Origin of the sequence: Staphylococcus gallinarum (assembly GCF_029774255.1) — a bacterium.
GTDB lineage: Bacteria > Bacillota > Bacilli > Staphylococcales > Staphylococcaceae > Staphylococcus > Staphylococcus gallinarum.
Genome location: NZ_CP069082.1, coordinates 2,017,664 through 2,075,334 on the forward strand (window position 1 = coordinate 2,017,664; position 57,671 = coordinate 2,075,334).

The 57,671-nt window shown below is 33.2% G+C and carries 48 protein-coding genes and 1 pseudogene (2 of these 49 running past the window's edge); 18 read left to right on the forward strand and 31 right to left on the reverse strand.

Features of this window, described 5'->3' with window-relative positions; genetic code table 11:
- The 3 genes in view from JN168_RS09535 to opp3b are tightly spaced (at most 17 nt apart) and all read right to left on the reverse strand, a layout consistent with a single transcriptional unit that may run on beyond the window.
- Positions 1-1,036: the 5' portion of an ABC transporter ATP-binding protein gene (locus JN168_RS09535; RefSeq protein WP_107527692.1), read on the reverse strand. The gene continues 50 nt to the left of window position 1, outside the view; only the first 1,036 of its 1,086 coding nucleotides appear in the window; the start codon lies at positions 1,034-1,036; the stop codon falls past the left edge of the window.
- 17 nt (positions 1,037-1,053) lie between these two features.
- On the reverse strand, positions 1,054-2,121 hold the full coding sequence (gene opp3C / locus JN168_RS09540; RefSeq protein ID WP_042739807.1) for an oligopeptide ABC transporter permease: 1,068 nt from the start codon (positions 2,119-2,121) through the stop codon (positions 1,054-1,056).
- The gene (gene opp3b, locus JN168_RS09545) at positions 2,121-3,047 is read right to left on the reverse strand and encodes an oligopeptide ABC transporter permease (protein WP_232171209.1); all 927 of its coding nucleotides are present in this window, start codon (positions 3,045-3,047) and stop codon (positions 2,121-2,123) included. Before opp3b ends, opp3C begins: the two co-directional genes overlap by 1 nt.
- Before the next feature lie 245 nt (positions 3,048-3,292).
- Here opp3b and JN168_RS09550 point away from each other — a divergent pair, with 245 nt between their 5' ends.
- Positions 3,293-3,667: a DUF3899 domain-containing protein gene (locus JN168_RS09550; protein WP_107527689.1), complete on the forward strand. Its 375-nt coding sequence runs from the start codon at positions 3,293-3,295 to the stop codon at positions 3,665-3,667.
- A 46-nt stretch (positions 3,668-3,713) separates the two neighbouring features.
- Here the strand turns inward: JN168_RS09550 and fabF are convergent, their stop codons facing one another.
- Complete coding sequence (gene fabF / locus JN168_RS09555) at positions 3,714-4,958, reverse strand: beta-ketoacyl-ACP synthase II (protein ID WP_107512525.1); 1,245 nt, start codon at positions 4,956-4,958, stop codon at positions 3,714-3,716.
- Positions 4,959-4,969: 11 nt separating this feature from the next.
- Positions 4,970-5,911, reverse strand: a complete 942-nt coding sequence (locus JN168_RS09560; RefSeq protein WP_229367089.1) for a beta-ketoacyl-ACP synthase III — start codon at positions 5,909-5,911, stop codon at positions 4,970-4,972.
- A gap of 229 nt (positions 5,912-6,140) precedes the next feature.
- Between JN168_RS09560 and JN168_RS09565 the strand changes: the two genes are divergently transcribed.
- The gene (locus tag JN168_RS09565; RefSeq protein ID WP_042739802.1) at positions 6,141-6,332 is read left to right on the forward strand and encodes a YjzD family protein; all 192 of its coding nucleotides are present in this window, start codon (positions 6,141-6,143) and stop codon (positions 6,330-6,332) included.
- Positions 6,333-6,898: 566 nt separating this feature from the next.
- Here JN168_RS09565 and clpB read toward each other — a convergent pair.
- The 3 genes from clpB to JN168_RS09580 all read right to left on the reverse strand — a co-directional run bounded on the left by clpB (position 6,899) and on the right by JN168_RS09580 (position 12,456).
- On the reverse strand, positions 6,899-9,511 hold the full coding sequence (clpB, locus tag JN168_RS09570) for an ATP-dependent chaperone ClpB (RefSeq protein WP_232155950.1): 2,613 nt from the start codon (positions 9,509-9,511) through the stop codon (positions 6,899-6,901).
- A 480-nt stretch (positions 9,512-9,991) separates the two neighbouring features.
- Complete coding sequence (locus JN168_RS09575) at positions 9,992-11,797, reverse strand: acyltransferase family protein (protein WP_042739800.1); 1,806 nt, start codon at positions 11,795-11,797, stop codon at positions 9,992-9,994.
- A gap of 350 nt (positions 11,798-12,147) precedes the next feature.
- Positions 12,148-12,456: a metal-sulfur cluster assembly factor gene (locus tag JN168_RS09580; RefSeq protein ID WP_042739799.1), complete on the reverse strand. Its 309-nt coding sequence runs from the start codon at positions 12,454-12,456 to the stop codon at positions 12,148-12,150.
- Between the two features lie 112 nt (positions 12,457-12,568).
- On the opposite strand from JN168_RS09580, the gene JN168_RS09585 reads away from it, so the two are divergent.
- Complete coding sequence (locus tag JN168_RS09585; RefSeq protein ID WP_279525836.1) at positions 12,569-13,411, forward strand: Cof-type HAD-IIB family hydrolase; 843 nt, start codon at positions 12,569-12,571, stop codon at positions 13,409-13,411.
- Between the two features lie 33 nt (positions 13,412-13,444).
- Entirely contained in the window at positions 13,445-14,767 is a 1,323-nt protein-coding gene (locus JN168_RS09590) for a CoA-disulfide reductase (RefSeq protein ID WP_279525837.1), read from the forward strand.
- 265 nt (positions 14,768-15,032) lie between these two features.
- On the opposite strand, the gene JN168_RS09595 is transcribed toward JN168_RS09590, so the two are convergent.
- The 9 genes from JN168_RS09595 to JN168_RS09635 form a co-directional block, all read right to left on the reverse strand.
- On the reverse strand, positions 15,033-15,422 hold the full coding sequence (locus tag JN168_RS09595) for a YisL family protein (RefSeq protein WP_042739796.1): 390 nt from the start codon (positions 15,420-15,422) through the stop codon (positions 15,033-15,035).
- 647 nt (positions 15,423-16,069) lie between these two features.
- On the reverse strand, positions 16,070-16,972 hold the full coding sequence (locus JN168_RS09600; protein WP_042739795.1) for a fumarylacetoacetate hydrolase family protein: 903 nt from the start codon (positions 16,970-16,972) through the stop codon (positions 16,070-16,072).
- A 117-nt stretch (positions 16,973-17,089) separates the two neighbouring features.
- The gene (locus JN168_RS09605; RefSeq protein ID WP_279525838.1) at positions 17,090-18,232 is read right to left on the reverse strand and encodes a DUF418 domain-containing protein; all 1,143 of its coding nucleotides are present in this window, start codon (positions 18,230-18,232) and stop codon (positions 17,090-17,092) included.
- A 28-nt stretch (positions 18,233-18,260) separates the two neighbouring features.
- On the reverse strand, positions 18,261-21,914 hold the full coding sequence (gene addA, locus JN168_RS09610) for a helicase-exonuclease AddAB subunit AddA (protein ID WP_279525839.1): 3,654 nt from the start codon (positions 21,912-21,914) through the stop codon (positions 18,261-18,263).
- Positions 21,911-25,375 carry a helicase-exonuclease AddAB subunit AddB gene (gene addB, locus JN168_RS09615; RefSeq protein ID WP_279525840.1) on the reverse strand — a complete coding sequence of 1,155 codons (3,465 nt, stop codon included), beginning with the start codon at positions 25,373-25,375 and terminating at the stop codon, positions 21,911-21,913. Before addB ends, addA begins: the two co-directional genes overlap by 4 nt.
- Before the next feature lie 386 nt (positions 25,376-25,761).
- On the reverse strand, positions 25,762-26,337 hold the full coding sequence (gene lepB, locus JN168_RS09620) for a signal peptidase I (RefSeq protein WP_042739791.1): 576 nt from the start codon (positions 26,335-26,337) through the stop codon (positions 25,762-25,764).
- A gap of 18 nt (positions 26,338-26,355) precedes the next feature.
- Positions 26,356-26,877, reverse strand: a complete 522-nt coding sequence (lepB, locus tag JN168_RS09625) for a signal peptidase I (protein ID WP_232139368.1) — start codon at positions 26,875-26,877, stop codon at positions 26,356-26,358.
- A gap of 4 nt (positions 26,878-26,881) precedes the next feature.
- Positions 26,882-27,457 (reverse strand): TVP38/TMEM64 family protein, encoded by a 576-nt coding sequence (locus tag JN168_RS09630; RefSeq protein WP_042739789.1) that lies wholly within the window; start codon positions 27,455-27,457, stop codon positions 26,882-26,884.
- 292 nt (positions 27,458-27,749) lie between these two features.
- A complete protein-coding gene (locus tag JN168_RS09635; protein WP_279525841.1) occupies positions 27,750-29,081 on the reverse strand; it encodes a glucose-6-phosphate isomerase in 1,332 nt (443 codons plus the stop codon).
- A 348-nt stretch (positions 29,082-29,429) separates the two neighbouring features.
- Here JN168_RS09635 and JN168_RS09640 point away from each other — a divergent pair, with 348 nt between their 5' ends.
- The 3 genes and pseudogenes from JN168_RS09640 to JN168_RS09650 form a co-directional block, all read left to right on the forward strand.
- Positions 29,430-30,635 carry an argininosuccinate synthase gene (locus JN168_RS09640; protein WP_042739787.1) on the forward strand — a complete coding sequence of 402 codons (1,206 nt, stop codon included), beginning with the start codon at positions 29,430-29,432 and terminating at the stop codon, positions 30,633-30,635.
- Positions 30,625-32,004 (forward strand): argininosuccinate lyase, encoded by a 1,380-nt coding sequence (gene argH, locus JN168_RS09645; protein ID WP_042739786.1) that lies wholly within the window; start codon positions 30,625-30,627, stop codon positions 32,002-32,004. Before JN168_RS09640 ends, argH begins: the two co-directional genes overlap by 11 nt.
- 883 nt (positions 32,005-32,887) lie before the next feature.
- Positions 32,888-33,853: pseudogene (locus JN168_RS09650) on the forward strand (glycerophosphodiester phosphodiesterase); the annotation flags it as partial.
- Positions 33,854-34,102: 249 nt separating this feature from the next.
- Here the strand turns inward: JN168_RS09650 and JN168_RS09655 are convergent.
- The 6 genes from JN168_RS09655 to JN168_RS09680 form a co-directional block, all read right to left on the reverse strand.
- Complete coding sequence (locus JN168_RS09655; protein WP_042739785.1) at positions 34,103-35,347, reverse strand: Glu/Leu/Phe/Val family dehydrogenase; 1,245 nt, start codon at positions 35,345-35,347, stop codon at positions 34,103-34,105.
- Positions 35,348-35,455: 108 nt separating this feature from the next.
- Positions 35,456-36,646 carry an ornithine--oxo-acid transaminase gene (locus tag JN168_RS09660; protein WP_107512283.1) on the reverse strand — a complete coding sequence of 397 codons (1,191 nt, stop codon included), beginning with the start codon at positions 36,644-36,646 and terminating at the stop codon, positions 35,456-35,458.
- 339 nt (positions 36,647-36,985) lie between these two features.
- Positions 36,986-37,114 carry a hypothetical protein gene (locus JN168_RS09665; RefSeq protein WP_257211149.1) on the reverse strand — a complete coding sequence of 43 codons (129 nt, stop codon included), beginning with the start codon at positions 37,112-37,114 and terminating at the stop codon, positions 36,986-36,988.
- Between the two features lie 246 nt (positions 37,115-37,360).
- The gene (locus JN168_RS09670; RefSeq protein WP_042739783.1) at positions 37,361-38,494 is read right to left on the reverse strand and encodes an NADH-dependent flavin oxidoreductase; all 1,134 of its coding nucleotides are present in this window, start codon (positions 38,492-38,494) and stop codon (positions 37,361-37,363) included.
- 273 nt (positions 38,495-38,767) lie between these two features.
- Positions 38,768-39,148, reverse strand: a complete 381-nt coding sequence (gene ygs, locus JN168_RS09675) for a S1 domain-containing post-transcriptional regulator Ygs (RefSeq protein ID WP_042739782.1) — start codon at positions 39,146-39,148, stop codon at positions 38,768-38,770.
- 289 nt (positions 39,149-39,437) lie between these two features.
- Positions 39,438-40,031, reverse strand: coding sequence for a peptidylprolyl isomerase (locus JN168_RS09680; RefSeq protein ID WP_042739781.1), 594 nt, complete (start codon positions 40,029-40,031; stop codon positions 39,438-39,440).
- A 67-nt stretch (positions 40,032-40,098) separates the two neighbouring features.
- On the opposite strand from JN168_RS09680, the gene kapB reads away from it, so the two are divergent.
- The 9 genes from kapB (at position 40,099) to JN168_RS09725 (ending at position 48,215) form a co-directional block, all read left to right on the forward strand.
- On the forward strand, positions 40,099-40,479 hold the full coding sequence (gene kapB, locus JN168_RS09685) for a sporulation phosphorelay system protein KapB (protein ID WP_279525842.1): 381 nt from the start codon (positions 40,099-40,101) through the stop codon (positions 40,477-40,479).
- 128 nt (positions 40,480-40,607) lie between these two features.
- On the forward strand, positions 40,608-43,025 hold the full coding sequence (locus JN168_RS09690; RefSeq protein ID WP_279525843.1) for a Na+/H+ antiporter subunit A: 2,418 nt from the start codon (positions 40,608-40,610) through the stop codon (positions 43,023-43,025).
- The gene (gene mnhB1, locus JN168_RS09695; protein ID WP_279525844.1) at positions 43,006-43,434 is read left to right on the forward strand and encodes a Na+/H+ antiporter Mnh1 subunit B; all 429 of its coding nucleotides are present in this window, start codon (positions 43,006-43,008) and stop codon (positions 43,432-43,434) included. Before JN168_RS09690 ends, mnhB1 begins: the two co-directional genes overlap by 20 nt.
- Positions 43,434-43,781: a Na+/H+ antiporter Mnh1 subunit C gene (gene mnhC1, locus JN168_RS09700; protein ID WP_042739777.1), complete on the forward strand. Its 348-nt coding sequence runs from the start codon at positions 43,434-43,436 to the stop codon at positions 43,779-43,781. Before mnhB1 ends, mnhC1 begins: the two co-directional genes overlap by 1 nt.
- Positions 43,768-45,264 (forward strand): Na+/H+ antiporter subunit D, encoded by a 1,497-nt coding sequence (locus tag JN168_RS09705; RefSeq protein WP_042739776.1) that lies wholly within the window; start codon positions 43,768-43,770, stop codon positions 45,262-45,264. Before mnhC1 ends, JN168_RS09705 begins: the two co-directional genes overlap by 14 nt.
- Position 45,265: 1 nt before the next feature.
- Positions 45,266-45,742: a Na+/H+ antiporter Mnh1 subunit E gene (gene mnhE1 / locus JN168_RS09710; RefSeq protein WP_042739775.1), complete on the forward strand. Its 477-nt coding sequence runs from the start codon at positions 45,266-45,268 to the stop codon at positions 45,740-45,742.
- 2 nt (positions 45,743-45,744) lie between these two features.
- Complete coding sequence (gene mnhF1, locus JN168_RS09715) at positions 45,745-46,038, forward strand: Na+/H+ antiporter Mnh1 subunit F (protein WP_107527661.1); 294 nt, start codon at positions 45,745-45,747, stop codon at positions 46,036-46,038.
- A complete protein-coding gene (locus JN168_RS09720) occupies positions 46,016-46,372 on the forward strand; it encodes a Na+/H+ antiporter subunit G1 (protein ID WP_042739773.1) in 357 nt (118 codons plus the stop codon). The genes mnhF1 and JN168_RS09720 overlap by 23 nt, the downstream gene beginning before the upstream one ends.
- A 691-nt stretch (positions 46,373-47,063) precedes the next feature.
- Positions 47,064-48,215: an NAD(P)-binding domain-containing protein gene (locus JN168_RS09725; RefSeq protein ID WP_279525845.1), complete on the forward strand. Its 1,152-nt coding sequence runs from the start codon at positions 47,064-47,066 to the stop codon at positions 48,213-48,215.
- A gap of 85 nt (positions 48,216-48,300) precedes the next feature.
- Here the strand turns inward: JN168_RS09725 and JN168_RS09730 are convergent, their stop codons facing one another.
- The 6 genes from JN168_RS09730 to JN168_RS09755 all read right to left on the reverse strand — a co-directional run bounded on the left by JN168_RS09730 (position 48,301) and on the right by JN168_RS09755 (position 53,884).
- The gene (locus tag JN168_RS09730) at positions 48,301-48,675 is read right to left on the reverse strand and encodes a PaaI family thioesterase (RefSeq protein ID WP_042739771.1); all 375 of its coding nucleotides are present in this window, start codon (positions 48,673-48,675) and stop codon (positions 48,301-48,303) included.
- A gap of 30 nt (positions 48,676-48,705) precedes the next feature.
- Positions 48,706-50,022 carry a Na+/H+ antiporter family protein gene (locus JN168_RS09735; RefSeq protein WP_042739770.1) on the reverse strand — a complete coding sequence of 439 codons (1,317 nt, stop codon included), beginning with the start codon at positions 50,020-50,022 and terminating at the stop codon, positions 48,706-48,708.
- 203 nt (positions 50,023-50,225) lie between these two features.
- Positions 50,226-51,707, reverse strand: coding sequence for a M17 family metallopeptidase (locus JN168_RS09740; RefSeq protein ID WP_279525846.1), 1,482 nt, complete (start codon positions 51,705-51,707; stop codon positions 50,226-50,228).
- Positions 51,708-51,841: 134 nt separating this feature from the next.
- A complete protein-coding gene (locus JN168_RS09745) occupies positions 51,842-53,050 on the reverse strand; it encodes an NAD(P)/FAD-dependent oxidoreductase (protein WP_042739768.1) in 1,209 nt (402 codons plus the stop codon).
- A 224-nt stretch (positions 53,051-53,274) separates the two neighbouring features.
- Positions 53,275-53,634, reverse strand: coding sequence for a HesB/IscA family protein (locus tag JN168_RS09750; RefSeq protein ID WP_042739767.1), 360 nt, complete (start codon positions 53,632-53,634; stop codon positions 53,275-53,277).
- A gap of 13 nt (positions 53,635-53,647) precedes the next feature.
- Positions 53,648-53,884, reverse strand: coding sequence for a YuzB family protein (locus JN168_RS09755; protein ID WP_042739766.1), 237 nt, complete (start codon positions 53,882-53,884; stop codon positions 53,648-53,650).
- A gap of 465 nt (positions 53,885-54,349) precedes the next feature.
- Here JN168_RS09755 and JN168_RS09760 point away from each other — a divergent pair, with 465 nt between their 5' ends.
- Entirely contained in the window at positions 54,350-55,414 is a 1,065-nt protein-coding gene (locus tag JN168_RS09760; RefSeq protein WP_107513205.1) for an NAD(P)/FAD-dependent oxidoreductase, read from the forward strand.
- Positions 55,415-55,679: 265 nt separating this feature from the next.
- On the opposite strand, the gene JN168_RS09765 is transcribed toward JN168_RS09760, so the two are convergent.
- The gene (locus JN168_RS09765; protein ID WP_042739764.1) at positions 55,680-55,994 is read right to left on the reverse strand and encodes a YuzD family protein; all 315 of its coding nucleotides are present in this window, start codon (positions 55,992-55,994) and stop codon (positions 55,680-55,682) included.
- A gap of 108 nt (positions 55,995-56,102) precedes the next feature.
- Between JN168_RS09765 and JN168_RS09770 the strand changes: the two genes are divergently transcribed.
- Complete coding sequence (locus JN168_RS09770) at positions 56,103-56,345, forward strand: NifU family protein (protein WP_042739763.1); 243 nt, start codon at positions 56,103-56,105, stop codon at positions 56,343-56,345.
- Between the two features lie 192 nt (positions 56,346-56,537).
- On the opposite strand, the gene dltD is transcribed toward JN168_RS09770, so the two are convergent.
- Positions 56,538-57,671, reverse strand: the 3' portion of a protein-coding gene (dltD, locus tag JN168_RS09775) for a D-alanyl-lipoteichoic acid biosynthesis protein DltD (protein ID WP_229367074.1). 90 nt of this gene lie beyond the right edge of the window; only the last 1,134 of its 1,224 coding nucleotides appear in the window; the start codon falls outside the window, past its right edge — the gene reads right to left on this strand; its stop codon occupies positions 56,538-56,540.

The following is a 57,671-nucleotide window of genomic DNA, read 5'->3' on the forward strand; positions in this document are numbered from 1 at the left end:
AATTATTAGGCATACTACGCAAACGTTTTTGTACCATTTCTGGTGGTTCAACCTTTGGTGCACGCTCATCTAACAACCATGATTTCACGAAATGCGTCGGTGACACTTGATACCATGGCGGTGGTGATTTAAAGTCAATTTCCAGCGCATATGTACTACGTTCAGCAAAAGCATCACCTATTGGTGGATGTAGTAAATCAGGTGGTGTACCAGGAATTGCCAATAACTCTGTATCTGTACCAGTTGTTAAATCTGGCATTGATGATAATAGTCCCCATGTATAAGGGTGCTTAGGATCATAGAATATTTCATCTACATCTCCTGTTTCAATCATTTGGCCACCATACATTACAGCAACTCTATCAGCAACATTTGCCACTACACCTAAATCATGTGTAATAAAGATGATTGATGTGCTAATTTTATCTTGTAATTTCTTCATTAAATCTAAAATTTGAGCTTGCATCGTAACATCTAATGCTGTTGTAGGTTCGTCAGCAATTAATACTTTGGGCTCACATGCTAACGCAGTTGCGATGACGATTCTTTGTCTTTGTCCACCTGAAAATTGATGTGGATATGCATTAAACCTTTTTTCCGCATTAGGTAAACCGACAAGATTTAGAATTTCTAATGCTCTTTCTTTAGCCTTAGACTTACTATAATTTTTATGCTTCATTAATGGTTCCATTACTTGTTTGCCAATTTTCATTGTTGGATTTAGAGATGTCATGGGATCTTGGAATATCATTGAGATATCTCTACCTCTTAATTTTATTAATTCCTTTTCTGACTTCTTAGACAAATCTTCTCCTAAGAAGATGATTTCGCCCTGTTTAATTCTGCCAGTGTCACCTTGGAATAACTTTGTTATCGCTTTAGTGGTAACGGATTTCCCAGATCCAGACTCACCTACAATCGCCAAAGTCTCTCCCTTATTCAAATAAAAATCAACACCTCTTACTGCTTGCACTTCCCCTGCGTCGATATCAAAGGAAACATGCAAATCGTTTACTTCTAATATTCTTTCTGACATAATGTTGCCCCCTTTTATTATCTACGCATTTTCGGATCAAATGCATCACGTAATCCATCACTAAATAAATAGAAGAATAATATTAATAAGCTTAATACTATCGCTGGAATAAATAATTCGTGTGGATGGATTAATAACATCGCTCTACCATCATTCACAAGTGAACCTAAAGATGTTTTAGGTGCTGGTACTCCTATACCGATAAAGCTTAAGAACGCTTCGAAGAATATTGCATTAGGTACAGTGAACATAGATGTAACTACGATAGGACCTAATGTATTAGGTAGAATATGTTTGAATATCAACTTAAATTTCGAAGCACCTAATGTTCTCGATGCCATTACAAATTCTTGGTTTTTCAATTTTAAAAATTCACCACGTACGACACGACTCATGCCTATCCAACCAGTAATCGCCATAGCTAGAATAATTGTCCAAATAGATGGTTCAAATATTAGTACAAATAAAATAACAACAATTAAATTCGGAATCGAGGCAATAATTTCAATAATACGTTGCATGATATTATCAACTCTACCTCCGAAGAACCCAGATATCGCACCATAAACAACACCGATAAAGATATCTAGTAATGCTGCTACAACACCAATAAATAATGATACCTGAGCACCTTGCCAAGTTCTAGACCACAAGTCGCGGCCTAATTGGTCTGTCCCAAACCAATAATTATCATCAGCGCCAGCTTCTTTATAAGCACTCTTGCCATCAACGCCCTCACCATCGAAAGGTAAGAATGGTATTTTATCAAGTACAGGTATTTTTGCAGGTAAATTACGTTCTTCAACATTTTGCTCTGCATAGTCATGTTTTGTAACGACAGGTCCAATTAAAGCAAGAATAATGATGATAATAAGTCCTATCATTCCGACAATTGCAAGTTTATTTCTTTTTAATTGAGTCCATGCATCTTGCCAAAAGTTTTTACTTTCACGTTGCATTTCTGGTTCTTTTTCAATATCTTGCTTTGCTGCAACAAAATCAGAAGCTGCAATTGCATCCGATGTATGAGTCATTACTGCATTAGAATAATCACCATTTAATTTTTCATCTCTTTTATCAGCCATTATTTCTTACCTCCTTGTACACGAATACGTGGATCAATAATGCCATATAAAATATCTACAAGGAATATAGAAACAATGAATAACGTACTAAATAGTATTGTAGTTGCCATAATCACAGGAAAGTCGTTTGTTGTAATAGATCTCACAAATTGATCCCCGAGACCTGGAACACCAAAGATATTTTCAATTGTTAATGTTCCCGTTAAGATACTTGCTAACATTGGTACTATAATAGTGATTACTGGTATTAATGCATTTCGTAATGCATGTCCAAATAACACACGCATCGTTGAATTACCCTTTGCTCTAGCTAGCAAGATGTAATCCGAACTTAACACTTCTATCATTTCCGCCCTTATGTATCTTGTTACAGTTGCTAAAACAGCTGCAGACAGAGCCAATGAAGGTAACACAGCTGTATCTATGCCCTCCCAACCAGCTACTGGGAACCATTGTAATCTGACAGAAAATACATATTGTAATAATACTGCCAGTACAAATGATGGCACTGAAACTGCAATTACTGATATAACAGTTGCTGTATAATCAACCCAACTATTTTGCCGTACTGCTGCAATAACTCCCAATATTAGTCCTAATATAACTCCAATAACCATCGCTGTTAGTCCCATTTCTAGTGATGGAATCAACCTCGGTTTTATCAATTCCCAGACAGGTTGATTATCGTATTGGAACGAGTTCCCAAAATCACCTGTAACGACATTTTTCAAATAACTTACATATTGTACAGGTACCGGATCATTCAAGCCATATTTTTCATTTAAGATGTGTTTTTGTTCAGGACTTAATTTCTCATCATTAAATGGTGATCCTGGCATTAATTTCATTAGGAAAAATGTTATCGAGATAATGATGAATAACGATAAAACCATGTATCCTAATCGTTTTAATACATATTTAAACATAACTAATCCCCCTTTAGTAACAGAATAAACATTTCTTTCTAAATTTTCAGAAATATTTAATAACTATTATATATTCCCTTCATCTTTTAGGCAATATTGTTTTGCTTTACATTAATAAAGAATTGTTAATCAAAAATATTTATAAACTCATTAATCCTTTGATATAAAAGGTTAATTAATTTTAAATATTCATTTTTTAGTTCTATTAAGTTACAATTAATTTAATAAATAATGGAGGCAATCAAATGAGACAAAAGCAAACTTTACTAATATGGTTACTATTAACACCTTTGATTTCACTCATTTTATGGCTTTTTGGTACACATCATTTTACTCATTTTGTTAATATACTTTTTTATATTGCTACTATATTAACCATTATTCTATTTGTGTTAATAGTTGTTCAGGAAGGTATATTAGACCCAACGAGTTATGGCTTTCGTAGATTAAAATATCAACTTTCAAATAAAAAGAAACGACAAGCATTAGATGAAGATGAATTCTTCAAACCAAAACAGGTAAAGAGAGAACAATATATCGTTGAAACGTGGGTTATTAGCGGTTTTATCATTAATTTAATCTATTTTATTCTCAGTATTATTCTCGCATTTACAATATAAAAGAGGATGCATCTATTAACGGATACATCCTCTTTTATATTATTTATTAATCAGTAAACTTTTTGAATATTAACACTGCGTTATGACCACCAAAGCCTAAACTATTACTCATTGCATAAGTAATATCTAAATCGATTGCTTTGTTTGGTACAATATCAAGATCACATTCTGGATCTGGACTTTCAGCGTGAATTGTTGGTGCAACTTTACTATCTCTGATTGATAATGCAGAGAAGATTGCTTCTATACCACCAGTGGCACCAAGTAAGTGACCTGTCATAGATTTAGTTGAACTTAGTTTAAGTGATTGTGCTGCTTCACCGAATGTATTTTTAATCGCTTGAATTTCAGTCAAATCACCTACAGGCGTACTTGTACCATGTACGTTAATATATTGAATATCACTAGGTTCAATACCAGCATCATCCAATGCTGCTTGCATCGCACGTGCACCACCTTCTCCTTCTGGAGCTGGCGCAGTAATGTGGTATGCATCTCCTGTTGAACCATATCCAACAACTTCTGCATAAATTTCTGCACCACGTGCTTGTGCAGATTCTAATGATTCAAGTACGACAATACCAGCACCTTCACCCATAACAAATCCATCTCTACCAGTTTGGAATGGTCGACATGCAGTTTCTTTATCGTCGTTTGTAGACAATGCACGACTAGCGCTAAATCCAGCAATGGCCATATGTGCAATTGGAGCTTCAGAACCACCTGTAATCATAGCGTCTGCATCACCACGTTGGATAATTTTAAATGCATCACCGATTGAGTTTGTACCTGTTGCACAAGCAGTAACTGTGGCACCGTTAGGACCTTTTGCACCTAAATCTATTGATACTTGACCAGTTGCCATATCAGCAATTAACATAGGTACGAAAAATGGGCTAACACGTCTTGGTCCACGTTCTAATAATTGGGTATGTGCAATTTCAAATGTTTCCATGCCACCAATACCTGAACCAATCCACACACCAATGTTATTCGCATTGTCTTCGTTGATATCTAATTTAGCATCTTTGACTGCTTCACGAGCTGCTACAACTGCATATTGTGTGAATCTATCCATACGGCGTGCTTCTTTTTTATCAATATGGTCTTCTATATTAAAATCTTTTAATTCTCCAGCTAAATGAACATTGTAATCTTTAGTATCTATTCTAGTAATTGTATCAATACCATTTACTCCGTTTAACGCATTGTCCCAACTAGTTTTTGCATCGTTTCCTAGAGGTGATAATGCGCCAACTCCTGTAATCACTACACGTTGTTCTTTGCTCATATTTTATCCTCCTATTTTCCCCATCTTAGTGTGACAGCACCCCATGTTAGGCCGCCACCAAATCCAACTAACACTAAGACATCATCGTCTTTAATCTTTCCATTTTCTAATTCTTGAGCAATACTCAAAGGAATTGAAGCAGCTGAAGTATTACCATACTTATCAACTGACACACTCATTTTTTCCTTTGGAATACCTAAGCGTTCTCGTGCAGATTCCATGATTCGAATATTTGCTTGATGTGGTACAAACATATCAACATCTTCTGGTTGAAGATTTGCTTTAGCAACTGCATTTGTAGAAGCTTCGCCCATAATTCTTACAGCAAATTTAAATACTTCACGACCATTCATAAAGATTTTGCCGTTTTCAGGGTTTAAGTATAAATATTTTCCGCCAGAACCATCTGAACCAAGTTCATAGCTTAAAATACCTCGCCCTTCCGATACTTCACCAATAATAGCAGCGCCTGCGCCATCACCAAATAAAATAGCAGTCGAACGATCAGTTAAATCTGTAATTTTTGATAATTTGTCGACACCGACAACTAATACGTTTTTATAATCACCGGATTGTACAAATTGCTTTGCATTGATCATTGAATACATAAATCCACTACATGCTGCTAATTGATCCATTGATGCTACTTTTCCGGTACCTAATTTTTCTTGTAACATATTGGCAACGGTTGGAAACGGATAGTCTCCTGTCGATGTTGCCACTAAAATCATATCAATATCAGATGCTTCAATACCTGCATCCTCAATTGCTTTTAAACTTGCTTTATAAGCTAAATCCGATGTTTCTTCATCTTCACTAGCCCATCGTCTTTCTTTAATTCCTGTCATTTTTGAAATCCATTCATCGGATGTTTCTAAAAATGTTTCAAAATAGGCATTATCTACAACATTTTCTGGAGCGTATGCACCGAAACCTTTAATACCCACGTTCATAGTTGAACACCTTCTTAATTATAATTTTAATACCAGGTATTAATTTAACATAATACACATTTGAAATACAAGAACTATGACTAATATGTAGGTGAAATACCTATTTTATTATAAATTAAAGAAAATCTTTGTACAATGCAAATGAATATATTCTGCTGATAAATACTATACAAATAGCGCTTTCTTATTTATAATGTAACTATATATATTAAATTGGAGGCATTACATAATGAAATACCTCGCAGTGTTATTTTGGGCTGTTCTATTATTAGAGATGGTTAATTTTGTATTAAACAGTTTAGATGGTGGCGGTGCATTAAATTTAATTACACCAATCATTGCAGCAGTCGTATTTACAATTCTGATTGCATTATTTGATTTGGTTGTAAAACCTTCTACCAAACAATCTAAAGAATCATAAAGTATTTTGACAAGCCAGTACAAAGGCTTGTCTTTTTTTGTTATTGCATGATTAATTAAGCTAATCATATGTATCAATAAGTTGGATGTTAATGTGGTGAATATTTTTTGTAGCATTTATATTTTGTATGATGCACAGTCTTTCTTAACAAGATATAACAACTACATTTATCATGTGTGGTCAATACCTGAAAATTTCATTTAATAACAACATAGGGTCTGAGACATTATTCTTTCAGACTAAAATAGTTGATTTGTGATTTTATTTAAATCTTCGTCTCTTAACCTGTTATTCATTTCTTGTTTTACCTCAGGGATAATTTCTGTTTCAATTAATTCATTATAAAGTGTCTAATTTTTTGTAGTGCTAACATATAAGAACTGCGTATTGTTTGCGAGACAACTGAGGGAGTAAGATGCGTGGCGCGATAAATGCTCGACCCAGCCCCCTTGGTAAGCAAGTAATAACAATACGCAGTATTGATAGAAATAACAAGCCCATCAAAGATTTTTGATCTTTGATGGGCTTAATGCTGGGTATTTAGATCCCAGACTTTATTCCTAAGATTATTGTATTGTTTGTGGTTTGTGTTCTTCGAATGTTAAACCATCTTCAGATAAATCAATGCTGATTGTTGTGCCTTCTGGGAAGTTTTCTCGTATCATTTTTCGTGCTAATGGTGTTTCAATTTGACGTTGTACAAATCGTTTCAATGGTCTTGCACCGAATTGTGGTTCGTATGCTTCTTCGCCTAACCATTGTTTTGCTGCATCTGACACTTCTATTGAAATACGTTGTTCCATCAAACGAATGTTTAAGTGTGTTAAAATTTTGTCTACGATTAAACTCATATCATTAACTGTTAATGGTTTGAATAAGACAATATCATCCATACGATTAATGATTTCTGGTTTGAAATATTGATTTAAATTATTCATAACTGCTTTTTCAGTATTCTCTGTAATCACACCGGCGTCTTTAACATTTTCAAGTAAAATCTGAGAACCAATGTTACTAGTCATGATAATAATTGTATTTTTAAAGTCTACTGCTCTACCTTTAGAATCAGTTAAACGTCCTTCTTCTAGTATTTGTAGCAACACATTAAATACATCAGAATGTGCTTTTTCGATTTCATCTAACAGAATAACTGAATATGGATTACGTCTAACCGCTTCTGTGAGTTGACCACCCTCATCATGACCAACATAACCTGGAGGCGCACCAATTAATCTTGAAACGGAATGTTTCTCCATATATTCGCTCATATCAATTCGAATCATATGTTTTTCAGAGTCAAATAAAGTAGACGCTAACGATTTAGCTAGCTCTGTCTTACCTACACCAGTTGGACCTAAGAATAAGAAACTGCCTATTGGTCTGTTAGGATCTTTAATCCCTGCTCTTGCTCTTACTACAGCATCAGCTACTAAATCTACTGCTTTATCTTGGCCTACGACACGTTCATGTAGTATATCTGCAAGATTTAGTAATTTTTCTCTTTCAGTTTCTACTAATTTAGAAACAGGAATACCTGTCCATGAGCTAACGATATCACCTATTTCTTCATCTGTAACAATTTCTCTGATAATACGGTCGCTATCTCCATTTTGCTCATATTGGAATGCAGCTTCCATTTCTTGTAATTCTTTTTCAAGTTCTGGTATTTTACCATGTTGTAATTCTGCTGCTTTTTCTAAGTTATAGTTGTTCTCAGCATCTTCTAATGCTTTTCTACTTTCATCTAATTCAGTGCGTTTCTCTTGAAGCTTAGCAATTTTACCTTTTTCTTCTTCAACACGTGATTGAATTGCATTTTGCTTTTCTTTTTCATTAGATAATTCTTCTTGTAACTCTTGTAGACGTTGTTTACTTGCATTATCTGATTCATTCTTCAATGCAGACTCTTCAATTTCTAACTGCATTACTCTTCTATTAACTTGATCTAATTCAGTTGGATTTGAACCCATTTCTGTTCTAATCGTAGCACAAGCTTGGTCGACTAAATCTATTGCTTTATCAGGTAAGAATCGATCCGTAATATAGCGATTTGATAATTCTGCAGCTGCAACAAGTGCTCTATCTTGAATTCTAACACCATGATATACCTCATAGCGTTCTTTTAAACCACGTAAAATAGAAATTGTATCTTCTACATCAGGCTCTGATACATTTACTTTCTGGAAACGACGTTCTAATGCAGAATCTTTTTCAATATATTCTCTATATTCATTAAGTGTTGTTGCACCAATACAATGTAATTCACCACGTGCTAACATGGGTTTCAACATGTTTCCTGCATCCATTGCGCCCTCAGTTTTACCTGCGCCTACTAACATGTGGATTTCATCAATAAATAAAATGATTTTTCCATCTGACTCTTTAACTTCTTTCAATACGGCTTTTAAGCGTTCTTCAAACTCGCCACGGTATTTCGCACCTGCAACAAGTGCACTTAAATCAAGCTCGAATATTGTTTTGTCTAATAGTGACTCTGGTACGTCCTTTTTCACAATTCTTTGTGCTAATCCTTCTACGATTGCTGTTTTACCTACACCCGGTTCACCAATTAGCACAGGATTATTTTTTGTCTTTCTACTTAAAATTCGAATCGCATTACGAATTTCTTCGTCACGTCCAATGACTGGATCCATATTACCTTGACGTACTTCCTCTACTAAATCACGACCATATTTCTCTAACGCCTCATAATTAACTTCAGGGTTTTGTGATGTCACATGATTTCCTCCTCTTATTTTTTTAATTATTTCCGTTATTACTTCTTTTTTATTGCCGACAAATTGTGCTGTCGTTGTATCTATGTCTATTGCTGATAATATTAAGTGTTCCATTGATATAAATTCATCTTCATATGATTTCATATAATCTTCAGCTTTAGTAAATAATTCATTTGCTTTTGCACTGATATACTGCCCGTATTGAACGTTGTCACCTTGAACAGTTGGATATTGTTTTAATTTATTATTATAAGTTGTTAATAATTCGTTTGTATCAATATTGGCACGTTCAAGTACACTATTAAATAAACTTTCATCTTCATTTAATGCAGCGGCTAATATTGCTTCAATTTCTATATTTTGATTTTCATATGTTTTAGCTAATTCCATTGCCTTTTGTAAGGCTGATTGAACTTTATAGGTCATTTGATTAATATCCAATATGATTCACCTCACCATTGAGTGTTTGATCAAACCAAAGTTAATTTGACTTTGACTTTCTTTGACCTTAATTTAATTATAGTCCCTCTTTCATGATTTATCAACCATTATGATTTATTTTAATCATAATTTTTTAAGCGTTTATAGAAAATAATACGCTCAAAATAAATTGCTCAATCAAACGTTTATCGTTTTCATGCCAAATGTTAATTAGAATTATGTCATTATCCTTTTAACAATATTTTATACATATTTTTTATATTACCAATACTTATTTGTTTAAACTTATCGTAGCAAGTTATAACACTGTCATTAATAAATGATCTATTTATAAAACTGTCTATCGGTTCAGCAAACTTACGCTCACATATCAGCAACTTATTGTAATTATATTCAACTTATATCGAACTATGACGCCACAAAAAATAATGGTAATCCTTGTTAGATATTTAACAAAGAATTACCATCATTTAATAGATATTATTGAGTTATTTGTTTCGTAATTTCATCTGATAAGGCTCTGACTCCTGATGGTTGTAAATGAATGCCATCAGAAGCAAAGTATTCAGTATGTCCTTTCGAACGTTTATACCAATCAACAACCTTCACATTTTTATGTTCTTTTGCTGCGTCTGCAATCAATTTATTTACATGTGATTCATAACCTCTCGGAACACGTGTATTGACGAGATAAATATCTGCCTTATCAAATTGACTTATTAATTCATTTAATTGTGCTTTAGAAAAGTCACCATTAGTTCCCAATTCTAATACAACTTTATTACCAGCTTTATTGTAACTTTCATATTTTTGTTGAATCAATGGCGTTGCTTCGTATAAATTACGACCAACTTTACCATCAATTTCTGCATTTGGTACACGCTCTGTAAAATACTCTCCGATATCTACCATAACAGAATCACCAATAAGCAATGGCTTGATATCTTTATAGACTTTGTTAGATGTACTATCTTCTTTATGTTTCGCATCATCTTTACTGTTATTTGCTGTTTTACTTTTGCCGTCCTTTTTTTGTGAAGAAAAGCTTGTTGGTTTGTGTTGTTGTTGATCCTTCCCTAATTGATCAAATGCACCAGCAAATATAAACACTGTTGGTACTAAAATAATAGATAATGCGACTGTCCTAACAAAGGACACCCGTTTAAATCGATTGAGTGAGAAAGCTTTAAAGCTATATTTTCTAAATGGTGTCTCGATGTATCTATATGATAATTCTGCCAAGATTAATGTAGTTATGATATCCAATACATACACATAAATTGGTATTTGCCCTTCCACATAATAGGAATGGATAAAGCTTATTACCGGAAAATGCCATAAATATAAACTATAAGAACGTTTGCCAATATATACAAATAGCGGATTACCAATTACCTTTGCAAAATATGCTGATGGGTGGACAACACTCAATATCACAAAAAGAGTCAACACTGATATAACATAGAATCCACCGTTGTAAATCCAATCACTATTGTCATCAACAAAAATAAATAACATGATAATAACCACTGTACTGACAATTCCTAATCCATCAATTGTATGTGACAAGATACGAGGTGGATTAGCTTTCAATTTAAATGGTGGCCATAAAAATGCGAGTAGGACACCAAGCAACATCGTTTGTAGTCTAGTATCAGTACCGAAGTATACTCTAGAATGTTCCATATGAGGTTCAGAAATTAATACCATTAACAACAATGAAACTAATGAAACAATCCAAAAAATCAAGGTTATATTTCTATATTTCTTAACTGTTAATAGTAATGTGATCAGGACTATTGGAAAAATTATGTAAAACTGCTCTTCTATCGCTAGTGACCACAAATGTTTTAATGGCATAAATGCAAACTGTTCAAAGTAGTTTACATCAGTCATAATATACCACCAATTGGATACATAAAATATTGCTGCAAATGCATCATGCTTAATATTTACGATTTGATCTGGTTTTAAAATCAGTGTCATCATAGATACTACGCCTACCAACACAAAAACGGCAGGTATGAGTCGTTTCATTCTACGTAACCAGAATTGCTTTAAATTGATACTTCCAGTTTCTTCAAACTCTTTCAGTAATAGACTAGTAATTAAATAACCAGAAATAACAAAGAAAGTATCTACACCTAAAAAACCACCCGTTAGCCACTGTTTATTAAGATGGTAAATAATAATTGCTAAGACCGCAATCGCTCTTAAACCATCAAGGCCAGGCATATAACGTGTATGACGGTGTTTGTTCATTCCCAAATTTGAATCTCTATTCATTTAAAATCAAACCTTCATACTCAAATTTTAAATCTATTTATGCATATTTCATCCATTTTACTAAGTTATTGTAATACTTTTGTAATGTAACTGCAATTAATTTAATAATTTTGCACGATAATAATATTTAATATTTTTGTAGTTATAGATTATAATTCGCATTTTAAATAAACTCAAACATTTTCATTCTTTCACTGAACAGTGGCAAATCGTAACTATATTCACTACGAAATATACTTAACTCAAACTACTCACCCCACTAAATAGAATAAAAAAAGACCAACTAACACACCTTTAAAAATCTAAGATGTGCTAATTAGTCTCAAACAAGATATTTATTCACTTCTTTATTAGCCAATGCCTAACGCAATTTTAGCGTAGCGAGACATCATATCTTTGTCCCATGGTGGACTCCAAACAATATTAACCTCTGTATCTGAAATCTCAGGTATTTCAGCTAATACCATTTTAACTTGGTTCATAATTTGCGGTCCTAGAGGACATCCCATTGAAGTCAATGTCATTTCAACCGTACATAAACCGTCATCATCCACGTCGACATTATATACTAAACCTAAGTTTACAATATCAATTCCTAACTCAGGGTCAATTACCATTTCGAGTGCATTAAGTATGCTATCCTTTAATCCTTCATCCATTCGTCTCACCTCTTCGTTATTAATGATATTAACAATATATCAAATATCTTACAAAACGCCAATAAAATGCTATGATATTCATACACTATTATTATAACTTAAGGAGATTTTAATGAAACCTTTTTTAATATGTTTAGACTTAGATGGCACATTGTTAAATGATGATAAAGAAATTTCACCTTATACAAAGGAAGTACTAAAAACGTTACAAGCGCAAGGACATAAGCTTATGATAGCTACCGGTCGTCCATATCGAGCTAGTCAAATTTATTATCATGAACTTAATATGGATACACCTGTCGTTAATTTTAATGGTGCTTTCGTCCATCACCCTAAAGATAATAACTTTAAAACAGTACACGAGGTATTAGATTTGGACTTGTCTAAGAGCATTATCCAATCTCTAAATGACTATGGTGTATCTAATATTATTGCTGAAGTTAAAGATCATGTATTTATTAATAACTTTGATCAAAAATTATTCGATGGCTTCTCTATGGGAACACCAAAAGTAGAAACAGGCGATTTACTAACAGCATTAACTGAATCACCTACATCAATACTTGTGGAAGCAGAAGAAGTAATGATTCCACGTGTTAAACAAATGTTAACAAGATTCTATGCAGAGAATATCGAGCACCGTCGTTGGGGATCACCGTTCCCAGTTATTGAAATTGTCAAACAAGGTATCAGCAAGGCAAAAGGTATTGACTATGTAAAACATCATCTAGACATAGATCGTAATCAAATTATTGCCTTTGGCGATGAAGATAATGATTTAGAAATGATTAAATATGCGAAATATGGCATTGCAATGAACAATGGCCTTGATGAACTAAAGCATGTTGCCAATGAAGTTACTTATTCTAACAATGAAGATGGCATCGGTAGATACCTTAATACATTCTTTGAATTAAATATCCCGTATGAAGCAACAATTAAATCTAAAATATAATGCATTATTTTTGCTTAAAGGAGGTTGTTGACTGTGTCTAAAATAGTCGTTGTAGGTGCTGTAGCTGGAGGCGCGACGGTCGCAAGTCAAATAAGAAGATTAGATAAAGAAAGTGAAATCATTGTCTTTGAAAAAGATAGAGACATGAGTTTCGCTAATTGCGCATTGCCGTATTATATTGGTAATGTTGTCACTTCAAGAGACCTCGTTTTAGAAGCAACACCTGAACAATTTTATGATAGTAAGCAAATCACGGTAAAACCCTATCACGAAGTCACTGCAGTAGATACAGCTGAAAATAAAGTCATTGTTTACGATAAAAAGGCTGAACAATCCTATACAGTTGAATATGATAAGCTCGTATTAAGTCCTGGTTGCAGTGCTAATCATCTCAATTTAAATAGTCCAATTGCCTTTACTTTACGTAATATGGAGGATACTGATGCTATTTACCAATTTATTGAACATCATCAAGTACAAAATGCATTAGTTATTGGTGCTGGTTACATCAGTTTAGAGATATTAGATAATTTATACGAACGCAATATTCAACCGATGTTAATTCATCGTTCTGAACATATTAATAAATTAATGGATTCCGACATGAATGAACCGATTATTGAAGAAATGGATAGACGCGGTATTCCATACCGTTTAAATGAAGAAGTCGTAAAAGTCGAAGGTAACGAAGTACATTTTAAATCAGGTGCTGTAAAAACGTTTGATTTAATTATTGAAGGTGTTGGGGTTAAGCCAAATTCAGCATTTTTACAATCATCTTCAATTCACTTAGATGAACATGGTTACATTCCAGTTAATAATAAATTCGAAACTAATATTCCTAACGTTTATGCTTTGGGTGATATTATTACTTCACATTATCGCCATGTGGACTTACCTGCACATGTGCCTTTAGCATGGGGAGCACATCGAGCTGCAAGTATCATCGCCGAACAACTAGCTGGTAATAAGAAGATACAATTCAAAGGCTATTTAGGTTCAAATATTGTTAAATTTTTTGACTATACCTTTGCAAGTGTTGGTGTTTCACCATCTGAATTAACTCACTTTAATTATAAAATGGTAGAAGTTTATCAAAATGACCACGCCGGTTACTATCCTAATAACCATAAATTACATTTACGTGTTTACTTTGATAGTAATACTCGACAAATATTGAGAGCTGCTGCAGTAGGTAAAAGTGGCGTAGACAAACGAATCGATGTCTTGTCTATGGCAATGATGCATCAGTCTACTATAGATGATTTAACAGATTTTGAAGTGGCATATGCTCCACCATATAGTAGACCGAAAGATATTATCAATATGATTGGTTATAAAGCACGTAATCTATAATTTATTGTTCGTCATTTGTACTTAAATCACTCGTAGCATGGTTCAACTACCACATCATTTTTTATATAACCATGGACCTTAAGAAAAATTGAATAAGTCATACTAAAAAGTACTCATCCTAATCGATTATTTAAGCAACTCCTTACAACGACAGTCAGTGTAACTGAGACGTATTGGCTTGCTCATAATCAATGGATAAGTACTTTTTTGTTTAGGTTATGTTAAATCAATTGCATTAGGTTACTCTACTTATAATGCGATTAATTTAAAGTCCAAACATTTTAGTAATAGGACCTTGAGGTAAAATGACTCCAATTACCATAGTAATAATGATTAATACAATCGTTGTCCACATCATACCATGACTTGGTTGTCCTTTTTTCCTTTTGGCAATTGTTACTTCCATTAGTGCCACAACAGCAACACCACATAACATTTTTAAAGTAAGTAACATATGGCCACCTGCGTTGTCTGCACCAAATGCTTGAATCCAAATCCAAAATCCTGAAATTAAAACAAATACCATAATCAATCTCAAGAACATATGGATCGGTTTAAAATAAGGCGTTGGACCTTGTTTCTCTGAAAAATTAAAATATGCTGCAAAAAACAAGATAATAGCAAGTACCCATGATGTAATATGAATATGTAACATAAAATCCCCCCACATGTGATTTAATTTGATTCATATCATGCAACAGTGAACTTTTTTATATTAAAAATCACTGCATCAATTTGTTCAGTAAACAAAAATATGCTATCTATATCATACGCAATACAGATGTATTTTTCAAAAGGTAATTTCGTTGACAATAATTTTAAAAATAAACTTTACAAAATTCACTATCAACATAGACGCAATTATACAGATTAAGAGATAGTATTCGTATGATATGGTTAGCACAAAATCAGACGCTTTCTTATAGAACCATTAATCGCTTTAGAGTGAACCCAATTATGAAGCAATTGATCAAGTCACATTTTATAAATTTCAGAAACACATTAATGCTATAATCAGTGAAAAATTGATAAAGAACCTGTTTTTGGATGCTTGAAGGCTATTTTAGGATTCACTCGCATATCACTTCGAGGAATAACAAGGTCAAAACATGAACTTGGACTAGCATTAATGGCTATCAATATAAGAAAATAACAGCACTTAAGTGCTAATCAATTTGATAATAATAGAAAAATCGATGATTTCTACTATTTCACAGTAAAAATCATCGATTCTATTTTAGTCTGAAAGACTAATCTCCAGACTCTATTTTTCTGGAATTTATATCTAAAATGCTTACTAAATTATTTAGCGATAAAGTTCGTTAATGTACCAATATTATCGATTGTAACTTTGACTTCATCCCCTGGTTGTAAGAATTGTGGCGGATTCATACCTGCACCAACACCAGCTGGCGTACCAGTTGCAATAATATCCCCTGGGTGTAATGCCACGTATTTTGAAATTTCTTCTATAAGTTCGTCTATTTTAAGAATCATTTGACCCGTATTTCCATCTTGACGAATTTCATTGTTTACTTTAGTCACAATATTCACGTCTTCAGGTGTTGGCAATTCATCTTTCGTAACAATGTATGGTCCAATTGGGCAACCACCTGTTAAACTCTTAGATAGGAATGCTTGGTCTTGCGCGTTTTGCGCTTTACGATCTGTAATATCATTGATAATTGTATAACCATATACATAATCTAATGCTAAACCTTTAGGTATCTTTTCACCTGATTTACCAATAACGATACCAAGTTCACCTTCGTAATCTAGTTGATCTGTAATGTCTTGGTGATTTGGTATTGTGCTGTTATCTCCTGTCAATGACGATGCCGCTTTTGTAAATACATATAAACGCTGTACTTCATGGTTTAATTCATTAGCATGTGCTTGATAATTGCGACCAAATGCAATGACATTGTTCGTTGGTGTAACTGGTGGCAAGAACTCTATATCTGAAAATTTAACTTTATATGCATCACCATTTCCACTGTCTTCCGCAGCCACTACAGCTTTACGTACTTGTTCTTGGAAATCTACGACTTGGTTTTGTTGTAAGCCATTTAATAATGTTTTAGGATGAAACTCTCCTTCAGCAAAATCAGCAAAGACTTTCTTTAAATCCCATGCCGCTTCTTCACGCTTTACTTTCACACCATAAGATGTCTGTTCATTATGTCTGAATGATAGGAATTTCATTCAATATCAGCTCCTCATCTTTATCTTATTACATATTATAACTATATTTACCTCTTAATAACAAATAAATACCCAGTTCTTGTAAAAAAAATCAGTACGCTTACATTTATGCAACCTTTACTTTAAATATGTTACCTTTCGCCATAACCATTCGATTGGGCCCTGCTTATACTGCTTAAGGTAGAAATAGCACATAATAAGTTGTATCGCATAAACAACGACAACTATGAGATAGGACTGATAAAGTGCTAATTTATTAAATAATCCCAGTCCAAATCCCATATAAATTAAAGTAAAGATAATACTTTGACTTAAATATATCGACAGACTGAGTCTGCCCGGATATTTAAAGACACTTAAAATTTGTGCTGAACGACCATATTGACATAGTACAATAAAGATTAAGATATAACCGGCTGCTACGATAGGTCCACCAACCATAGAACTCACATTAATTAGTGCATTATTCCCATAGTCGATTGCATGTGGTAACTTAATTAAATAGCCACAAACAACCAAAATACTTGCTCTGTAAACCATTTTTGATTTATTTTGCCTTACTTTAGCTATTAAATCCGACTTTTGTGCTGCAATACCCAATAAAATATACGGTAAAAACTCAAAGTAAGATGAAGTGGTAACCACATCTAATATACGGAAAATATATTCTTTAATATTAATACCTAAAAATGCAGAATAACCACCACTTTGGCGTATATTTATTAATTGTCCTAATGTCTTACCAGTAAAATTAGTTACCCCATAAGGATCTGTAAACCAAGTTATTAATGAAAATGGAATAACCAATAAGATGACCTTTAAGCTAAATAGAATAATAGCTAACTTAACCAATTTTCTTGGACGCCATTTTATGAATAATACAGCTATCATTCCAGTAAATGCATATCCAAATAATATGTCACCTGAAAATATAAACAAACCATGAACTAAACCTAATATAAGTAAAAATGACAAACGCCGATAAATAAATGGGTAATATCTTAAATCTTTTGTTTCACTATTGGCATACATTATTGCTAAACCATAACCAAATAAAAATGTAAAAATAGGATAAAACGAGCTGATTACAACTAAGGTAATCAATCTCAAAATCCATTCATCTAGGCCTTTATTAATGATATCTGGTAAAAATGCTTGTTCATAAGGTAAGCTAAAACTTAAAATATTCATCAATATAATACCTAATAAACTAAAGCCTCTGAGAGCATCTAATTCAAATAATCTTTTACGTGATGACAATTTCATAAGCTCCTTTAAGTTATTATCATTAGTCGATTGAAAGCTGACCAAATTTGAAGAAATATAGGTAGCCTTTTACATTAGTATTCAATATTGTTTCCAAAGTATTTCGATAATACGTCATTTGTACTTTATAACGAGACTTTAATTGTTCACCAATTTCCTCATCTGACATACTACGTCGTCTATTAAACGCATCAGTCTTGTAATCCACGAAATAATATTGACCATCCTTTTCAAAAATCAAATCAATCATCCCTTGGATAATCGATGCATCCTCATCTCTTATTTGTTCATGGTCAACCTCGCGTTGATTAACTACAAATGGTAATTCTCTATATATGGCATCACTATTTGTTATCATGCAATATAAATCACTGTTGATAAAGTGCAAAATGTCAGCCATTTGAATATCTTTTTTAGCATCTTCAGGAATGATATTTTTAGCAATCAAACTATCGATATAGTCATTTAATGCTGTTTCATCTAGGCCTTCTTGTTTAAATGGAAGATGTTGCATCACTGTATGCATTAAGGTACCAATTTCATTTGCTTTACGCTTTTTATTATGACTTAAAAATGCTGGACGTTCATATGATAATGAGCCTATCTTATATTTTCTCACTCGATCATAATTGGTATCTGTTTGCTCTGTTTCTAATTGACGTTTCAATTCAGATACAGACTGCTTAGATGGTTTATGAACTGCATGTGGGTGTGCATATTCATATGTCATTTGATGTCTTATTTGATCTTGTAAACCGGTATAATCATTGTTCATTTGATAAATATCAGTAACCGTTCGCTGTTCAGTAACATCTTCAACAATTTCAGATGCAATATCTTCATAGAATTCCGTATTTAATTGGACATACGGTTTCATAGCCTCATCCACATCATCAATATTCGCCTCAAAGCGTAAATCTTTTGGTAATGATGTAGATTGATATTTTGCTAAAATTGGATAAATTAAATCAAGTGGTTTTTGTGCAGTAAGTCTATAACTAACAGGTAGATGACTACCAGAAACAGAAACTTCTTCGTATTTCGTAATATCTTTTTCATCCTTTACGCGACCGATTAAATATAGTTGTTCTTTAGCACGTGTTAAAGCAACGTAAATCAAACGCATTTCTTCTGATATTAATTCCTTTTCAGCAATGGCCTTATATGTCACTGAAGATAAAGATGGGTACGCAATGTGTTGTTGTACATCATAATAACTCATCCCCAAGCCATAGCTTTGATTTAAAATCGTAGCCTTCTGTAAATCCTTTCGCGTGAATTTTCGTGATAATCCGGAATAAATAACAAATGGAAATTCTAAACCTTTACTACTATGAATCGTCATCATTCTAACTACGTCATCATTAGGTCCGATGACATTTTCCTCACCAAAGTCTTTTCCTCTGTCGATCAATTCATCAATAAAGCGAATGAATTGGTATAAACCTCGAAAACTTGAATTTTCAAATTCTACTGCTTTATTAAATAAACCATGTAAATTCGCTCTTCTACCTTTACCACCAATCATTCCACTAAAATACTGAATAACATAATGGTCATTATAAAATTTATCAATTAATTGATATACCGGATGGTGTTGGCTATAGTTTTGATACATTGCTAAATCTGCTAAAAATGCATTTAGTTTTTCTACTAATTTACTATCCGCATGCTCACTATTAAGATATTGTTGTATAGATTGATAAAAATAGTCATCGTTCGGACTTTCAATACGAATATTGGCTAATTCATCTTCAGTAAATTGATATATGACTGACCGCATTAAACCAACCAAATAGATATCCTGTAATGGATTGTCTACAGTTCTTAAAAATGACAAAATGAGTTGGACTTCAGATTGTTCGAAATAACCTTCCTTACTGTTTACATGGAATGGGATATTGTGATCTTTAAATGCTTGTTGAATTTTTCGTGCTTGTCCATAAGATCGTTCTAAAATAACAATATCTTTATAATTTGGCTTGCGATAACGTCCAGTTTTTATATCATATATCTCTTGTTCAGTCATTATATTTTCAACTTGTTGCACAATATATTCCGCTTCTTGTTCAGCTGCACTTAAATCTGACCCTTTATCTTCAATTAACATATTCATTTGTATATGATGTGAAGTCTCATCAAATGGTGCTCCATAATAAAGTTGTGCAGCATCATCATAAACGATTTCCCCTACCGCTTCATCCATCATATGTTTGAATAAATAATTCGTCGTTGTTAGCACTTCTTTACGAGAACGGAAATTTTGAGATAAATCTATGCGCAAACCATGTTCCGAACCATCAACCGTAAAGCGATTGTATTTATCGATAAATAGACTTGGATCTGCCTGTCTAAATTTGTAAATCGATTGCTTTACATCACCAACCATAAATAAATTCCCATCGGCTTCATTGCCACGTTTGATACAAGAAATAATTTTTTCTTGTACTCGGTTCGTATCTTGATATTCATCTACCAATATTTCCTCAAATTGTTGGCGATACATTTCCGCTATTTCAGAAGGTGTTCCATCTTCAGTTAACAATATTTTCAATGCAAAATGTTCATAATCAGAGAAATCAAGTAAATTTCTACTACGCTTTTTCGCATTAAATTGCTCGATAACATCTGCGGTCACTTCAGCTAAATAAGCCACTCTTGGCGCTAATTGTTGCATATCATACATTAACTCATCTGCAGTTCTCGTATAGTAGTCTAATTTCACCTTAGAAACTAATTCTTTATAATGATCATAATGCTTCTTACCGTCGTCATAAGCATCTAACATCATTTCGTTTGCTTCTTTAACTTTCTTTGTTTTCGATGGGAAACGTGGTTCAAATTGATGGTTACTGATTACTTCTGTATTTAATATGCCGCCTTCTATCGCTGCAGACATAAATTTACGTTCTCTCTCAATAATATCAACTTGTTTATCCACTTCCTCTAACATTGAAAATAGATCATAACTTTTATTTAGCGCTTCTAATGCTGATTTCATAAATATCATTGCCACATGGTTTAAAAGTTCTAATAATTTTTCTTGTTCATTCTTATTCTCGTATGGTTCAGATAAATTTTGTAACCACTCAAAAGGATTGGGGTTAGCTACACTAAAAAAGTACATATCTTTAATTGTTTGACGCAATTGATTATCATTTCTGTCGGAAGATAATTGTTCAGTTAAATCAACAAAACTAGGATTCAACACATCATAATGTTGCTCTAGCACTTCATCAATCGTTTGCTCTAATAATAAAATGTTTTCTGCTTCACTACTTGTTCTGAAGTTTGGATCAATATCAAGTACATCATAATGATTTTGAATTAATTTCAGACAAAAACTATGTAGTGTTGAAATTTGAGCTTGATGAATTTTAATTCTTTGGTTTTTTAAATGACTATTATTCGGATCCTCAAGCGATGCTTCTTGGATACGTTGATCCACACGTTGCTTCATTTCTCTTGCACTGGCATTTGTAAATGTCACAACTAATAATTTATCAACATCTATATTGTCATTTAATATTCGCTGTATGATACGTTCTACTAACACTGCAGTCTTTCCAGATCCTGCAGCGGCAGCAATCAAAATATCTTGACCTTTGGCATAGATACTTTTCCATTGATTATCAGTCCATCGCGTATCCGCTGGTTTTACTGGGATTGGATTCATTCAAACTCACCTTCTTCTAGTTCAACATTTTGCACTTCTTCTAATGGATTTATCGTTTCGTCAACAGTTCTATAACGTTTACTATCAATCATGCCATCCACATGACACACAGACTTATAATTACAGAAGTCACAAGGTAATGTTTGATTATACTTAAGTGGCGCTACTTCGGTATGACCGTCCATGATGTCAGTTGCTGTTTTAACAAAATTAGCTTTATTATGCTTGATTAACTTATAAATTGTATCAGAATCCGCTACTTTACTACCGCTTCTATAACCGCCATCCTTTTTCATTGCAACAGGAATAATATCAGAAGTATAGTTTGGTTCCATTCGATTATCGAACGCTTCTATTACAGAAGTGTCGTTATTAACTAAACCACTTAATTTAAATGAGTTGATAAACTTTTCATTGCGTTTATCTTCATCTAATTCATTCCATGCTAATTGGAGACGCGGTTCGTGCACGTGGAAATATAGTAATCCCCCTGGTTGTGTCAGAGGATTTAAACCTAAGCGTTGTTTATTTTGTAATACAATATCCATATATGTCATCATTTGCATTTGCATGCCATAGTATACTTTCGTCAAATCCAAAGTACCACTATACTTAGATGACTTATAATCAATAATGTTTACAAAACTTTCATTATCGTGATTATACGTATCAATACGATCAATTTGCCCACGAATATTGATTGGAATGCCTTGCTCCGTAATTAATGGCATCGCTTGTAAATCTTCCGGATTTCTAGGATTCTTTCTAAAGCTCGCTTCAAACCTTTGAGGCTTGAATTCACTGTAACTACCTTGATATTTAAGTGCAGTTAACGTTGTTTCAACAATAGCACCTATTCTTTGTGATAGATAACGATAATATGCGGTTGAATTTAAAAGATTGAACTGTACCTCAGGCAGTATTTCAGTCAAACCATCATGTGTTAACTTTCTAATTTGTGTTAAATTTAAATTCTTAAAATCACCATTAATTTTCTCAGATATGAGCTTTAATACTTGATGGAAAATATCACCTAAATCAAAGTTTTCTAATTTGTATTTTGTACGTTCATTTAGTCTTAAACCATGTGATGTGAAGTGTTTAAATGGACATGCTTGATAACCTTCAAATCTAGATACACTTGCATTAATTTGCTTTCCATACAAAGCTTTAGCTTGTTGTTGATTGAGTTGCACTGTTTCATTATCAAAGGTGAGTGCCGAAACTAAGTAAGCTAGTCCATCATTGAGTCGTTCATCATCCCTCATAACTTGATATGTATCTAACCAAGTATCAGCGACAATTTCATCATCTAGCCAAGCCTTTAATGATTCAAACAAGGCAATTTTAGTTTGATGCGGATGTTCCATTAATGTTAACGGTTGGGCTTGATGCATGTGATGAATATTTGTCACTTCTAAATTATGGTATAACTCCATGATTTGATCGATAAACGGGCTTCGTTCCTTTTGATCTCCACTTGCTCCCATCAAGGCATAAGAAAATGTGATTTTCGCTCTACTTCTCGTCATGGCAATATAACAAACAAATGCTTCATCCATTTGTAAAATGTCAGCTGTAGGACTTAATTCTAGATTAGACTGTGCTTGAAAATACTTCTTCTCATCATCAGTGATCAGACTTGATGATGCTACAGTTTGTGGCATAGTCCCATCATTTACACCGACCATATAGACATGTGCCTTATTATCTACTTTTGCTAAGTCCATTGTTCCTATACTAACTTGATCAATCGTTTGAGGTATCATCACAAACTCCAATTGATCTAAACCGACATCCAATAATTCTAAAAAGCGTGATTGTGTCAACGTATTATTACCAAATACTGTGACTAAATCGTCTAACGTCTGAATCAACCCATTCCATAGTTGATCAATTTCTTCTGCCTTTCTATGTTCCTCGTTCGCGTCAAACTGATCTCTCTCAGTCATTAAATCACTCGGTAAATCAAATGCTTCCATTGCTTCATAAAATGCAGTTGCAAACTCTAGCGCTGTGTTCGCCTGGCTTAAACGTTGCTCAAACAATAGAATTTTATCCATTACATAAGATTTTAATTGAATCACACGTTCAAATGTCTCTCGTTCACTATCAGTCAATGGTTGACGTTTCAATCCCATTTTCCTAAATTGTTCAACTTGGAAATAACTATCATCCATCCAACGTTTTCCATAAATTCCTCGTTCAAGTACGAAATTTTCCAATATATCAATAAGATAACTACTATCTTTATATTGCTTTGTTAATACATTTGTTTTTAGCAAACGCATAATCGGCTCAAAATTCCAATTCGTTTGAATGACTTCAATGAGTGAACGAATCATTTCCATAATTGGGTGATGCGTCATTGACGGTTTAATATCAATATTAAATGGAATATCAAATTGCGGTAGAATAGATTCCAATAAATAAGCATAACTATCATCTCTATAAAGTATGGCTATATCTTGAAAGCGAAGTCCTTCTTCTCTAGTTTCCTTTAATATGCTTCTTGCAATTTCATTAATTTCTTCTCGCATAATTGACGCTTCTAATATTTCAACATTATCCGCTACATTTTTAGGTTCGAATTGCAAAGCATTAAAATGATGCTCTAAATGCGCTAAGTCTTCATTTTGAAAACGATGTTGTTGCGTGAAGCGTTGAATATTTAAAGGTATATTAAGTTCGTTTGCTATATCTTCAAGATGCGTCAAGGATTCCGATGGCTTTCTAAATAAACTAAATGGATCTTTATCACCATCAGTTGTTAATAATACGGTTACCTTTTTAGCATGCTTAACTAACCCTTTAATAATTTGATATTCTAAAGTGGAAAAGTTATGGAACCCATCTATGTATATTTCAGTACGTTTCAACCTTTCAGACTGGTCCATTAATGTTATAAATCGATTTAAACAGTCCTCAGTTGAGACAAATTCACCGCTAATTCTATTTTCTAAATGTTTATAGATTAACGCTATATCTTCTAATTTATGTCGCGTTCGTGTTTGTAATGTATTTTCTGAGATGTATGTTTCAAGTTGTTCAGGTGAGACGCTATATTTTTTAAAGTCTTGAATTTGTTCATATAACTTTTCACTAAAGCCATAATACTTAACCTGTGAACGATATAATTTCAATTCTGCCTGATGCTGTTGAATAATGTCATAAATCATCATTTCAGTACCAGTTTTTGTTAATTGTTGTTCCATTAGTCCCCCAACTTCTTGGAACACACGATAACTTAATCTTTCAAAGTGCAATACTTCAGTTCTCAAACTACCATTAAGTTCTGGATCATTTACAAAGGCTTGTTCAAGTTGGAAGGTATTTTGTGTTGGTGCAATTAATACAATTGGATCACCTAGTGGACGTTCTTTCATCTCTTGGCGAATTTCTTGTAACATTTTATATGATTTTCCCGTTCCCGCTCTTCCAATAAAGGCATTAAATTCCATGACATATCCCACTCCTTTGACCATATTTTAACATATAATATATTGTGTATCGTTTATCTTTTTAATAATTACTCCAATTGCTATAATGTTTAATTTGAAGCTATAACTTAATAATCATTATCTATAGAACAAAGTTCATTATATGATCAGTCATTCAACAATCATAATTTAACTTACTAATTTAAACTTCAAAGTCTCTCTCAATTAAATATTGAATGAAAGGACAAGCATTTGCTAGGTACTTGTATGTAACAGTTTGATTATCGATGTGTAAAATAACAGTGCCTTGAATTATAAAGTTAGCAACATATGACAATCACTTTTACATTTGTAGAGATAGAAAAAGACAATTTCTATCTAAATTCAATAGAAATTGCCTCTTCACATTATTTATCATAATTTGTATCTGGATCAAATCCAAATTTCATTTCATTTAATGGCCAGAAACTAAATGAAACCTTTCCTACCACTTGGTCTTTATCAATTAAACCAAATGAACGACTATCTTTACTTACTTCTCTGTTATCACCTAAGACAAGTAATTTATCTTTTGGAATGGTATTTTTCTGGTTAACTTGATTTAAATCTTTAGTTTTAAATGAACCTGTAATATAGTTATATTGCTTATGCTTTTCATTGTAGTCTAAATATGGTTCATCCACTTTTTTACCATTTACGTATAATTTATCTTTCTTATACTCAACGTTATCACCAGCTGTACCAATTACACGTTTTACATAATCACTATCTTTTGTTGCATGGAATACAACGACATTACCTTTTTTAATATCGCCAAACTTATATCCGAATAAGTTTACTACGACACGCTCACCATCTTTAAGTGTCGGGTCCATAGAATCACCCTTAACAGTATATGGTTTCGCAACAAAGTTCATGATAAGCAATACTAATGCTACTGCAACGACAATCGATACGAACCATTCCATTATCTCTTTTCTCAATGTTTACACCTCATCCATTTAGTTAAAATCTACTGTGAATTTATTAAAAGGATAAAACCTCAAACTCACATTTCCAATAATATCTTTGCTTGATATCAAGCCATATGTTCGTGAATCTTGTTTATCTGTTCTTTGATCATTTAGGACAAAGTAAGCATTCGGCGGTACAATATCACCTTCTGAATGTTTTATATGCCTTAATGATAAGGATTCTATCTGCTGGCCTTTACTATAAGATTCATTTACTTTTCTATCATCTCTATATAACGTTTCATTTTTATAAGCAATGGATTGACCAGGCTTTCCAATAATTCTACTTATTTCTATATGATTTCCGTTACGGTACATAATAATATCATTATTTTCTAATAAATTAAAAGTGCTTTTAATCTTATTTACAATAATTCTATCACCTTTGTTTAAATTCGGAGACATCCGATCATCCTTTACAACAAAGCCTGTAACAAGTAACGCTTGGATTAATATTACAATCATAATCGCAATGATAATTAAAATCAAATGTTTTAGTATCCGTTGCATGTTGTCACTCCTCTGACGAATGCATAAAATGTTTCTCAATACGATGACCTATAAACCACATCAGTACAATGATTAAGATTACAATAATTAATCTAAATGGATTCGTAAACAGTGTGGTAATATCGCTACCTAACCACCCAATAAGTCCTATCATGATTAACTTAGATGCAAATAACACATATAAATACACATGTGCTTTTATATGCGACAAGCTAGCAACAATATTGACAAGCGCACTCGGCGTAAATGGAAAGCATAATAATATAAATATGGGTATCACACCATGTCTATCTATAAAATGAATTAAGCGCTGTACCGATTTACGATTTTGTATTTTTTGCATATATTTTGTATGTGTTAACCTTCTGAATATTAAAAAGACAATATAACTCCCAATCACAGTACCTAACCAAGCTAATAACGTACCAATTAATAAACCATAAGCATTTACATTCACAATTACAAACACGATTATCGGTAAAATTGGTATAAATGCTTCTATAAAAGGTAATAAAAATCCGACAATATAACCTAAATCCCCAAATAGATCAAACCAATGTTGGACTTGCTCTTGTGTCATGACCACCATTCCCTAAAGTTTACTGTACTTAATAATTATAAGTTTATATGCTGTTTTTTAAAACAATTATGTCCCCTTTTTACAATAAATCAGTCTCAAGTACTATAAATTTTTTAATATTATAAAAGCTAGTATCATTCATAATGTGTAACACACGCTTTACAATCTTTCGAATAATGATATTGGCAAAAAAAGGCAATTTCTATCTAACGTAAATAGAAATTGCCTGTCTTATAATTTAAAGTTATTTAATTTTCTATAAGATATTGATTCACCAAACAGTATTCTACTATTATAGGCGTTCTTCTAATTCTTTTTTCTTATCTTCAAAACCTGGTTTACCTAATAACGCAAACATGTTTTGTTTATAAGCTTCAACACCAGGTTGGTTAAATGGATTAACGCCTAATTGATATCCACTCATTGCACAAGCTAATTCAAAGAAGTATACAACATAGCCGAAAGTTTCTTCGTCTAGACGTGGAATATTAACAACTACATTTGGAACACCACCGTCAGTATGAGCTAATAATGTACCTTCGAATGCTTTCGTATTAACTTCGTCGATTGTTTTACCAGCTAAATAGTTTAAACCATCTAAGTCATCTGGATCCGCTTCGATTGTAATGTTGTGTTTTGGATTATTTACTTTAACTACAGTTTCAAATAAGAAACGACGTCCTTCTTGTACATATTGACCTAATGAGTGTAAGTCTGTTGTATAGTTAGCGCTTGAAGGATAAATACCTTTGAAATCTTTACCTTCAGATTCACCAAATAATTGTTTCCACCACTCATTGAAATATTGCATTGATGGTTCATAGTTAATTAACATTTCTGTGTCATAACCTTTGGCATATAGAATATTTCTCATTGTTGCATATTGGTATGCAATGTTATCCTCTAAATTATCTGAAGATAATTCTTCTCTTGCTTTAGCAGCACCATTCATCATTGCTTCAATATCAATTCCTGCAGCTGCAATTGGTAATAAACCTACAGCAGTTAATACAGAATAGCGGCCACCTACATCATCTGGAACGACAAATGTTTCATAACCTTCATTTGTAGCAAGTTGTTTTAGGGCACCCTTTTCTTTATCAGTTGTTGCAAAAATACGTTGCTTCGCTTCTTCTTTACCATATTTGTCTTCTAACAACTGTTTAAATAATCTAAATGCTACTGCTGGTTCAGTAGTAGTACCAGACTTAGAAATTACGTTTACTGAATAGTCCTTTCCATCTAAATAATCAATTAATTCTTGAGTATAAGATGAAGATAAGTGATTACCTACGAATACGATTTCAGGATAATCATTATTATTTCTGAAAGATGATGTTAGCATTTCAATCGCAGCACGTGCACCTAAATAAGATCCACCAATTCCGATTACTACTAATACATCTGAGTTTGCTTTAACACGTTTTGAAGCTTCTAAAATTCGTGAGAATTCCTCTTTATCATAATTAACAGGTAGGTCAATCCAACCTAAGAAATCACTGCCAGCACCTGTACCTTCATGTATTGTTTTATGAATTGTTTTAACAATATCTTTTTGTTGTTCTAATTCATGCTCGCCAAAAAATTCTAAAGTCTTGCCATAATCTAATTGAATATGAGTCATTTATTTTGCCTCCAGTGTTTTTGATTTCAAAATCATTTTACTAAGTTTATTTTTACTATTCAAACAACTAGCCTATTTATTGCGATAATTGTGACAATTAATTCATCTAAGCAATAATTCCCATATCATTATATTCACATTTATATACATTTACAATTATATCTATAAAAAGCGATATACTTTATTATTAAAGGTCATATGATATAAAAGTTTCTACTCACAATTTTCATAAAAATGTATATTTATGTATAAAAGTGGTTTTATTTTCATTATCTTTCTGTTATACTGATTTTATCAAATAAACAAAGTTAAAAAATAATTAGCAAATTTTAAACCGAGGTGGAAATAATGAAGGAAAAAATAGTATTAGCATATTCAGGTGGATTAGATACAAGTGTTGCAGTGAAATGGTTAATCGACAAAGGTTATGATGTTGTAGCATGTTGTTTAGATGTTGGTGAAGGTAAAGATTTAGAATTAGTACACCAAAAAGCATTAGACATGGGTGCAATCGAATGTCATATCATTGATGCAACTGAAGAGTTCAGTGAAGATTTCGTTTCATATGCAATCAAAGGTAATTTAATGTATGAAGGCACTTACCCTCTTGTCTCAGCATTATCAAGACCTCTAATTTCAAAAAAATTAGTTGAAATTGCAGATAAAACAAATGCTGTAGGTATTGCACATGGTTGTACTGGTAAAGGTAATGACCAAGTACGTTTCGAAGTGGCAATCAAAGCATTAGATCCTGAATTAAAAGTATTTGCTCCAGTTAGAGAATGGGCATGGAGTCGTGAAGAAGAAATTGATTACGCTATTAAACATAACATTCCAGTACCTATTCAACATGACTCTCCATATTCAATTGACCAAAATTTATGGGGTAGAAGTAACGAATGCGGTATCTTAGAAGATCCTTATGCTGCGCCTCCAAAGGATGCATATGATTTAACTCAAGAATTAGAAGATGCACCTGATGAAGCGGATGAAATTGTCTTAACTTTTGAACAAGGTATCCCTACTGCGTTAGACGGCAAATCTTATAAATTAAGTGAATTAATTTTATATTTAAATAAATTAGCTGGTAAGCATGGAATCGGCAGAATCGACCATGTTGAAAATAGATTAGTTGGTATTAAATCAAGAGAAGTATATGAAACACCAGCTGCAGAAGTTATTGTTAATGCACATAAATCATTAGAAACGATTACATTGACGAAAGATGTTGCTCATTTTAAACCAATTATTGAAAAGCAATTTGCAGAACAAATTTATAACGGCTTATGGTTCTCACCTTTAACTGACAGTTTAAAATTATTTGTCGACAGTACACAAAAGTATGTTTCTGGTGAAGTACGTGTCAAATTATATAAAGGTAATGCAATTGTAAATGGTAGAAAATCACCTCATACTTTATACAATGAAAAATTAGCGACGTATACTAAGGAAGATGCATTCAATCAAGAATCAGCAGTCGGCTTTATCGATATCTTTGGCTTACCTACACAAGTAAATTCAATGTTACATGGTGGTTATCACGATGAGCAATAAAGCTTGGGGTGGTAGATTTAGTGAACAACCGGAAGCATGGGTCGATGAATTCAATGCTTCCATCCACTTCGATAAAGCATTAATTGAATACGATGTGCAAGGAAGTATTGCTCATGCCACTATGTTAGCAAATCAAGGTATTATTTCTAATTCGGATTGTGAGCAAATTAAACAAGGATTAAACGATATACTCGCTGATTATAAACAAAATAAATTAGATTTAGATGTTTCATTAGAAGACATTCACCTTAATATTGAACATGAACTCATCAAACGTATTGGTGACGCTGGTGGTAGATTGCATACTGGTCGTAGTAGAAATGATCAAGTTGCGACGGATATGCACTTATATACGAAATCAGAAGTAACTGAACTAATCGCTTTAATTGAATCATTTCAAGCAACCATCGTTTCTGTAGCAGAGGATAATATTGATACAATCATGCCAGGTTATACACACTTACAAAGAGCACAACCTATCTCATTTGCGCATCACATCTTAACTTATTATTGGATGTTAGAGCGTGATAAATCACGTTTCCAAGATAGTATTAAGCGTATTGATATTTCACCATTAGGCGCAGCAGCTTTAAGTGGTACGACATACCCTATCGATCGCCATGAAACACAATCATTATTAGACTTTGGTTCTTTATATGAAAATAGTATGGATGCTGTTAGTGATAGAGATTACATTGTTGAAACATTGCATAATATTTCGTTAACAATGGTTCACTTATCACGTTTTGCAGAGGAAATCATCTTCTGGTCTTCTGCAGAAGCCAATTTTATTACCTTATCAGATGCATTCTCAACTGGATCATCAATTATGCCACAAAAGAAAAATCCAGATATGGCTGAATTGATTAGAGGTAAAGTAGGTAGAACTACTGGTCATTTAATGAGCATGTTGATGACTTTGAAGGGCTTACCGTTAGCATACAATAAAGATATGCAAGAGGATAAAGAAGGTCTATTTGATGCAGTGCATACGCTTAAAGGTTCGTTAAGAATATTTGAAGGTATGGTTGATACGATGACTATTAATGTTGAACAGTTACAATCAACTGTCTACAATGATTTCTCTAATGCAACTGAACTAGCAGATTATTTAGTAAACAAAGGTGTACCATTCAGAAATGCGCATGAAATTGTCGGTAAAATTGTGCTATGGTCTATACAAAATAATGTATACCTCCTAGATGTACCGTTAACTGAATATCAACAAGCACACCCAAGTATAGAAGCTGATATTTATGATTATCTTAAACCTGAAAATTGTGTGAGCCGTCGAATTAGTTATGGCTCGACTGGTCAAGCAGCGGTTAAAGAGCAACTTAAAGTTATAAAAAGTAAAAATAAAGAATAACACTATACAATTAAGGATAACTCTGGGACATTAGTCTTCTAGACTTAAATAAAATGGATAATTTGCGATTTTATTTAAATATTCGTCACTTAATTCGTTATTCATTTCTTGTTGTATCTCAGAGATAATTGCTGTTTCAATTAATTCATTATAAAGTGTCTTATTTATTGGAGTAATAACATTTAAGAACTGCGTTTTGTTTACGAAATACCTATGGGAGTAGGATGCGTGTCGAGACCAAGGCTCGATCCAGCCTCTAGTTAAGCGAGCAATAACAATATGTAGTATTGATATAAATAACAAGCCCATCAAAGATTTTTGATCTTTGATGGGCTTAATGCTGGGGATTTATGTTCTAGCATTATCCTTATTATTTTCATTCTATTGATACTAAATATTACTATTACCTATTTATAAATTGTGCCTCATCACCCTAAATACACCACTTTTATTCTTAAACATTTAATTTATTAAACTATAATTAATTTTTTATACTTAAAATAAAGAAAATGTAAATAGTGTTTAAACAATTAAATTCTAAGGTAAGTACAGTGTACAGTTCATTTTAAGGAGTGAAGCACTTATGAAAAATGCAAAAAGAATTATGGTAACCAGTATGACAGCTTTATCTTTATCTTTACTAGCTTCTACAGCAATGGCTAAAGCAGATGAAAATACGGATTCAACACAAAAGCAAAATACAATACAATCACCTAATGATTCTACACAGCAAACACAAGACAACACTCAAGAACAAACACAAAGTGCTACCAATTCAACTACAGAAACTACTAATCCATCCCCTGAACAATCAGACACAACTGCTAATACCAAGCAACAAACTGACAATCAATCACAACAGAAATCACAACATGCGAATCAAAACCATTCAGAATCTGATAACCAAGAACAAAATACACCCACACCACAAGACAAAGTAAATAAATCACCTCAAAATAACACAACTACTAATAAAAATGAAAATAGTTCAACTTCTGCGAGACCACTTTCAGAAGCAACAGAAAAAAGTGCAAAAAACAAGGAAATACATAATTTAACAGGAGAAAAGTTTACAACAATCGCCCATAGAGGCGCTAGTGGCTATGCACCTGAACACACTTTATATTCTTATGATAAGAGTCATAATGAATTAGGTGCATCTTACATCGAAATTGATTTACAAATGACAAAAGACGGGCACCTTGTAGCAATGCATGATGAAACAGTCGATAGAACGACTAATGGTACAGGTCGAGTTGACTCTTATACATTAGAGGAACTGAAAAAATTAGACGCTGGCAGTAAATTCAATGAGCAACATCCTGAATACGCAGATGAGCAATATAAAGGTGCAGAAGTGCCAACACTAGATGAAATTTTAGACAGATATGGTACAGATGCAAACTATTATATCGAAACAAAATCACCTGATGTGTATCCTGGTATGGAAGAAAAATTATTAGATACTTTAGATAAACATCACATGTTAACAAATCAATCTTTAAAAAATGGACATGTTATGATTCAATCATTTTCACAAGCAAGTCTAGAAAAAATGCATAATCTAAATTCTGACGTACCACTTGTAAGATTATTAGACAAAGGTGAATTACCTAATCTTACAGATCAAGATTTAGAAAGTATTAAAAACACAGCAATTGGTGTAGGTCCCGAATATTCTGACTTAACTAAAGATAACGTACAACACTTAAAGGAAATGGGATTCTTAGTTCATCCATTTACAGTAAACAATAAAGCCGATATGGAGCGTCTTAATAGCTATGGTGTAGACGGTGTTTTCACTAACTATGCAGATGTATACAAACAAGTTGTAGATGAAAGTAAATAAATAATTCAATAACAATACGATCACTATTGCCAATCTGCCAATCTATGAGATTAATGTAATCTTTTAGGTTGGCTTTTTAGATTACATATTAAACTATACAATTAGAAAAATTCAGTGCTGAATTTTGATATAAAAAAGGAACAACTTCTATTAAATTACAATAGAAATTGTCCCTTGCTTTAATTACAAATATTTATGACTGTACTTTAGTCTAAATTATCTTTACAGCTAATCATACCGAGATAATGATTAAGCCCAACCACGATAACGTGCAGCCTCTGCAGTACGTTTGATACCTACAATATACGCAGCTAAACGCATGTCAATCTTACGGTTTTGTGATAATTCATAAATTGTATCAAAAGCTGTTGTAAGCTTTTCACGAAGTTTCGTATTAACCTCTTCTTCAGTCCAATAATAACCTTGGTTATTTTGTACCCATTCGAAGTAAGAAACTGTTACACCACCAGCACTTGCTAATACATCAGGTACTAATAAGATACCGCGTTCAGTTAAAATACGTGTACCTTCTGGTGTTGTTGGTCCATTAGCTGCTTCAACCACTACATCTGCTTTAATATCATGTGCATTATCTGCAGTAATTTGGTTAGCAATTGCTGCAGGTACTAATACATCACAATCAATTTCGAATAATTCTTTATTTGAAATCGTATCTTCAAATAGGTTTGTTACTGTACCGAAACTGTCTCTTCTATCTAATAAGTAATCGATATCTAAGCCTTCAGGATCGTGTAACGCACCATAAGCATCAGAAATACCGACAATTTTAGCGCCCATATCAAATAAGAATTTCGCTAAGAAACTACCAGCGTTACCGAAACCTTGGATTACAATACGTGAACCTTTGATTTCTAAACCTCTACGTTTAGCAGCTTGCTCAATCGCAATAACTACACCTAATGCAGTAGAACGGTCACGTCCTTGTGAGCCTCCTAATACAATCGGTTTACCAGTGATAAAACCTGGAGAGTTAAATTTATCCAATGAACTATATTCGTCCATCATCCATGCCATAATTTGAGAGTTTGTGAAAACATCTGGTGCAGGAATATCCTTTGTTGGTCCAACAAATTGAGAAATTGCACGAACATAGCCTCTAGAAAGACGCTCTACCTCGTGAATACTCATTTGACGTGGATCACAAATAATACCACCTTTACCACCACCATATGGTAAGTCCACAATGCCACATTTCAATGTCATCCACATTGACAATGCTTTAACTTCTTCTTCATCAACATCAGGGTGGAATCTGACGCCACCTTTTGTTGGTCCTACAGCATCATTGTGTTGTGCACGATAACCCGTAAAGGTCTTAACTGTACCATCGTCCATACGTACTGGAATTCTTACTTGTAAGAATCTTAATGGCTCCTTTACTAAATCATACATGCCATCGTCAAAACCTAATTTATGCAATGCTTCTTTAATAATTTGTTGCGTAGAAGTAACTAAATTATTATTCTCAGTCATGATCCATTTCGCCTCTTTTTCGTTACTAATGATTTCGCTTTCATGCTAATTGTAACATAAGATTTTTCTTTTTAAAGTGTTTTAAATACTTATATTACATAACGCTAATTATTCGAATACACTTCTCACTTTTTCTAGTGCAAAGTCCAATTCTTCCTTAGAAATTATCAATGGTGGCGCAAATCTTATTACCGTATCATGTGTCTCTTTACACAATAAACCTTTTTCCTTTAATGCTTCACAATATGGTCTAGCATTTTCAGTTAATTCAATTCCGATAAATAATCCTTTACCACGTACTTCTTTAATAGATGGATGATTTATCTTTTGTAATTCTGATTTGAAGTATTCACCTAACTCTAATGAACGACCTGGTAAATCCTCATCTACAATTACATCCAAAGCAGCATTTGAAACGGCACAAGCAAGTGGATTTCCACCAAATGTAGAACCGTGTGAACCAGGTGTAAACACGCCTAATACTTCTTCATCTGCTAATACAACAGAAATTGGCAATACGCCACCACCTAATGCTTTACCTAAAATGTAAACATCTGGTTTTACATTGTCCCAATCTGTTGCGAACAATTTACCTGAACGACCTAATCCTGCTTGAATTTCATCTGCTATAAATAAAATATTATGCTCATCACATAACTCTCTAATCGCTTTTAAGTATCCTTCTGGTGGAACGTTAATTCCTGCTTCCCCTTGAATTGGTTCAATTAAAATAGCGGCAGTATTTTCATTTACAGCGGCTTTAATTGCTTCAATATCACCGAAATCAACCTTTCTAAATCCATCCAATAAAGGACCATATCCTCTTTGATACTCTGCTTCCGAAGACAATGATACTGGCGCCATTGTACGACCATGGAAGTTACCATTGAATGCAATGATTTCTGCTTTATTAGGTTCAATGTTTTTTACATCATAAGCCCAACGACGTGCAGCTTTTAACGCTGTTTCAACAGCTTCTGCACCAGTGTTCATTGGTAAAGCCTTTTCTTTACCAGAAAGCTTACAAATTTTTTCGTACCATTCACCTAAATTATCACTATGAAACGCACGAGAAACTAAAGTAACTTTATCTGCTTGATCTTTTAACGCTTGAATAATCTTTGGGTGTCTATGACCTTGGTTTACAGCTGAATATGCTGATAACATATCCATATACTTGTTACCTTCAGGATCTTTAACCCATACGCCTTCAGCTTCCGAAATAACGATTGGAAGTGGCACATAGTTTGATGCTCCATAATGGTTTGTTAACTCAATGATTTCTTCTGATCTTGACATGATATCTCCCCTTAGTTTAAATTTAAGAGCCTTTTTTGACTCTTTAACAATACTTACTCCTAGCATAACGTATTTAAACGTAAACTGAAACTATTTTCAAAAAGAGTTATTGCATCTCAGTTCGCTAGATGAATATTTAGGAAAAAGCTTTGACAAGTACTGTTGTAATCAGTTCAATTCAATGAAAGCCCTTACATATATAATGACACAACCTTTACGCTTAACACAAGACCATAATATTAAATTCTCAAATAAATTTTCCACTTACTTTTCTTGCAATTTATTGCATTATTAATCATTCAAATAATAGTAAATTCTAATGATTATTAAACTTAAAATTTATTTAAATACTAATTTCCATTGATTAAGTAATTGCTTGTATTCATTTTTATGTTTTATACCTTGATATAACTTATGTCGTTTATGAATCAATGTTACAACTGTCTTTGTATATAATGCTTGTTTCATATGCTTCCAACACCTCATCATTATAATTTACTGTGCTTGATTATATACTTTTACAGAACTTTGTCATCAAGCTATGGTTGGATGATATGCTACAACTTTAGTTAACAATATTAAAAACAGGTGCAGCTATTCATAATCTACTAACGTTTCTTCTACAGTATTGAAACACTGCTTAAAAATCGTCAAAATTATAAATATTGCACCTGTCTTATTATAAATATTGAATAGCTATGATATTAATTCATATTATTTCCCATCTGTTCTTGGTAAAGGATAAAATGCATTATTAAATTGAGTCCATAATTTAATAGGTAATTCATGTTTATCCGCTCTTGTACCATCAAATTGTGAAATGATTTCATCTTCCTTACCTTCTACTATCTTACTTACAAAATTGTGATCAAGTAATATTTCACGGCCTAAAGCAATAAGATCTGCATCTGTATTTTCAATTGCATCTAATGCTTGTTGTGCTGTAAAGATTGATCCTATACCAATTAATGGCATACGTCCATCAATCCATTCATGTAATAATTCAACTCGTTGTTGATCTTTATATTTACCTTCACGTGTCGTTGAGTAAATATCCATCAATGAAACGTGTAGATAGTCTAATGGTTTATCAATTAAATGTTTCACTAATTCTTCCGTGATTTCCATGCTGATACCAGGAGATTCTGCTTCTTCAGGAGAAAAACGATATCCTACAATAAATGATTCATCCGCATGTGTCTTTACAGTAGATGTAACTTCATCTACTACGGATAAAGCAAATTTAAGTCGATCTTGTCCCCACTCATCTTCACGTCGATTATAGTAAGGTGAAACAAATTGATGAATTAAATAATGATTGGCGCCATGTATTTCCACACCATCAAAACCTGCTTCAATAACACGTCGAGTTGCTTCGCCAAATGCTTTAATAGATTCATGAATTTCTTCAACTGTAATTTCTCGAGCATCATGTGCCTCTTGTTCACCAAAGCTTTTCATGGAAATAGGACTTGGTGCAGCAACATCACCATTCGGTGTTAAATTAGGTAATGCTTGCGCACCGCCATGATGAATTTGCACGACCGCTTTCGCACCATTCTTCTTCATTACTTTAGCTAAACGTTTCAAACCTTCTAAATCTGAATCATGTGCTACTGATGGTTGCCCTGGGAATGCTTTACCCAAGTCTGTAACATTACTAGCCGCTGAAATAGCTAAACCTACATCCTTTGAACGCTGTTCCATATAAACTAATTCTTCTTCAGAAATTGTACCATCATCATTCGAAGAAACATGTGTTAACGGTGCTAATACAAATCTATTTTTTAATTCTACTTTATTTGGTAAAGTTAATGACTCAAATAAAGGTTGAAATTTTGATTCCATTCTTAAAAATCCTCCTAATATGTTATTAAATATAATAACTCTTTTTTAATACTACCTAATTCTAACTATTTTCAACCTCAAATGAAAACAATATGCTTGCGCATGTATATATTTAAATTTAATTATTTATCAATCCCTGTACATTAGGTTTATATACCGTTTGCATCAATAAATTATATAGCTTAGCTTTAACATTCAACTTAATTCATTAACCTTCAACACTACATAAAAAAACGCTAAACACTCATTCAAGTGTTAGCGTTCTGAAGATGATTACTCATCTTTAATCGCGTTTTTGGACTGTTTAATCCAAACCGGTAAGCGTTCTTTAATTGTTTGAAACCCATATTTTTCGGTTTCTTTAATTTCATCTAATACTGATTGCTTTTCCTTTTTACGTTCATAATTTTTAAAATAATCATTATCCTTTAAAGAGAAGTTAATCTTCCCCTCTTCATCAATTGAAATTACCTTAGCTCTTACAATTTGACCTTCTGATAAAAACTTTTTCAAATTATGGACGTAATCATCCATGATTTCAGAAATATGGATTAAACCTTCAGTATTATCAGGGGTTTCTACAAAAGCGCCATACGGTTGAATACCAGTCACACGAACTTTTACATGTTGACCTACTTTATAGTGATTATTCAACGTGATAACCCCTTATTTCGTATTACTTAACACTATTATAATAGCATAAAATACTTACAGGCACTAACATTAATATAGAAAAATTTCACGATTTGTTGATTTAAGTATCTAAAAGTAAGTTCACAACCCTATATACTTTGCATAAAGTAACCCATGGCATGAATAATGATCAAAAAAACAGGTTGGACATCTATCATGTCTCAACCTGTTCTTCACACGTCTATTATGAAGTGTTGAATTGAAAAACATAAAATCTAACTTTATCAACACACTTAATATTGCTTAATTATTATCCTTCAACATCAATTGAATCAATTGTAATGTCATGTACTGGCTTATCTTGTGCACCGACTTTAGTAGCTGCGATATCTTCTAATGTACTTTCACCTTCGATTAATTGACCAAATACTGTATGTTTTTGATCTAACCATGGTGTTCCACCCTTTTCACCATAAGCTTTTACGATTGGCTCTGGCCAGCCTCCATCAGCCAATTGACTTAACATTGACTCTGGAACCTCTTTCATTTGTACTACAAAGAATTGTGAACCGTTTGTGTTTGGTCCTGAATTCGCCATTGAAAGTGCACCGTAAAGATTAAACGCTTCTAAAGAGAATTCATCTTCAAATGGTCCACCATAAATACTTTCACCGCCCATACCACTTGCAGTAGGGTCTCCACCTTGTACCATAAAGTCATTGATAACGCGATGGAACGTTACACCATTGTAGTAACCATTTTTTGCATGTGTCACAAAATTTTCTACAGTCTTTGGTGCGATATCAGGGAATAATTTAAAAGTCATGTCACCTTTATTTGTGTGCATAACTAATTTAATTTCATTACCATTAATTTCTGTGTTTAATTGAGGATAGTTCGTCATTTAAATTCTCCATTTCATGTTAAGATGATATATGTATTCTAACATATTTGAAAGGGTGAAATGAATTATGTTATATCGATTTGCACATAAAACTGGAAGTTATGGTGTATCCATAGTTGAAGAGAATGACAATCAAGTCTTAGTACAAGTGGAACAAGTAATTAAGCATCCTAAACAAGGTGATTTACATAATCCAACGTCAACAGAAAATGTCTTTTTTCATGAGCGTAAAGCATTGAGTCAATTTGAAAAACGTTATGCATCTCGTTCTCAACTTAGACCATTTAATGTTGAACCCATGACGTATACAGCTTCTTTACAACAAGCAATCACAGAGTTAGAACAAAAATTGGCTAAACAAAATAATTTGCATTCACAAATGTCATTAGACAATTTACAACGTTTAAAGAAGGATTACAGCCTTCAATATAAACAAAATTTTGAATAAAAATACCTTGTTTCTTCTTATTTAACAAGGACATTCAGCATAGTTATTTCAAGGGCTGGGACGTTTTTCAGAATAGTCTAATTCATGTATAATAAACTTATACTTAAATGTAAAAGGAGGATAAAATAATGAGCTGGTTACATTTAGCGGTACTCCTCCCGTTAATATTTGCACTCATTATTCCATTTGTATATCGCATTCATAAGCGTATACATATCGGATGGTTTGTCATACCCATCCCTGTCGTCTTATTTATATACTTCCTATCATATATTCCGACAACAATGTCGGGCGATACAGTAATGCGAACTTTGAAATGGATGCCTCATTTTGGTATGAATTTCAATTTATATATTGATGGTCTAGGACTGTTATTTAGCTTACTGATCACAGGTATTGGTAGTCTTATTGTCCTGTATTCTATTAGTTATTTAAGTCGACAAGAGCAGTTGGGAAACTTTTATTGTTATTTACTGCTCTTTATGGGTGCAATGTTAGGGGTTGTATTATCAGATAATTTAATTATCTTATACTTATTTTGGGAATTAACTTCATTTTCTAGTTTTTTACTTATTTCATTTTGGAGAGAAAAGCCAGCATCACTATATGGCGCACAGAAATCTATGCTCGTCACAGTGTTTGGTGGTCTATCGCTGTTAGGAGGACTCATCCTCTTAATTTTAGCTAGTGGCACTACAAGTGTTCAACAAATCATTAAACATGTGGATGATATTCAAACAAGTCCATTCTTTATTTTAGCCATGGTACTGGTATTAGTTGGCGCAATGACTAAATCTGCCCAGTTTCCATTTTACATTTGGTTACCAGATGCAATGGAAGCCCCTACTCCAGTAAGTGCATACTTGCATTCAGCTACAATGGTTAAAGCCGGACTTTACTTAGTCGCACGTATGACACCGATTTTCGCAGTGTCTCAGGGGTGGATTTGGACTGTAACGGCTGTTGGTTTAATCACCCTATTTTGGGCATCATTAAATGCGACAAAGCAGCAAGATTTAAAGGGCATTTTAGCATTTTCTACTGTTTCACAATTAGGGATGATTATGGCTATGCTTGGTATAGGCGCTGTAAGTTATCATTTTGAAGGATCAGACAGTCAACTGTATGTTGCAGCCTTTACGGCAGCAGTCTTTCATTTGATTAACCATGCAACATTTAAAGCAGCATTATTCATGATTACAGGTGCTGTAGATCATGCTACGGGTACACGTGATGTTCATAAGCTAGGTGGCTTACTAACGATAATGCCCATTTCATTTACAATTACAATTATAAGTTCGTTAAGTATGGCTGGTGTTCCACCTTTCAACGGTTTCTTATCAAAGGAAAAGTTTTTAGAAAGTATGATTGACGTTACACATGCTAATGTCTTTAATTTAAATTCACTAGGTATACTGATACCGATAGTTGCGATTTTAGGTAGTGTATTTACATTTGTATATGCAGTGCGTTTGATTGGTCAGGTCTTTTTAGGTAGCTATAAACCTGATGCCTTACCTAACAAGCCACATGAAGCATCTCCATTAATGTTAATTGCACCTATTATATTGGCTATCTTAGTAATTACTTTCGGTTTGTTTCCAGCAATGCTTACCGATTCAATTATCGAACCGGCTGTAAATGCAATGAGTTCAACGCAAACAACTCATATTGAGTTTCATATGTTCCATGGTTTCACGCCAGCCTTTTTATCAACACTATTTATTTATGGTGTCGGTATTATTTTAATTTTAAGTTTTAGTTATTGGATTAAGTTACTAAAATCACACCCAACTAAGTTAACTATTAACTATTGGTATGACAAATTAGGTAACGTTACACCTGATATTTCTAAACATATAACAAATTCATATGTCACTGGATTTACACGTAACAACTTGGTGATTATTTTTATCTCACTGATTGCAATTACGGTTGTGACACTCATCGTGACACCTTTCAGTATTAACTTTAAAGATGTCAGTGAAATCAGACCGTTTGAATTAATTATTGTCGTGCTTATCATAACGGCAGCATCAATGATTATATTTGCACATTCAAGATTATTTAGCATCATTATGGCAAGTGCTGTAGGCTATTGTGTAGCAATTTTCTTCATTTTCTTTGGTGCTCCAGATTTAGCACTTACACAATTTGTTGTTGAGTCAATTTCAACGGCACTATTTTTACTTTGTTTCTATCATTTACCTAATTTAAATAGACACCAAGAAACGCAACCTTTCAAATGGATCAATGTCATCATATCTATTGGGGCTGGTGCAGTTGTTACTATACTTGGCTTAATTGCATATGGAAATAGACACTTTGGATCTATTGGTTCATTTTATAAAACACACGTATACGATTTAGCACACGGTACAAATATGGTTAACGTCATTCTTGTTGATTTCCGTGGTACCGATACATTATTCGAATCATCTGTATTAGGTATTGCAGGCTTAGGTGTCTATACCATGATTAAATTACGTTACAATAACAAAGCTAAAAATAAGGGAGGTCATGACATTGAACAGACAAAAGAATAATCTGATCTTTCAATATTCTGCAGTCATCATCTTTTTCCTCATTGTGATGTTCGGACTATCATTATTTTTAGCTGGTCACTATACACCTGGTGGTGGTTTCGTTGGTGGTTTATTACTATCTAGTGCACTGGTTATTATTGCAGTTGCCTTTGATATAAAGACAATGCGGAAGATATTTCCATGGGACTTCAAGATATTAATTAGCATTGGCTTAACATTTTGTTTAGCTACACCAATGGCGAGTTGGTTTTATGGTAAAAATTTCTTCACGCACAAACCTTTTGAAATACCTTTAATCATACTAAAGCCGATGCAATTACACACTGCAACATTCTTCGATTTAGGCGTGTTATTTGCAGTTGTAGGCACAGTAATGACTATAATTTTATCGATTGGAGAGAATGAGTAATGGAAATAGTGATGATTTTTGTTTGTGGTATTCTCACAGCAATGAGCGTCTATCTCATTCTTTCTAAAAGTTTGATACGAATCATTATTGGGACTACTTTACAAACACATACGGCAAATTTATTTTTAATCACAATGGGTGGCCTGAAAAAAGGCGATGTACCTATATATGAAAAAGGAATAGCATCCTACGTTGATCCTATTCCTCAAGCATTGATATTAACAGCTATTGTAATATCTTTTTCAGTAACTGCTTTCTTCTTAGTGCTCGCATTTAGAAGTTATAAAGAGCTAGGTACTGATAATGTAGAAAGTATGAAAGGAGTGATTGAAGATGATAGAGAGTAACCTCATCGTTTCTTTATTAATCATTCCTATGCTAACAGCAATTATATTAGTATTTATTGGGAAGCGCCCTACTATCAAACGCTATGTTGCGTTAATTGGTACCTCAATTACATTGATATTTGCATTTATTAATTTGCACAATGTACTGAAAGATGGACCAATCAAATTAGAATTAGGTTCTTGGGCTGCGCCATACAGTATTGTTTTTGTACTAGATATTTTTAGTGTATTACTCGTAATCACAACATTGATTGTTACTATGCTTGTTATCTTATACTCATATCAATCAGTTGGACTAGAACGTGAAACATATTATTACTATTTTTCAATTATGTTTATGCTGACTGGTGTTATTGGTTCCTTTATAACTGGTGATATCTTTAACTTGTTTGTATTTTTCGAAGTCTTCTTAATGTCTTCATATATATTACTGGTTATTGGTGGTACAAAGGTTCAACTAAGCGAAACGATAAAGTATGTCTTAGTTAATGTGACTTCTTCTGCATTTTTCGTTATTGCAGTAGCCATGCTTTATTCAGTAGTTGGTACGCTTAATTTAGCAGATATCAGTCAGAAATTAAGTGAATTGTCAGCACATGACAAAGGCATGGTAAGTATCATCTTTATCATGTTCATCTTTGTCTTTGCAACAAAGGCTGGCGTATTCCCTATGTATATATGGTTACCAGGTGCATATTACGCACCTCCTGTAGCAATCATCGCTTTCTTTGGTGCTTTATTAACAAAGGTCGGCGTTTATGCAATAGCTAGAACGGCTAGCTTATTCTTCAGAGATACAGGTAATTTTTCTTTTTACACCATTTTATTCTTAGCACTTCTAACAATTATATTTGGTTGTGTCGGAGCTGTTAGTTATTATGATACGAAAAAGATTATTATCTATAATATTATGATTGCTATTGGTGTCATATTAGTTGGTGTAGCAATGATGAACCAAAGTGGTATGATGGGCGCTATTTATTACACTTTACATGATATGTTAATTAAGGCAGCATTATTTTTCTTAATTGGAATCATGTATAAGATTACAAAGACACATGATTTACGCAAATATGGCGGTTTAATCAAGCATTACCCTGTGCTTGGATGGACATTCTTTATAGCAGCACTTAGTTTAGCTGGTATACCGCCATTTAGTGGATTTTATGGAAAGTTTTATATCGTTCAGGCAACATTTGAAAAAGGATTCTATATTAGCGGTATTGTTATACTGTTATCTAGTTTGATTGTCCTTTACTCGGTTATTCGAATATTCCTGTTAGGATTCTTTGGCGAAACTCGAGGATTTACTGTAAATCATAAATTAAGATATAAAGGCTTGTTAGTCGTGGCCATTATCGCTGTAGTACTTTCAGTCATATTTGGATTATCAGCAGATATCTTACATCCAATAATCAAAGATGCTGCAGAACCATTCTATAATCCTAATGTTTATATCGAAAGTGTATTGGGGGGACAATAATATGGCAGTTCAAATACTCGTTAATTTACTACTCGCAGTATTTTGGTTATTTGTTACTGGAAGCTATACATTTAATAACTTTATTTTAGGTTACCTGTTCGCTTTATTATTAGTCTACTTAATGCGTGGTGTGTTACCGGGTCGATTTTATATGATTACTGTCTATAAGATCATCAAACTCTTGGTAGTCTTCATCATTGAGTTAATTAAAGCTAATATAGATGTAATTAGAATCATTATTAAACCAACAATTAAGAATGAACCTGCGTTTTTTATTTATCAGACAGATTTAAAAAAGGACTGGCAAATCGTCTTATTATCTAATCTGATTACCCTAACACCAGGTACAATTGTACTTGGAATTAGCGATGACCGAACTAAAATTTATATTCATGCAATTGATTTTAGTACTAAAAAAGAGGAAACTGAGGGTATAAAGTCATCTCTAGAAAAAGTTGTGAGAGAGGTGGGCGAATAATGATAAATTACAATATAATTCTTATCATTGCGCTAATTATTGTTGCCCTATCAATGTTGGCCATGTTAATCCGTGTAATTATTGGACCTTCACTAGCTGATCGTGTCGTAGCTTTAGATGCAATGGGGATACAGTTAATGGCTATCATCGCCTTATTCAGTATCTTTTTAGGTACCAAATACTTAATTGTTGCAATCTTAATGATAGGTATTTTGGCATTTTTAGGCACTGCAGTATTTGCGAAATATATGGATAAAGGTAAGGTGATTGAGCATGACCGGAACGATAATCATTAGTATTGCCTTAATACTTGTTGTCCTAGGATCAATTATTAGTGCATTAGCTGCAATTGGACTAGTTCGATTAGATGATGTATATGCGCGCTCTCATGCAGCAGGAAAGGCAGCAACGTTAGGGGCGATGCTACTTTTAAGTGGTGTCTTCCTATTCTTTATAGGTCGAGATGGTTACGTAAATATGCAATTAGTAATTGGTATATTATTTATTCTCATTACTGGACCACTTTCCAGTCACTTAATCATAAAGGCAGCCTATAATTTAAATACCCCTGCTTCCAAACGAACTAAATTAGACGATATTAAAAAAGATTTAAAGGATACTAAACTTTAATTAGCATCATGCGCAATTTGTTTGTAACATGTGAGGATTCCAATTTCTTATAATTAATAAAAAAAGGTACAAACCCTAAATCGAGTCTAGGACATAAATACCTAGCATTAAGCCCATCAAAGATTTTTGATCTTTGATGGGCTTGTTATTTGTATCAATACTGCATATTGTTATTGCTCGTTTACCTAGGGGTGCCTGGGTCGATCCTCGATCTCGACACGCATCCTACTCCCTCAGGTGTCTCGCAAACAGTACGCAGTTCTTATATGTTATTACTACAAAAAATAAGACACCTAATAATAAATGAATTGAAACAGCACTGATCCATGAGATAAATAAAGAAATGAATAACGAATTAAGTGATGAAGCATTAAATAAGATCGCAAATCATTTATCAACTCAAATCAATGTTCTTTACATTTCATAGTAAAATTCATTGATTTTATTTTAGTCTGCAAGGGTAATGGACTAGACTGTTTATTACTGATCACTCTTTTTAGCTTTATCATAAGTCTTACCGTCCGTCGATTGTTAGTATTTAATTATAGTCGAAAATAAGTATTTATAGACTGAAATGACGTATGGTATAAAGTCATATTTTTCAAAAGACAATACACCTTTAATCATTTGTATTACTTCAGCAATCATGTTATATTAAATCGTAATTATTACGATTTAAGGAGGTAATATTATGTTTAAATGGACAATTATTGGTGGAGGTATCCAGGCAGTTACAATTGCACTTAAACTACGCACACAAGGATTAGCTACAAATGATTTGTGTATAATAGATCCTCATACTAGCTTATGCGAACAATTTAATAGATATACATCCACTATCGATATGCCCTACTTACGTTCACCTTGTGTTCATCATGTTCATCCAGATCCTTTTCATCTTAAGCAATTTGCAAAACATAGACAATATACCAATGCTTCTTACGGACGATATCAAAGACCTAATAGAGAGATGTTTATGGCTCATACGCATATGTTAATACATGAATTAAATTTAAATCATAGTCATGTGCAAGCTAGCGCAACTTCTATCACTAAACAAGATAATCTATGGTTTGTTCAATGTAATAATTCAGAAGCATTTTCGACCGAAAACCTTATCATTGCCTTTGGATGTAACCATCAAATTAACTTTCCAAAAGCATATAAAAATCAACCCGATGTCACACACATCTTTGATGGTTCATACAAATCATATTCTCAATCGTCACATGTGATAGGTAGTGGTATTTCTGCAGCTCACTTAACACTTAAGTTGATTAAACATAATCCACAACAAATTCATTTATGGACAAATAAACCCTTAGCAGTGCATGATTTTGATGCTGATCCAGGTTGGCTCGGTCCTAAATATATGACACGCTTTAAGCAAATTACAACTACTGAGGAAAAGCAACAAGTTATTCTGAATGAAAGACACAAAGGCTCAATGCCAAAAGAATTAGAATTAAGGCTGAAAAAATATGTAAAGCAAGGTAAATTAGTAATACATACAAACGAATTACAAGCCATTTCAAATCATCAAATCATTACAGAACATAAGGCAATAACCTATGACCATATTATTTTAGCAACTGGATTTGAAGAAACGATAATGAAACAACCAATTATTAAACAATTAATCCACCAACATCATGCCCCACTATGTAGTTGTGGTTTTCCAAATATTTCATCAGAATTGGAGTGGTTACCACATTTATATGTTGCTGGAGGCTTAGCAGATTTAGAATTAGGGCCCTTTGCAAGAAATATCATGGGTGGTAGAGAAGCTGCCACAAGAATCTCGAATGCTTTTTCAAAAGAAACTACGGTATCAAGTATATAAGTAAAATACATTATGTTGAACATACAAAAACACGCTCAATACTCTATAGAAACGCCGAAATGCGTCTGAGTATCAAGCGTGTTTATTATTTGCGTGGTTTAATCGCAATTGTACCTCTCATGATGCTAATCAATCTATCAACATCATCTTTTATTTCAATGTTCCAAACTTGTGTTGTTTTACCTTCGTGTACGATAGTAGCAGTAGCATAAACTGTACCTTCAGTCGTTGAGCTAATATGGTTAGCATTCATTTCTAAACCTAATGGAATAAATTTTTCAGTATCAATGATGTGTGCCGCACCAATTGAGCAAGCTGTTTCACCCAAAGCAAGATTTGCACCACCATGTAAATAACCAAAAGGTTGTTTCACCTTATCTGTAACAGGCATCGACATTACAATCTTACCGTGTGCTTCACTTTCTACTTTCATTTCTAAAGTCTCTATCATATTTGTCATTTTCGACACCTCATTCACTACTTAGTATTACTATAATACCATAGCGGCAATTGTACCAAAAATGATTAACGGAATATTATAAAATATAAAGTTTGGAATACACGTGTCTCTAATATGATCGTGCTGACCATCCACATCCAAACCAGCTGTAGGTCCTAATGTAGAGTCACTAGCTGGTGAACCAGAATCACCTAAGGCACTCGCAGTACCAATTAAAGCGATTAATGCCATTGTATCTAATCCTAATGACTCTCCTAATGGAATGAATAAAGTTGCGATAATAGGAATTGTTGCAAAAGAAGATCCAATACCCAAAGTAACAATAAGTCCAATAATGTACATAACAATAATACTAATGAGTTTATTATCCCCTGTAACACCACTTAAACTATGTACTAATTTAGTAATATCTCCCGTTTCATTCATTACGCCAGCAAAGCCATTTGCAGATAATATCACTACACCAATAAATGACATAATCTTAATACCTTCAACGAAGTTCTTATCCAACTCAGTCCATTTAAATGCTCTTGAAACAAAGAATATCAAGACTCCGGCAAGTGCACCGAAAATCATTGAATCAGTTAATGTCTGTACGACAAATGTTGCGATAATCGATACGATTGTAACAACTAAGACATAAGGTTTGAGTTCAATAGTTTCATTATTTCTATCTTCATTTCGATCATTATATTCTCTAGGCTTTCTGTAATAGAACACACCCAAAATCAATCCAACAATATACCCTAAAGAAGGAATAATCATAGCTTTCCAAATCATGCTCATCTCTATTGGGTGATGTGCTTTGGTGAAACCATTATCAATAATTTGGTGGAAAATTTGACCAAAACCAAATGGTAAAAGAACATATGGCCAACAAAGACCAAATCCAATAATAATACCAATTTGTCTACGATCTATCTTCAAGTCATTAAATAAACTAATTAAAGGTGGTATAACAATTGGTATAAATGCAATATGAACCGGAATTAAGTTTTGACTCATTATACTTAATACTAATAAAGCAATGATAATAATTACTTTTACCTTTACTCGAGACATCTTGCTATTTTCAGCGTGGATACTGTTAATAATCTTATTTACTAAATAATCCGTAATTCCACTATATGAAATCAGTGCCGCAAAGCCTCCCAATAAGGCATAACTTAGTGCAACTTCTGCACCATCGACAATATTCTTACCAAACACAGACACGATTTCAGGTATACTCATACCTGCAACCAGCCCGCCTACTAATGCACTGACAAATAAACTGATTACTACATTAAGTCTACATAAGCAAAGTATAATCATCAGCACAACTGCTATAACAACTGCATTAATCACAAAACATAACTCCTTTATCACATTATCGAACTAAAGTATCACGAGAATAATCGTAACAATTTCAATTATAAATGTCAATGCTATGTTACAGCTTAAATGTATCATCCATGAGGTTAAACTATATCATCTAACATTTCCGTTTACTTAAACTATATAATTTATGCGCGAGTTATACAATTCCAACTCACGCATATATTTATTGATTATTGATTTGATAACCATTCAACAATAGTCGTTACTAAAAATGCTGTTGGTCCTTTAGGTCCTTTATAACTAGCATGATTCGTAGTTGCTGGACCAGCTATATCAAAATGCATATGTGGTACATCACCTGCAAAGTGATTTATAAAGGTAGCTGCAAATAATGCTTTACCTTGTCCATTTGTATGATTGACAAGATCTGCCACATCACTTTTTCTAATTAACTTTCTTTCTGTATCAGTCATAGGTAATTCAAATACATATTCTCCTTGTCGTTCGGCAATTGACAGTATATCTGCAAGTTGTGTCGAAGCATGATTATTGAATACTGCAGCTTTATCCTCACCTAATGCAACAATTGCTGCCCCTGTTAAAGTGGCAAAATCTAAAATCAGTTCCGGTTGAAATTGTGTTGCATAGAATACAGCATCACCTAGGACTAAACGACCTTCTGCATCAGTGTTCAAGACTTCTACAGACTCACTGCTGAGTGCCGTATAAACATCATCAGGTTTCATTGCTAATTCATTAACCATATTTTCTGCAGCAGCAATTACACCCACAATATTAATGTTAAGGTTTAGCTGTCTCGCAGCTTCTATCATAGCAATTACATTAGCTGAGCCACACATATCAAACTTCATAGTTTGCATACCTGTTTTTGATTTTATTGAATAGCCACCTGAATCATAGGTAATCCCTTTACCTACAAGTGCTATCGGCGCTTTGTCTTTATTAGCACCTTGATAAGTTAAAGTAATTAATCGTGGTGTATGCTTAGACCCTTTACCTACAGCATGTATTAATCCAAAACCTTCACGCTGTAATGTCTCTCCATCTTTCACATCTACAGATACTGAACTTCCTTTAAAGTGATTAGTAATCAATTCTGCATAATAAGCCGGCGTTAATATATTGGGTGGGATATTACTATAATCTCGTGCTAAATTGATGGCACGAGCTAACGCTATCCCCTTATCGATTGCTGCATTTATTTGAGTTTGATCTTGTATCGTATGTAGATTCAATGTTAATTCATATGGCGCACCTTTATTTGTCTTGTATCCGTCAAATTGGTAGACAGACGCTTCACTTTGTTGACCTAGTAATGTAGCAATATTTAAGAAATCAAAATCTTTCGCTTTAAAGCTCTCGAAAAATATGTCCCCTTCTACGATTCGCTCTTGCTTCAAATATTGGAATAATGAGCCAAACACAGATAAATACTGTAATTGTGTCGTTGACTTCAAATTACCTAGACCAACAGCAATTAACTTTATGAGTTGATTATCTACTGTAAAATGTGTAGCAGTTACTTTACCAACATTACTACTAATAATATGTGCCTTTTTTAATGATGCTAGATTTTCATTAATAACTTCACCGTTTATCTTTATGTCTTCCAACTGATTTAAATGATCCGGTATCCCTATGATTAATGTTTCAAATAATAATTTATCAGTAGATTGTAAAAATGCTTTCATTTAAAATCCCTCACTTTGGTATTGAAATAATTTAATCATTTAGATTTAAGAAAAAGACCTATCTTATTGAAAGACAGGTCTTTTTGCTTAATGATTCACATGCATAATGCCTATGTGATTTATTAATTTAAATCTTAAAATTTACCTTTTTTGAATGCTAATCCGATACCACCAAGTTTGAATACAGCACGTGTATCAATAACTTTCTTCATGAAAGCAGCTTTTTTACCTTGGATATCTTTACCGTAAACAACACCAACACCGTCTCCAGAACCTAATGAACATACTGTTCCACGATCAACGTATGTGAACTCTTGAGTTGGTTGACCTTCTAAAATGTTTTTAATGTTTTTAGCTGTATGTTCACCTTCTTGCATAGCGATTTGAGCAGTTGTTGGTAATGGACGCTCTTCACCAGCAGGAATAAATGCTGAAACATCACCGATTACGAAAATGTTGTCATAACCTTCGATAGTTAAATCTTGTTTAGTTACGATACGACCACGTTTAACGCCTTCGAATGAAGCTTCCATTAATTGGCTACCGCGTACACCAGCTGCCCAAACAGCAGTGTTTGCTTCTAATTGTTGTTCTTCATCGTTAACTTTAACAACGAAACCTTTTTCGTTAGCAGCAACGATTGGCGTAGCAATCTTGAATTCTACACCTTTACTTTCTAAGTAGCTAACTGCATGGTTAACTAATTCATCAGAGAATTGTGGTAACATTTTAGGAGCAGCTTCAACACAAGTAACTTTAACTTTACTTTGTTCTACGCCATATTTGTTACATAATTCTGGAATTCGATCAGCTAATTCACCTAAGAATTCAACACCAGTGAAACCTGCGCCACCAACTAAGATAGCTAAGTCATTGTCGTCTTTTTCTTTAGAAGATGCATAGTTTGCAAATTTATCTTCGATGTGACGAGATAATTTACGAGCAGTTAATACATTTTCAATTTGGAAAGCATGTTCTTTCATACCTTTAATACCAAATGTTTCGCTTTCAAAGCCTAATGCTACAACTAAGATATCAAAATCAAAGATTCCAGCGTCAGTTTCAACTTTTTTAGCATTACGGTCAATTTTAGTAACCTCAGCTTTAACAAAGTTTACTTTGTCTTTATTTAAAACACTTTCAACTGGATATAGTAAATCTTCATAGCTAATTGTACCTGCTGATGCTTCATGTAACCATGTAGCTTCATAGTGGTAATCATTTTTATTAATTAACGTAATTTCAGCTTCATCTGCTGAAATTTGCTTTTGTAATTTTGTAATAGTTTGTAAACCTGCGTAACCAGCGCCTAAAACTAATACCTTTTTACGATCTTGAGCCATTTCATTCACCTAAGCTTTCATATATTATTTGTTGCATAAGTCTTTTTCTATACCCTAATTATACATATGTAAGTCACAAAAAAGACATTTTTCATCCAATACTAATTTTATAGTTTTTATGCTTGATTTTCAAGCGCTAACGCACATATTGTTTATTTTTTCACATAAACTATTAAAAGGCTATAGTTTATCATTCAATCGATAAAACTATAACCTTTTATTTATTAACAATCTTCAGGTGTTCCTGCCACCTTTGCAGTTCTAAATGAGCTTCCACAACCACATGATGCAATCGCATTTGGATTGTCTATTTGGAATCCGCCACCCATAAGAGATTGTTTAAAATCTATTGTTGTACCTTGTAGTACCGGTACATCCATTTTATCTACTAATACCTTAAGACCGTGAAATTCATACACTTCATCATTGTCACCAGGCTCAGCTTCAGCAGACATACCATAAGTTAAACCAGTACATCCACCACCGTTAACCTTGACCTTTAAATAGCCATCTGCCATTTCATTTTGCTCTAACATATCTTTAACTTCATATGCTGCCGCTTCTGTAACGTTAATTACTGCCATTATGATTACCTCCCTAAAAAATCCACGTTTCTTCTATATGCGCATAAATATTTTGTAATAAATCATCTGGCGATTCACCCTCAACAATATCACCATTCACTAATGCATACAAGCCACTAGAACATAAGCCACAATTTTGTAAACAACCGTATTCTAATACATCTATACCAGGATCATTCTCCAGTTGATTGTATACATAGTCTCCACCTTTCGCTAAGTTCGAAATGCAGAACTCTACTATTGGATTCATAATACACCCTCTCATTAATTATCAGTCATATAATTATAACAAACACAACTATGTTTTAACACATACGTGCTTATATTTAAGAAAGTATCATTTTAAATTTAATCGTCTTTTTACAATAAATTTTTTTGTGTAATTTAACATCCTTATATAAAAATCTATGAACTATGCATTACTTAGCCAATAGTTAGGTTTACTTACTACTTTAATTGATTGTTAAAACGATTTCATGATAACCCTTTATTACCATAACTTATTTGTAGAACGATACAAAAAAGCATATAATGTATTTAAGTAAGCTGTTTATAGAAAATTGGTATATCAATATAAGCGAAATATGATTTAACCACATTATATTTAATAACTTACATTGATGCATAATTGATAAAAACACAATGCTTTTCACAGCTCAACTCGCAATGTTTTATCAAATGTTCAATACAATTTTTACTAGAGGGGTATCTAATAATGAAAAATTTAGTTCTTTTAGGTGGCGGATACGGAAATATGCGCATTATGTCACACATTTTACCAAATGCGCTTCCGGAAAATTATAACATTACACTAATCGATCGTATGCCTTATCATGGGTTAAAACCAGAGTTCTATGAGTTAGCTGCAGGTACGAAATCTGATAAAGATATTCGTATGAACTTTCCAAACTCTGACCGTTTAAACAATGTTTACGGAGAAATTAATGATATTAATCTCGACGATCAAATTGTTTCAGTTGGGAATACAAAAGTAGACTACGATGAATTAGTTATTGGTCTTGGTTGTGAAGATAAATATCACAATGTGCCTGGTGCTGAAGAGTATACACACAGTATTCAGACATTGTCGAAATCTCGAGAAACATTCCATCACATTAGCGAACTTCCAAATGGAGCGAAGGTCGGTATTGTTGGCGCTGGCTTAAGTGGCATTGAGCTTGCTAGTGAATTACGTGAAAGTCGTGAAGACTTAGAAATCTACTTATATGACAGAGGTGAACGCATCCTAAGTCGTTTCCCTGAAAAATTAAGTACTTATATTGAAAAATGGTTCAAAAAGAATAACGTAAAGGTTATCCCTAATTCAGATGTCAATCGTGTAGAGCCTGGGCGTATTTACAACAACGATGTACCAGAAGAATTAGACTTAATCGTTTGGACTGCTGGTATTCAACCAGTTGAATTAGTGAGAAACTTACCTATTGATATTAGTAAGAGTGGTCGAGTTATCTTGAATCAATATCATCAAGTTCCAACATATCCAAATGTCTATGTCGTGGGTGACTGTGCTGAATTACCACATGCACCTAGTGCACAACTCGCTGAAGCACAGGGTGATCAAATTGCCGATGTCATGAAATTACAATGGCAAAATAAACCTCTACCAGAAAAAATGCCTGAAATTAAAATTCAAGGTTTCTTAGGCTCATTAGGTGATAAGAAAGGTTTCGCCTATATCATGGACAGAACTGTGACAGGCCGCTTAGCATCAATCTTGAAATCCGGAGTACTTTGGTTATACAAATATCACAACGGCTAATCATTTCAAGGAGTCGTATCAATGGTATTAATTGAGATGTACTATAATTCCTATTGAAATATACTAAACATAGCTATGAAGCTATCGATAATGATAGACTTTCCATAGTTATGTTTTTATTGTTATAGCATTTAGTAGGACTAAAATCCAAGTAAAAAACCAGTAAATGACGATTATCATCATTTACTGGTTTTTCATATTGATGGCTCAGTCTTTCTTAAATGTATCTTAGCCTTTTGTTAAAAATAGTAATGTTACATACCTCTTACCCAAATTGATCCATAAACTTTGTTAACGTATTCAATTGAATATAACCATCTGCAACGTATTCATCGTTGATTGTCACTAAAGGATAAAACAATTCATCCTCTTGAATACGTTCTATAAATTGTTGATCATGGTCAGTTAAATTTTCGGTATCTTTTTCTATATCAATATAAGTAAATTCAAACGAAATTTCTGGATACTTTCTTTTTAACAATGGTTGTAACCAGTCAAACGTATTACGAGAAGTCGGTGCATTAACACAACTTGCACACACGATATCGGCGCCATAAACAACTACACTCGCTTTATTCATATTTTACTATCCCCTTTTGTTTTCATTTATAGATTTTTCAACACATTTCTATTATAATAAAAAGATAAGTATAACATGAAATTATTTACTTGGAAGGGAGGCATTTCCATGCCAACTGAAAACGCAACGATGTTTGATCAAGTAGCAGAGGTTATCGAAAGATTGCGTCCATTCTTACTACGTGATGGTGGTGACTGCTCACTCGTAGATGTAGAAGATGGAATTGTTAAGTTACAATTACATGGTGCTTGTGGTACATGCCCTAGTTCTACAATCACATTAAAAGCGGGTATTGAGCGTGCTTTACACGAAGAGGTACCTGGCGTTATCGAAGTAGAACAAGTTTTCTAACAACATATATGTTAAGACCATCACATGCACATCAATAATAGACATGAGTTAGTTTTCTATCATCTAGAATTATCTCATGATAATTTATGACAAAGACTGTTATCCGACAATGGATAGCAGTTTTTTTATAGAAAAAAAGACAACCATTCAATAAAAATGGATTGTCTTTTACTTTGATTTATTAAATAATATTTAGCTTACACTTGGTGCTTTATTGTTATGCTGAACTGGTGCATTATCGTCTGGTTTATGATGTTTATGATGATGCGTTTCACCTTTCATATGATGTGCAATTTGTTCGCTAATATAGACCCAACCTTTCCAGCCTACATGAACAGCATCGCTTATTACATATGGTTCATAATCTTTATCGGTCATATTATAAACACTACCACCTCGTTGTGTGATTGTGTTATTAATCTTATCGTACACCTTTTGCCGGCGTTCTTGCTTAATACCGATACGATCATACCACTTACCATTTGATGGTAAAATAATGTACTGCACATCTGCACCTGCTTCATTCATTGTATCCACAAAGAGTGCTAAATCTTGAAACTCTGGAGAATTTACATTAAATTCGTAATCACGATTAATTTTTCTCTTATGACTATTGATCAACTTCCAATATTCATCTCTAATTCCGTATTTATTAGTTTTAGTACTGTCTTTTCCAAGCTTTTCCGCTTCTTTAGATAAATCTTTCCATGATTTATTTTTACTATCTATAGGCTTAACTTGTGACAAAGGAGATGGTTTTGCTGGAAAGATTGACTTGATCGCTTCTATCTTCATTAATTGTTGTGCTTTAAATGATGATAAATAATTATCCTTAACCTTGTTAGGATGTTTCTTCATTTCCTTTAAATAGTACTTATTCTTGACATCTTTAAATTTGGATAATCGATCCGCATATCGTTGTTTCAATTTATCGCTCATCCCAGATTGTTGAAATAATTGGTTCACTTGAGCATCTGAAATACGCGCTTTAAAGTTTACATTTGTTAAACCATTATTTGTAAACCATTGAGGTGATATAATAAATGCCATTTTTTTCCCTTTTAAATTCTGAAATTGTGATGCGGCTTCAACTGCATTGACAAGATCAGTAGAACCTCCTGTTCCAATTAGAAACGGTTGCATTGGCGCCTTTTTCTTATCATCTAACAATAAACCTGGATTAAACGGATCATCTTTTCCAAGTTCACTTGAACCGTATATAGGATAGTATTTATCAGATTTATACATTTTATCTTGTATTTGTGTACCCTTTAGCACTTGATCAGTTATATTTAGTCGTTGTTCTTGAAGTGTTTTATTATTGAT

What these genes read in the sequence shown, in the direction of transcription:
- fabF (WP_107512525.1), bottom strand. Translation starts at nt 4,958, where the DNA reads ATGAGCAAAGAACAACGTGTAGTGATTACAGGAGTTGGCGCATTATCA.
- mnhE1 (WP_042739775.1), top strand. Translation starts at nt 45,266, where the DNA reads ATGGCAGTTCAAATACTCGTTAATTTACTACTCGCAGTATTTTGGTTA.
- JN168_RS09720 (WP_042739773.1), top strand. Translation starts at nt 46,016, where the DNA reads ATGACCGGAACGATAATCATTAGTATTGCCTTAATACTTGTTGTCCTA.
- JN168_RS09575 (WP_042739800.1), bottom strand. Translation starts at nt 11,797, where the DNA reads ATGAATAGAGATTCAAATTTGGGAATGAACAAACACCGTCATACACGT.
- argH (WP_042739786.1), top strand. Translation starts at nt 30,625, where the DNA reads ATGAGCAATAAAGCTTGGGGTGGTAGATTTAGTGAACAACCGGAAGCA.
- JN168_RS09745 (WP_042739768.1), bottom strand. Translation starts at nt 53,050, where the DNA reads ATGGCTCAAGATCGTAAAAAGGTATTAGTTTTAGGCGCTGGTTACGCA.
- JN168_RS09730 (WP_042739771.1), bottom strand. Translation starts at nt 48,675, where the DNA reads ATGACAAATATGATAGAGACTTTAGAAATGAAAGTAGAAAGTGAAGCA.
- JN168_RS09655 (WP_042739785.1), bottom strand. Translation starts at nt 35,347, where the DNA reads ATGACTGAGAATAATAATTTAGTTACTTCTACGCAACAAATTATTAAA.
- opp3b (WP_232171209.1), bottom strand. Translation starts at nt 3,047, where the DNA reads ATGTTTAAATATGTATTAAAACGATTAGGATACATGGTTTTATCGTTA.
- JN168_RS09660 (WP_107512283.1), bottom strand. Translation starts at nt 36,646, where the DNA reads ATGTCAAGATCAGAAGAAATCATTGAGTTAACAAACCATTATGGAGCA.
- addB (WP_279525840.1), bottom strand. Translation starts at nt 25,375, where the DNA reads ATGGAATTTAATGCCTTTATTGGAAGAGCGGGAACGGGAAAATCATAT.
- JN168_RS09595 (WP_042739796.1), bottom strand. Translation starts at nt 15,422, where the DNA reads ATGTTACATATTCATATTACATCATGGGTACTTGCTATTATCTTGTTT.
- JN168_RS09755 (WP_042739766.1), bottom strand. Translation starts at nt 53,884, where the DNA reads ATGAATCCAATAGTAGAGTTCTGCATTTCGAACTTAGCGAAAGGTGGA.
- mnhC1 (WP_042739777.1), top strand. Translation starts at nt 43,434, where the DNA reads ATGGAAATAGTGATGATTTTTGTTTGTGGTATTCTCACAGCAATGAGC.
- JN168_RS09635 (WP_279525841.1), bottom strand. Translation starts at nt 29,081, where the DNA reads ATGACTCATATTCAATTAGATTATGGCAAGACTTTAGAATTTTTTGGC.
- JN168_RS09760 (WP_107513205.1), top strand. Translation starts at nt 54,350, where the DNA reads ATGAAAAATTTAGTTCTTTTAGGTGGCGGATACGGAAATATGCGCATT.
- JN168_RS09585 (WP_279525836.1), top strand. Translation starts at nt 12,569, where the DNA reads ATGAAACCTTTTTTAATATGTTTAGACTTAGATGGCACATTGTTAAAT.
- JN168_RS09690 (WP_279525843.1), top strand. Translation starts at nt 40,608, where the DNA reads ATGAGCTGGTTACATTTAGCGGTACTCCTCCCGTTAATATTTGCACTC.
- JN168_RS09740 (WP_279525846.1), bottom strand. Translation starts at nt 51,707, where the DNA reads ATGAAAGCATTTTTACAATCTACTGATAAATTATTATTTGAAACATTA.
- JN168_RS09705 (WP_042739776.1), top strand. Translation starts at nt 43,768, where the DNA reads ATGATAGAGAGTAACCTCATCGTTTCTTTATTAATCATTCCTATGCTA.
- JN168_RS09630 (WP_042739789.1), bottom strand. Translation starts at nt 27,457, where the DNA reads ATGACACAAGAGCAAGTCCAACATTGGTTTGATCTATTTGGGGATTTA.
- JN168_RS09765 (WP_042739764.1), bottom strand. Translation starts at nt 55,994, where the DNA reads ATGAATAAAGCGAGTGTAGTTGTTTATGGCGCCGATATCGTGTGTGCA.
- JN168_RS09580 (WP_042739799.1), bottom strand. Translation starts at nt 12,456, where the DNA reads ATGGATGAAGGATTAAAGGATAGCATACTTAATGCACTCGAAATGGTA.
- JN168_RS09550 (WP_107527689.1), top strand. Translation starts at nt 3,293, where the DNA reads ATGAGACAAAAGCAAACTTTACTAATATGGTTACTATTAACACCTTTG.
- opp3C (WP_042739807.1), bottom strand. Translation starts at nt 2,121, where the DNA reads ATGGCTGATAAAAGAGATGAAAAATTAAATGGTGATTATTCTAATGCA.
- JN168_RS09680 (WP_042739781.1), bottom strand. Translation starts at nt 40,031, where the DNA reads ATGACGAACTATCCTCAATTAAACACAGAAATTAATGGTAATGAAATT.
- JN168_RS09770 (WP_042739763.1), top strand. Translation starts at nt 56,103, where the DNA reads ATGCCAACTGAAAACGCAACGATGTTTGATCAAGTAGCAGAGGTTATC.
- lepB (WP_232139368.1), bottom strand. Translation starts at nt 26,877, where the DNA reads ATGCAACGGATACTAAAACATTTGATTTTAATTATCATTGCGATTATG.
- JN168_RS09725 (WP_279525845.1), top strand. Translation starts at nt 47,064, where the DNA reads ATGTTTAAATGGACAATTATTGGTGGAGGTATCCAGGCAGTTACAATT.
- addA (WP_279525839.1), bottom strand. Translation starts at nt 21,914, where the DNA reads ATGAATCCAATCCCAGTAAAACCAGCGGATACGCGATGGACTGATAAT.
- JN168_RS09565 (WP_042739802.1), top strand. Translation starts at nt 6,141, where the DNA reads ATGAAATACCTCGCAGTGTTATTTTGGGCTGTTCTATTATTAGAGATG.
- JN168_RS09560 (WP_229367089.1), bottom strand. Translation starts at nt 5,911, where the DNA reads ATGAACGTGGGTATTAAAGGTTTCGGTGCATACGCTCCAGAAAATGTT.
- JN168_RS09665 (WP_257211149.1), bottom strand. Translation starts at nt 37,114, where the DNA reads ATGAAACAAGCATTATATACAAAGACAGTTGTAACATTGATTCATAAA.
- JN168_RS09750 (WP_042739767.1), bottom strand. Translation starts at nt 53,634, where the DNA reads ATGGCAGTAATTAACGTTACAGAAGCGGCAGCATATGAAGTTAAAGAT.
- JN168_RS09670 (WP_042739783.1), bottom strand. Translation starts at nt 38,494, where the DNA reads ATGGAATCAAAATTTCAACCTTTATTTGAGTCATTAACTTTACCAAAT.
- JN168_RS09600 (WP_042739795.1), bottom strand. Translation starts at nt 16,972, where the DNA reads ATGAAATTCCTATCATTCAGACATAATGAACAGACATCTTATGGTGTG.
- JN168_RS09640 (WP_042739787.1), top strand. Translation starts at nt 29,430, where the DNA reads ATGAAGGAAAAAATAGTATTAGCATATTCAGGTGGATTAGATACAAGT.
- kapB (WP_279525842.1), top strand. Translation starts at nt 40,099, where the DNA reads ATGTTATATCGATTTGCACATAAAACTGGAAGTTATGGTGTATCCATA.